The sequence below is a fragment of the Escherichia sp. 94.0001 genome, assembly GCF_013369155.2.
Lineage (GTDB): Bacteria > Pseudomonadota > Gammaproteobacteria > Enterobacterales > Enterobacteriaceae > Escherichia > Escherichia coli_F.
Genome location: NZ_JABWMS020000027.1, coordinates 1 through 57,022, shown reverse-complemented (window position 1 = coordinate 57,022; position 57,022 = coordinate 1). Strand labels below are relative to the sequence as shown.

Sequence of the window (57,022 nt, the reverse complement as noted above, 5' to 3'; positions counted from 1 at the left end):
GTATTAAGGAGTATTCCCCATGGGTAACATATTAATGGCTCTTAATGAAATCCGGCAAAATAAGCCATATAACATTAGTATGTTGTAACTAAATGATGCATAAAAAAAGCGCGACATCATGCCGCGCAAAGGATAATCAAATATTAAGATTTATTTTTTAGAATGCCGACCATATACCGCCCAGGTAATCACTACGCAGGCGATATAGAAAATCAAAAATACTTTCATTGCGCCGACTGGCGAACCCGTTAATGCCAGCGAGCTACCGAACGCTTTCGGGATAAAGAAGCCACCAATCGCGCCAATCGCAGAGATGAAACCCAGCGCCGCCGCCGTGTCGGTTGCCGCTTCACGCATCGCACGTTCGTCAGAACCCCCTTCTGCTTTCACGCGATCCATTGTCAGTTTACGGAAGATCACGGAAATCATCTGGAAAGTGGAACCACTACCCAGCCCAGCGGTCAGGAACAGCGCCAGGAAGACTGCGAAGAACGCCATGAAGCTTCCGCCCTGTCCGTCAGTCGGTAAGGTCAGGAACAGCAGGCCACTGAAAATCGCCATCAGGATAAAGTTCACCAGTGTGACACGAGTTCCGCCCAGACGGTCAGATAATGCACCACCTGCAGAACGCGCCAGCGCACCAATAAACGGCCCGAAGAAAGCGTATTGCAGAATCTGAACATCCGGGAACTGCGTTTTTGACAGCATCGCAAAGCCCGCGGAGAAGCCGATGAAGGAGCCGAAGGTTGCCAGATACAGCAGGCTCATAATCCACAGATGACCCCGTTTGAGTACCGGCAACTGCTCCTTGATGGAGGCTTTCGAGGTAGCAAGATCGTTCATGCCAAACCACGCCGCAATGGTGAAGATGGCAAGGAACGGCACCCATACCCAGGACGCATTCGCCAGATACAGCTCAGTCCCATCCGGCTGTTTGACACCCTGGCTACCAAATACTGCGAAAATCGACAGTGATACCACCAGCGGAGCAACCAACTGCATGACGCTGACGCCCATGTTGCCCAGACCACCATTCAGACCCAGCGCGCCACCCTGCTTCTGTTTCGGAAAGAAGAAGCTGATGTTTGCCATACTGGATGCGAAGTTCGCGCCAGCAAAGCCACACAGCAGAGAGATGATGATGAAGACGCTATAAGGCGTGGAGGTATCCTGCACGGCAAAACCCAGCCAGACGCAAGGAATAATCAGAATACCGGTGCTGAACGCCGTCCAGCGACGACCACCGAAGATAGGAACCATAAAGGAGTATGGAACACGTAACAACGCGCCAGAAACCGAAGGCAGCGCCGTCAACATAAATAGCTGATCGGTCGTAAAATTAAAACCGACTTTCGGTAAGTTCACCGCAACAGCACTGAATAACATCCATACGCAAAACGCCAGCAGCAGACAGGGAACGGAAATCCACAGGTTGCGGCTGGCAATACGTTGACCGCGTTGTTGCCAGAACGCAGGATCTTCCGGTCGCCAATCTGTAATGACAGCTCCAGTAGCCCTTTCGGGGGCGGATGAGTGACTCATAGACACCTCTGATACTCGTTTCGATGTCTGCCACCTTAGTGTCTGTAGCTAAAGGCAATTTGATGTAAATCAAACGATAAGATAACTTTATCTATCATTGATATTTATCATTACCCATAGTGAGTACAGTGATTTCATAAAAATTATGAGATTTTTCACGGTGCTGTAAAATCCCTACCCTTACCGATGTAAAGCGACTTACCACGCGGCAAATAAGGAGTAACTCTTTCCGGGTATGGGTATACTTCAGCCAATAGCCGAGAATACTGCCATTCCAGAATGTATCGTCACATTCATTAAGGTTATTGCTCATTTAAAGCCTGAAGGAAGAGGTTTGCATGCTTAAACGTTGTCTCTCTCCGCTCACCCTGGTTAATCAGGTTGCGCTTATTGTGTTGCTTTCTACTGCTATTGGACTGGCGGGGATGGCGGTTTCTGGCTGGCTGGTACAAGGCGTTCAGGGCAGCGCCCATGCGATCAACAAAGCGGGATCGCTGCGCATGCAAAGTTACCGTCTGTTGGCGGCAGTGCCATTAAGCGAGAAAGACAAGCCCTTAATTAAAGAGATGGAACAAACGGCATTTAGCGCCGAGTTAACCCGAGCAGCAGAACGAGACGGACAACTGGCGCAACTACAGGGTTTACAAGATTACTGGCGTAATGAACTGATCCCTGCGCTGCTGCGTGCACAAAACCGCAAAACGGTGTCAGCGGATGTCAGCCAGTTTGTTGCCGGGCTTGATCAACTGGTATCTGGTTTTGACCGCACCACGGAAATGCGCATTGAGACAGTGGTGCTGGTCCATCGGGTAATGGCGGTATTTATGGCACTTTTACTGGTGTTCACTATTATCTGGTTGCGGGCGCGACTGCTACAACCGTGGCGGCAGTTGTTGGCAATGGCGAGTGCCGTCAGCCATCGCGATTTTACCCAACGCGCGAACATCAGCGGGCGCAACGAAATGGCTATGCTTGGAACTGCGTTGAACAATATGTCTGCAGAACTGGCGGAAAGTTACGCCGTACTTGAGCAGCGGGTTCAGGAGAAAACCGCCGGGCTGGAACATAAAAATCAGATCCTCTCTTTTTTATGGCAGGCCAACCGCCGTTTGCATTCCCGCGCCCCGCTGTGTGAACGCCTGTCACCTGTACTCAACGGCTTACAGAATTTAACCCTGCTACGTGATATCGAACTGCGGGTGTATGACACTGATGATGAAGAGAATCATCAGGAGTTTACCTGCCAGCCAGATATGACCTGCGATGATAAAGGCTGTCAGCTCTGCCCGCGCGGTGTACTCCCCGTTGGCGATCGCGGCACAACCCTGAAGTGGCGGCTGGCTGACTCTCATACGCAGTACGGTATTTTACTGGCAACCCTGCCGCAGGGGCGTCATCTTAGTCATGATCAACAGCAACTGGTGGATACCCTGGTTGAACAACTCACCGCCACGCTTGCGCTGGATCGCCATCAGGAACGTCAGCAACAGTTGATCGTGATGGAAGAGCGTGCCACCATTGCGCGCGAACTGCATGATTCTATTGCCCAATCTCTCTCTTGCATGAAGATGCAGGTGAGTTGTTTACAGATGCAGGGCGATGCGCTGCCAGAAAGCAGCCGCGAACTGTTAAGTCAGATCCGTAACGAACTGAATGCATCCTGGGCGCAGTTGCGTGAATTGCTCACCACATTCCGCTTGCAGCTCACCGAGCCTGGATTACGTCCGGCACTGGAAGCGAGTTGCGAAGAGTACAGCGCCAAATTTGGCTTCCCGGTGAAGCTGGATTATCAATTGCCGCCTCGTCTGGTACCTTCGCATCAGGCAATCCATCTGTTGCAAATTGCCCGTGAGGCATTAAGTAACGCCCTCAAACATTCGCAAGCGAGTGAGGTCGTGGTGACAGTGGCGCAAAACGATAATCAGGTCAAACTGACCGTCCAGGATAACGGCTGCGGCGTGCCTGAAAATGCCATCCGCAGCAATCACTACGGCATGATAATAATGCGCGACCGTGCGCAAAGTTTACGAGGCGATTGCCGCGTCCGCCGTCGTGAATCAGGTGGCACCGAAGTGGTGGTCACCTTTATTCCCGAAAAAACTTTCACAGACGTCCAAGGAGATACCCATGAGTAATCAGGAACCGGCTACTATCCTGCTGATCGACGATCACCCGATGCTGCGAACTGGCGTAAAACAGCTTATCAGTATGGCACCAGATATCACCGTGGTTGGCGAAGCGAGTAATGGCGAACAGGGTATTGAACTGGCGGAGTCTCTTGATCCCGATTTGATCTTGTTAGATCTCAATATGCCCGGCATGAACGGTCTGGAAACGCTGGATAAACTGCGCGAAAAGTCCCTCTCCGGGCGCATTGTGGTATTCAGCGTCTCTAACCATGAAGAAGATGTGGTCACCGCACTGAAACGCGGCGCGGATGGCTATCTGTTAAAAGATATGGAACCGGAAGATCTGCTGAAAGCATTGCATCAGGCTGCTGCTGGCGAAATGGTATTAAGCGAAGCATTAACGCCTGTTCTGGCCGCCAGCTTGCGCGCTAACCGTGCCACTACTGAACGCGATGTTAACCAGTTAACCCCACGCGAGCGCGATATTCTCAAGCTGATTGCCCAGGGTTTGCCGAACAAGATGATTGCCCGCCGCCTGGACATCACCGAAAGCACAGTAAAAGTGCACGTCAAGCACATGCTGAAGAAAATGAAGCTCAAGTCTCGCGTGGAAGCAGCAGTATGGGTGCATCAGGAGCGCATTTTCTGATTACGGTTCCCAGCGCAGTTCGTCGTTTGACAAAGCGTCGAACGGTTCGACAAGCGTTAGCGTGATCTCATTGGAGGAGACACGCTGCCCCTGGTTATCTTCCACCACTACAGACAATCGCCAGTGATTGCTTGCCCCTTCCCCGTTTTGCCAGTCAGGCATGATCAGCGTCCAGCCCTCCGCGCTATTGGCTTGTGCGCCCGGCGTCAAACTTAATATCTGCGTATCGCCCTGCCAAATCAGTTGCCGAATACCATAACGACTGCGAATTTGTAATTTCAGCGGCACTGTTTCGCCGGGTTTTAGATCCCATGGCGGTGTCGCCAGAAACACCGTTAACGTTTTTCGCTGTCGGTACTCAAGAATCGGCAGATTATTTCGTTGCGGATTGTCATAGCGACTACCACGTAGCGACTGACTTTCGGCAACCTCACCGGCAGAAAGTTGTTTTTTGAGTGGTACACCAAAACGGTAGTTAAGATTCAGCCCGAGGTTATTTTGATTCTCGCCGCTTTCACCCTGTTTATGCTGGGCCGTCACCGTGACTAATGGCACTGGGGTATAATTTAATCCCAGACTCAACGCGACGGGATTGTGATAACCCGTACCAGAGTTAAATAAATCAACGCGATCACCAAAATACTGTTCTACGCTGACGCTGGTATTGAGGTGTTGATAGAACGGCATGCGCATCCGGGCCGTCAGATCGTACCCGCGCGCCATCCTTTGTTCTTGTATGGCTGTCTGTTCATGCCATGCAGCAAACGGCTGATAATAGTTTGCTGATAGCCGCAAATATTCGCCCCACGCTTCGGCGCCAAGGCCTGCTCGCTGAAGATTTTCGTCCAGCAAGTTGTCATAAAAGGTGTTATACCCCACCAGCCAGTTGCCGCGCGCCCAGCGTTGCCCAACTCCAAGATTGCTCACCAGCCCATCATCCTGCTGAGTAAGACCCAGCTGGCTCCAGGTGAGATAACGATCATTATCCTGTAAAGGCACAAACCAACTTCCGCGACTGCCGGTGAAATGACCTTCGTTATCTACTTTGACGTCAACACTGGCATTTCCCCACGGTGATAGCCAGGATTCCAGGTGCTGATTAACCTGCTGACTAAGCGCGTCGCGGACTTTTCCCAATGCGAAAGCTTTTGCCTGCTCGCCAGTATCCAGCCCGTTATCATTCATACTGGTTTCGCCGAAATCTTTCACAATTTCAGCAAAGTGTTTTTCCCCATCATGATTTTCGGGAGCCATGCCTAAATCCGGCAGACCATCATTGTTATTATCAAAGGGATTTGCCGCTTTTTGCTCGAAGGTAGATTGTGCGTTAGCTGTACCGCCTGCCGCCAGCAAGAGTAAATAAAACGGAATAATGCGAGGAACGAAACGGCTCAAAACGTCGGTAACTTCCGGTAAAAAATGAAAAACCATAGCCTTAAAGAATAACGATTACTGGCAACTTTTGTCGTATTTTCTCGCGCTTTCAGGAAAATCCTTAAAAATGTGACCGATTGGTCAGACGCTGCAGAAGCAGTAAGATAGAAGATCAGTGTCTAATTCCCTGAATACAGGAGTAAATAATGCAAAAAATCGTGATCGTTGCCAATGGCGCACCTTACGGGAGCGAATCCTTGTTTAACAGCTTACGGCTGGCCATTGCGCTACGAGAGCAGGAGAGCAACCTGGATCTGCGCTTGTTCCTGATGTCTGATGCGGTCACAGCCGGGTTGCGCGGGCAAAAACCAGGGGAAGGCTACAACATTCAGCAAATGCTGGAGATCCTTACCGCTCAGAATGTACCGGTGAAATTGTGCAAAACCTGTACCGACGGGCGCGGGATTAGTACACTTCCTCTGATTGATGGGGTGGAAATCGGTACTCTTGTGGAACTGGCGCAATGGACGCTGTCAGCCGATAAAGTGCTCACATTTTAATGTTTGAGGGGGCGTCTGACGCCCCACTATGAGGGAAGTTTACTCAGGCGAATCCCGGCCGTAACACACCATCCGGATAATTCTCCGCCAGCAGTGTTTTTACCGATACCAGCAAATCATTCAGCCCATCGTCCTGCATTCCCAGTTTGATAAGCTCCTGTTCCAGTGAAAACAGGTATTGTGCGTTGGTTCCCAGTGGACCGCTCGCCGCCGCAATCAACGGCGCGATGACCTGAGCGCGAGTGTCAGATTCATATTCTGGATGTCGCGGGTCCATAATAAACACAATGGCGTTTACTGTGCGTCCATCATCAAGATCAAGCTGACACCAGGTTGGCAGATAACAGCCGGTAATCATCTCGCGCTTCCACAACAGGGTTAGTTCCTGCTCCAGCGTCTCTTCTGGCAGTCGATAGGCGACGCCTGTGGTGCGTCCGCCCTCTTTCAGTGCAAGCATCCGTCCCGGCTGGTGCGCAGTCCCGCGCCCGGCGGTCAGGCGCAGGCAAAACGCGCGATGCCATCCAACCAGTGTACCGGTGCACGACTCGGTAAACTCCAGTGCCGGATTCCACATCAACGATCCATAACCGAAGATCCACACCGGTCCCTCATCAGGTCGACAAGCCAGCGTCGCCGCCAGCGAAGCCGCCCGTTGCTCTGCTGACCATAAGAGTGATTCTTCAATGGCACCAAATGCCGTTTTACAATCGGCATTCATCAAGAAATCACGCGTTATCACCTTACACCTCCGCCACTGCATACTTCCCTGCGACAACTTTTTGGTGTCTTCCGGACATTTTACTGCTCATTTTGAAACCATTAACGGGACAATATGCAATCCACGGACCACTTGCAAGACAACACCGCACGAATAGCTTTAACTAAGCTACCGGTTTTACGATTTTTTATGCCATTTATCATCATCCCCTTTGGCATATTCATGCTTCACAGCAGCCCAGGCCACTTTATGCGCGGTTTCTTCGCGACTGGCGTCATCACGCCGATCTTCTTTATCTTTATATTGATCCCATGCGCTGTTGAACGCTTCTTTATAGATATCCTGAGCATGAGACGGTAGCACGTGCTTTACGCTTTCCGGCAGATCGCTTTTCGTTTTATACGGCATCGTTGACTCCTTTTACAAAGTTGAACATTAAGTGTGGTCAACAATATCCACTCTTGCCAAAACATAAGAATTTTCATGTCAGACTCTTCTTAAGAAACGCTAAAACAAACATTGTCTAAACGCATTGCTTATTTTTATGGCCCAATGAGTAAAAAATCGACAGCGGGGTAAAAATTCGTAAAATGTTACCGATATCCAGACACTTTCTGTTATTTTTCCTACCTATTTTTTACATTTTCGATAAATTCATCTGCAAAGGGATAACCATAATGTCAAATGCTCAAGAGGCGGTAAAAACCCGCCACAAGGAGACTTCGCTTATTTTCCCGGTTCTGGCGCTGGTAGTGCTGTTCCTGTGGGGAAGCAGCCAGACACTACCAGTGGTCATTGCCATCAACCTTCTTGCTCTTATTGGTATTTTAAGTAGCGCCTTTAGTGTTGTCCGTCATGCGGACGTATTAGCCCATCGCCTGGGAGAACCTTACGGTTCGCTTATTCTTAGCCTTTCAGTGGTTATTCTTGAAGTCAGTTTGATTTCAGCTTTAATGGCAACCGGCGACGCCGCGCCAACGCTAATGCGTGATACGCTCTATTCAATCATTATGATTGTTACCGGTGGGCTGGTTGGCTTTTCATTATTGTTGGGCGGACGCAAGTTTGCCACCCAATATATGAATCTGTTTGGTATCAAGCAGTATTTAATTGCGCTGTTCCCCCTGGCGATAATCGTACTGGTATTTCCAATGGCTCTGCCTGTGGCGAATTTTTCAACCGGTCAGGCGTTACTGGTAGCATTAATTTCTGCGGCAATGTATGGCGTATTTTTGCTGATCCAGACCAAAACGCATCAAAGTTTATTTGTCTACGAGCACGAAGATGACAGTGATGATGACGACCCGCACCACGGTAAACCGTCTGCCCATAGCAGCCTGTGGCATGCTATCTGGTTGATTGTCCATCTGATTGCCGTTATTGCAGTCACCAAAATGAACGCCAGCCCGCTGGAGACATTGCTCGACAGCATGAATGCCCCTGTCGCCTTTACTGGCTTCCTGGTGGCTCTGTTGATTCTGTCGCCGGAAGGTTTAGGTGCGTTAAAAGCAGTGTTGAACAACCAGGTCCAGCGCGCGATGAATCTGTTCTTTGGTTCAGTGTTAGCAACCATTTCGCTTACCGTACCTGTCGTCACGCTAATTGCCTTTATGACGGGTAACGAATTGCAGTTTGCACTTGGTGCGCCAGAAATGGTGGTGATGGTGGCCTCTTTAGTGCTGTGCCATATCTCCTTCTCCACCGGACGTACTAACGTGCTCAATGGCGCAGCGCATCTGGCACTGTTTGCCGCCTATTTGATGACGATATTTGCCTGACAGTTATATCTCCTCCGATGACAGAAATCGGGGGAGATAATATAAATTCCTGCTTATTGTATTTCTTCATACTACCTGAACAGGTCGTTAATCAGAATTGCGAGCCTGTACCACAACCTGCACGAAACCACTGCAACAGCTGTTGAAAAGCCGGAATGTACTCTTTATTGCAAACATTTCAGGGATGAAGTGAAGATGAATTGAGACGTAATATCCACACCAAGCCGGCGTTATCCGGTGAGGCGCAATGTTGCGGGGGCTTTATCCCTGGTGGCATTGGTTGCTGGAAAGAGAAAACCCCCGCACGTTGAGAGGTAAAACCTGACAACAGAACGGGGGCTAATCTTGAACCATCAACAATTCAAGAATAGCCGCAAAATGTTGTCATTACAACAAGGCGGCTATATGACGCTCGCGCAGTTTGCCATGATTTTCTGGCACGACCTGGCGGCACCGATCCTGGCGGGGATTATTACCGCAGTGATTGTCAGCTGGTGGCGTAACCGGAAGTAAGGTGAAAACGGGCGTCAGGCTGCCGTGATGGCAATATGCGCCCGAAACCGGCCGCAGGGGTAACAGCCTGCGGCCCTTTTTGTCTTTATCTCTTCTGCAAGTAAATATTGGCAACCCGAGCTGGAAGCATCATCCAGAGCACTCATGAAACGACTGTAACAGCTGTTGAAAAACCGGAATGCACTCTTCATTGCAAACATTTCAGGGATGAAGTGAAGATGAATTGAGACGTAGTATCCACACCAAGCCGGAGCTATCCGGTGAGGCACAATGTTGCGGGGGCTCTATCCCTGGTGGCATTGGTTGCTGGAAAGAGAAAACCCCCGCACGTTGAGAGGTACAACCTGACAACAGAACGGGGGCTAATCTTGAAACCAGACACTTCAAGAATAGCCGCAAAATGTTGTCATTACAACAAGGCGGCTATATGAAGCTCGCGCAGTTTGCCATGACTTTCTGGCACGACCTGGCAGCACCGATCCTGGCGGGAATTATTACCGCAGCGATTGTCAGCTGGTGGCGTAACCGGAAGTAAGGTGAAAACGGGCGTCAGGCTGCCGTGATGGCAATATGCGCCCGAAACCGGCCGCAGGGGTAACAGCCTGCGGCCTTTTTTGTATCCGGCCCCATGAAAAAAGCCTTAACGCAGAACGCTAAGGCTTTAGTTTTCAGGCAAAAAAGATTACTTGCTGGTATCCAGTTCTTCGAAACCTTTCACCAGGTCATCAATCGCTTTCATCTGCTTGAGGAACGGTTCCAGTTTAGCCAGCGGCAGCGCGGATGGACCATCACATTTCGCATGTTCCGGATCCGGATGCGCTTCAATAAACAGCCCCGCCAGACCTACCGCCATACCGGCACGTGCCAGCTCAGCCACCTGAGCACGACGACCGCCGGAAGCTGCGCCAAACGGATCGCGGCATTGCAGTGCGTGGGTCACGTCGAAAATCACCGGTGAATTACCAGACACTTTCTTCATGATGCTGAAGCCCAGCATATCAACAACCAGGTTGTCATAGCCGAAGTTAGCACCGCGATCGCAAAGAATCACTTTTTCGTTGCCGCCTTCTTTGAATTTATCAACGATATTACCCATCTGTCCCGGGCTGACAAACTGCGGTTTCTTGACGTTAATTACCGCACCGGTTTTCGCCATGGCTTCAACCAGGTCAGTCTGGCGAGCAAGAAACGCCGGCAACTGAATCACATCCACAACATCAGCAACGGGCTGAGCCTGGCTTGGTTCGTGAACGTCGGTGATAATTTTCACGCCAAAAGTCTGCTTCAACTCCTGGAAGATTTTCATCCCTTCTTCCAGGCCCGGTCCACGATAAGAGTGGATGGAGGAGCGGTTGGCTTTGTCAAAAGAGGCTTTGAACACGTAAGGTATACCCAGTTTCTGGGTCACGGTTACGTAGTGCTCGCAAATGCGCATCGCCAGATCGCGAGATTCCAGCACGTTCATACCGCCAAACAGTACGAACGGCAGGTCATTTGCTACGTTGATGTCGCCAATGCTAACCACTTTTTGTTTCATAGGATCGCCTTAATCTTGAGTAAAATGTCGATTAATTAATGCAGCACAATATGTTTATGCGCGATGTTATTTATTTGCGCACGGATCATTTCGCTGATCGGGTCTTCCGGACACTGTTCAACGAAATAACTTAAATCGTTCAACGCAACGTGTTCGCAATCCAGTTGCGCATAAATCAACCCGCGATCGCGAATTTCATAGGGATCTTCCGGGTTGAATTGTAATAATGCTTCGCTGGTACGTAGCGCCAGCTCCATCTGATTTTCTTCCATCAACGAAGCTTTGAGTGTATCCAGCAATTTGCGGATTACCTCAATGTTATCAGCTTCATCAAGGTCTTCATAAAACAGTTCCGCCGACGGGCTGATATTTCCCTTTAACCATACGTCCAGCATATGTTCGCTTAACGATTCACCGTTAAAAGGATTAATCAGCCAAATTTCGCCATCCGGACATTCAATGCGCAGTATCAGCTGCGTAGGGAAAATCACCGGCAGCAGCGGCAAATCGAGACGATTCGCGACCCATAATAAAACGGCACCTAATGATACGGCACTGCCCTGTCGATTCTTTAACACCTGGTCCAGCCATAATGCATCGGAAAGACGATAAACGCCGCGTGAGGCTTTAAATCCCCAGTCGCCGTAAAACAGCGCGATCAGTTTTTCCAGCTGCTCTTCTAAAGGCAGAAGCTGGCTGATTTCTTCCTTCGCCAGAGTAACGAGACGCTCCAGTTCGTCGTAAACATCTTGCGAGGGAAAATCGCGGCGGATTGCTTCGCAAGCCAGGATCATGCCTTCGCACAATGGCGCTTTATTAAATTCGAAATCAGCTAACGATCTCATGACTTACCCCAGTAACGGTACTTTTGTGGTGGCGAGTTTAATGATGATGTACAGCACCACCAACGCCAGCGGGAAGGCAATAATGCGCGCCTGCTGACTGTGCATACGACGATAATCGAGTGCAATAAAACCCAAAACGATATAAATGATAACTCCAAACAGCTTTTCAGTCAGCCACTGTGCCTGCCCGGAAAATGGCAGGATGTGCGCTTTAGCCATCAACGCAATGCCGCTTAACAATAACACCGTATCGACAACCGGCGGCACAATGCGCGTCCAACGAGCAAATGCCTGTGGATGCTTCTGATAACGTAGCCAGAAACGTAAGGTTAATAGCCCTACAGAAAGCGCAATGCTAATGAGATGAACGCTAAGCATTGTAGAAAAACTTGTCATTGATAATAGCGGCCGAGCGTTACGCGCTCGTTATCACCATAGTCCCGACAGGTTTCGACGTCATGATATCCCGCGTGGATAAATGCCTGTCGCACCGCTTCGCCCTGCTGCCAGCCATGTTCCAGAAGCAGAAAGCCGCCGGATACCAGCACGTTACGCGACTGTTCGATGATATGCACGATGTCTGCCATTCCACTGTCTGCCGCAACCAGCGCAGTGAGCGGCTCAAAGCGGACATCGCCTTGTTGAAGATGTGGATCCTGCTCGTCAATATACGGCGGATTGCTGACAATCATCGCAAACTGCTGCCCGGCTAGCGCGCTAAACCAGTCGCTTTGCAGAATATGGATATTTTTGATCGCCAGATGCTGGGCATTACGTTGTGCCAGAGAGACAGCATCTGGCATACGATCTACAGCGGTAATTTCACAGTCCGGGCGCTCGCTAGCCAGCGCCAGCGCAATCGCCCCGGTACCCGTCCCGAGATCGAGAATACGGCAAGGCTGTTCAGGCAACCGCGCCAGTGCCTGCTCCACCAGACACTCCGTATCCGGGCGCGGAATTAAGGTCGCTGGCGAAACAAATAACGGCAGCGACCAGAATTCTCGCACCCCGGTTAAATGAGCAATAGGTTCACCATCGCGACGACGCGCCAGTAGCGCGTCAAGTTGCTGAAGTTGTTCATCAGTCAGTTGCGTTTCGCCAAAGGCGAGAATAAAAGTACGCCCTTTGCCGGTAACATGCTCCAGCAGGATTTCAGCATCACGCCGCGGGCTTTCGCTCGCCTGAAGTTGGCTTATTGCTTCACGTAACCAGTGTTGATATTCCATTATTCCTGCTCGGACAACGCCGCCAGTTGGTCGGCCTGATGTTCCTGGATAATCGGTTCAATCAGCATATCCAGCTTACCTTCCATCACTTCATCCAGACGGTAGAGCGTCAGGTTTATGCGGTGATCGGTAACGCGCCCCTGCGGGAAATTGTAAGTACGGTTACGATCGCTGCGATCGCCACTCCCCAGCAGGTTACGACGGGTAGACGCTTCGGCCTGTTGGCGTTTTGCCATTTCTGCTGCGTGGATGCGAGCACCAAGTACAGAAAGTGCTTTAGCTTTGTTTTTATGTTGTGAACGTTCGTCCTGACATTCAACAACAATCCCGGTCGGCAAGTGGGTAATACGGATTGCCGAATCGGTGGTGTTAACGTGCTGACCACCCGCCCCTGACGAGCGGAAAGTATCAATGCGCAAATCTGCTGGGTTGATGTCCGGCAGTTCTGCGTCAGGCAGTTCTGGCATTACCGCAACGGTACAAGCAGAAGTATGAATTCGACCCTGCGATTCCGTAGCAGGCACACGCTGCACGCGATGACCGCCAGATTCGAATTTCAAACGACCATATACACCATCACCGCTAATTTTGGCGATGATCTCTTTATAGCCACCATGTTCACCCTCGCTGGCGCTCATGATTTCTACACGCCAGCGGCGGGCTTCGGCGTAACGGCTGTACATACGGAACAGATCGCCAGCGAAGAGCGCCGCTTCGTCGCCGCCGGTTCCGGCACGGACTTCGAGGAAGGCGTTACGTTCGTCATCAGGATCTTTTGGTAGTAACAGAACCTGTAATTGCTGTTCCAGTTGCTCGCTTTTTTCTTTAGCTTCGCGCAGTTCATCCTGCGCCATCTCACGCATTTCAGGATCGTCGAGCATCATCTGTGCGGTTTCGATATCTTCCTGAACCTGTTGCCAGTCGGTAAAACAGCGCGAAACATCACTTAACTGCGCATATTCGCGTGATAATGCGCGAAAACGTTCCTGGTCGGCGATAGTTTGCGCGTCACCCAGCAATGCCTGAACTTCTTCATGGCGTTCATGCAGGGCTTCCAGTTTGGCAACGATAGAAGGCTTCATAGGCGTAAATGCACCCTGTAAAAAAAGAAAATGATGTACTGCTACTCCAGCCCGAGGCTGTCGCGCAGAATATTCAGGCGTTCGTTATCCCCGTCACGGGCAGCCTGTTGAAGTGATTTCGTTGGCGCATGGATCAGGCGGTTAGTCAGTTTCCATGCCAGATCCTGCATAATGGCTTGCGCGTCGCCGCCCTGCTCAAGGGCCGCTAACGCTTTGGCAGTTAACTCATCGCGAACTTGCTCTGCCTGGCTGCGATACTCGCGAATGGTTTCGCTGGCGCTTTGTGCACGCAGCCACGCCATAAATTCGCTGGTTTCCTGGGCGACAATAGTTTCCGCCTCAATTGCTGCGGCTTTACGCTGCGCCAGGTTATGCGAAATAATGCTTTGCAGATCGTCAACGCTATAAAGATAAGCATTCGCCAGTTTACCTACTTCCGGCTCAACATCGCGTGGAACGGCAATATCCACCAGCAGCATCGGTTGGTTGCGACGACTTTTTAATGCGCGCTCCACCATGCCTTTTCCGATAATCGGTAACGGGCTGGCGGTGGAACTGATGATGATATCGGCTTCGCGCAGACGTTCGTCAATATCGCTCAAGGCAATCACTTCTGCGCCGACTTCATCTGCCAGAATTTGGGCGCGTTCGCGAGTACGGTTGGCGATAATCATCTTCTGTACTTTGTGTTCACGTAGATGACGCGCCACCAGCTCGATGGTTTCGCCCGCGCCAACCAGCAGTACCGTCACCGTAGAGAGCGATTCAAAGATCTGCCGCGCCAGCGTACAAGCCGCAAAAGCGACAGACACAGCACTGGCACCGATATCGGTTTCAGTACGAACGCGTTTTGCGACAGAGAAAGATTTCTGGAACATGCGTTCCAGTTCGCTGGCCTTCATATGGCCTTTTTGCGAATCGGCAAACGCCTTTTTAACCTGACCGAGGATCTGCGGTTCCCCCAGAACCAGTGAATCCAGGCCGCTGGCAACACGCATTAAATGGCTAACTGCATCGTTATCCTGATGCCAGTAGAGGCTTTTACGCAGATCGTCTTCATTGAGATTATGGTAATCGCAAAGCCAACGAATTAACGCCTCTTGCAGGTTATCCTGCTCTTCAACGCTAAGATAAAGTTCTGTGCGGTTACACGTCGACAGTACCACGCCGCCCTGCACCATCGGCTGCGCAAGCAGGCTGTCAAGCGCCTGATCGAGCTTATCCGGCGAAAACGATACACGTTCTCGCAGCGATACAGGAGCCGTTTTATGGTTGATACCGAGTGCTAAAAGGGTCATGTCTGCGGGAAATAATACCAACGTTGATAGGGTTAGTCTGCTCGCATCATACAGGATGCGCGAGATCAATAAAAGAGAGTGCCCCCTTTTGGAGTAATTGCCGAAAGCCGTTAGATTCTGGCAATTAAGACAACTTGAACATAGACGATAGCGGACGGTAACGCTAGCATTAAGGGTTATAACTGCAACGTATCTCAAGGACTTGTCATCATTATGCCCCTGCCCGATTTTCGTCTTATCCGTCTGCTACCACTGGCTGCTCTCGTGCTTACTGCCTGTTCCGTTACCACGCCGAAAGGTCCTGGCAAAAGCCCGGATTCGCCACAATGGCGTCAGCATCAGCAAGACGTGCGTAATCTTAATCAGTATCAGACTCGCGGTGCATTCGCTTATATTTCTGATCAACAAAAAGTCTACGCCCGCTTTTTCTGGCAACAAACCGGCCAGGATCGCTATCGTCTGCTACTGACTAACCCATTGGGCAGCACCGAACTGGAGCTGAATGCTCAGCCGGGTAACGTGCAGTTAGTCGACAATAAAGGGCAGCGTTACACCGCCGATGACGCCGAAGAGATGATTGGCAAATTGACCGGAATGCCGATTCCGCTCAACAGTTTGCGTCAGTGGATTTTAGGTTTACCGGGTGATGCAACCGACTACAAACTGGACGATCAATATCGCCTCAGCGAAATCACCTACAGCCAAAACGGCAAAAACTGGAAAGTTGTTTACGGTGGTTATGACACCAAAACGCAACCTGCGATGCCAGCCAATATGGAACTCACCGATGGTGGTCAGCGCATCAAGTTAAAAATGGATAACTGGATAGTGAAATAATGCTGACACAGTGGCCCTCTCCGGCAAAACTTAATCTGTTTTTATACATTACCGGTCAGCGTGCGGACGGTTACCACACGCTGCAAACGCTGTTTCAGTTCCTGGATTACGGCGACACCATCAGCATTGAGCTTCGTGACGATGGGGATATTCGTCTGTTAACACCCGTTGAAGGCGTGGAACATGAAGATAACCTGATCGTTCGCGCAGCACGGTTGTTGATGAAAACTGCGGCAGACAGCGGGCGTCTTCCGACGGGAAGCGGTGCGAATATCAGCATTGATAAGCGTTTGCCGATGGGCGGCGGTCTCGGCGGTGGTTCATCCAATGCCGCGACGGTTCTGGTGGCGTTAAATTATCTCTGGCAATGCGGACTAAGCATGGATGAGCTGGCAGAAATGGGGCTGACGCTGGGCGCAGATGTTCCTGTCTTTGTTCGGGGGCATGCCGCGTTTGCCGAAGGCGTTGGTGAAATACTAACGCCGGTGGATCCGCCAGAGAAGTGGTTCTTGGTGGCGCACCCTGGTGTAAGTATTCCGACACCGGTGATTTTTAAAGATCCTGAACTCCCGCGCAATACGCCAAAAAGGTCAATAGAAACGTTGCTAAAATGTGAATTCAGCAATGATTGCGAGGTTATCGCAAGAAAACGTTTTCGCGAGGTTGATGCGGTGCTTTCCTGGCTGTTAGAATACGCCCCGTCGCGCCTGACTGGGACAGGGGCCTGTGTCTTTGCTGAATTTGATACAGAGTCTGAAGCCCGCCAGGTGCTAGAGCAAGCCCCGGAATGGCTCAATGGCTTTGTGGCGAAAGGCGTTAATCTTTCCCCATTGCACAGAGCCATGCTTTAAGCCGGGCAAGCTGAGTTTCGGTGACAACGTCACCTTGTTCCAGACGTTGCATCGCGCTCTTTAATACACCGCCTGGAAAGAATCATGCCTGGCCCGCACAGTTTTCGGCAGATTCTTTCCACCAATGGACGCATGCCTGAGGTTCTTCTCGTGCCTGATATGAAGCTTTTTGCTGGTAACGCCACCCCGGAACTAGCACAACGTATTGCCAACCGCCTGTACACTTCACTCGGCGACGCCGCTGTAGGTCGCTTTAGCGACGGCGAAGTCAGCGTACAAATTAACGAAAATGTACGCGGTGGTGATATTTTCATCATCCAGTCCACTTGTGCCCCTACTAACGACAACCTGATGGAATTAGTCGTTATGGTTGATGCCCTGCGTCGTGCTTCCGCAGGTCGTATCACCGCTGTTATCCCCTACTTTGGCTATGCGCGCCAGGACCGTCGCGTCCGTTCCGCTCGTGTACCAATCACTGCGAAAGTGGTTGCAGACTTCCTCTCCAGCGTCGGTGTTGACCGTGTGCTGACAGTGGATCTGCACGCTGAACAGATTCAGGGTTTCTTCGACGTTCCGGTTGATAACGTATTTGGTAGCCCGATCCTGCTGGAAGACATGCTGCAGCTGAATCTGGATAACCCAATTGTGGTTTCTCCGGACATCGGCGGCGTTGTGCGTGCCCGCGCTATCGCTAAGCTGCTGAACGATACCGATATGGCAATCATCGACAAACGTCGTCCGCGTGCGAACGTTTCCCAGGTGATGCATATCATCGGTGACGTTGCAGGTCGTGACTGCGTACTGGTCGATGATATGATCGACACTGGCGGTACGCTGTGTAAAGCTGCTGAAGCTCTGAAAGAACGTGGTGCTAAACGTGTATTTGCGTACGCGACTCACCCGATCTTCTCTGGCAACGCGGCGAACAACCTGCGTAACTCTGTAATTGATGAAGTCGTTGTCTGCGATACCATTCCGCTGAGCGATGAAATCAAATCACTGCCGAACGTGCGTACTCTGACCCTGTCAGGTATGCTGGCCGAAGCGATTCGTCGTATCAGCAACGAAGAATCGATCTCTGCCATGTTCGAACACTAATCGAACCCGGCTCAAAGACCCGCTGCGGCGGGTTTTTTTGTCTGTAATATCCATTTGTATGACCTATGCCTCCTTCACCTGCCATTTAGTTGACAGATGATGCGCTCACGGATGAAACATTATTGTGAACAAAATATTTTCCTCACATGTGATGCCTTTCCGCGCTCTGATCGACGCTTGCTGGAAAGAAAAATATACTGCCGCACGGTTTACCCGTGACCTGATTGCCGGGATAACCGTCGGGATTATTGCTATCCCGCTGGCAATGGCGTTAGCTATTGGTAGTGGTGTGGCACCCCAGTACGGTTTATATACCGCAGCTGTTGCGGGGATTGTCATTGCTCTGACGGGTGGGTCACGCTTTAGCGTTTCCGGTCCGACTGCGGCATTTGTGGTAATTCTCTATCCCGTTTCGCAACAGTTTGGACTGGCAGGACTGCTGGTCGCGACACTCATGTCAGGTGTCTTTTTGATCCTGATGGGGCTGGCACGTTTTGGACGCTTGATTGAATATATTCCGGTTTCCGTGACCTTAGGTTTCACCTCGGGTATCGGGATCACCATCGGTACCATGCAGATTAAAGATTTTCTCGGTCTGCAAATGGCCCATGTCCCGGAGCATTATCTACAAAAAGTCGGCGCATTATTTATGGCGTTGCCGACCATTAATGTGGGTGATGCTGCCATTGGCATTGTGACGCTTGGCATTCTGGTTTTCTGGCCACGTCTGGGCATTCGTTTACCCGGTCACCTTCCGGCCTTGCTGGCTGGTTGCGCGGTGATGGGGATTGTTAACCTGCTCGGCGGACATGTTGCTACCATCGGTTCGCAATTCCACTACGTCCTGGCCGATGGTACTCAGGGTAACGGTATTCCGCAACTGCTGCCACAGCTGGTACTGCCGTGGGACCTGCCTAATTCAGAATTCACGCTAACCTGGGATTCTATTCGCACACTGCTGCCTGCGGCATTCTCAATGGCAATGCTCGGCGCAATCGAATCTCTGCTCTGTGCCGTGGTACTGGATGGTATGACCGGAACGAAACACAAAGCGAACAGTGAACTGGTTGGACAGGGGCTGGGGAATATTATCGCTCCGTTCTTTGGTGGTATTACCGCTACAGCTGCCATCGCGCGTTCTGCCGCTAACGTCCGTGCCGGGGCTACTTCCCCTATCTCGGCGGTGATCCACTCTATTCTGGTTATTCTTGCCCTGCTGGTACTGGCACCGCTGCTCTCCTGGCTGCCGCTTTCCGCCATGGCGGCCCTGCTGTTGATGGTAGCGTGGAACATGAGTGAAGCGCACAAAGTGGTCGACTTGCTGCGTCATGCGCCGAAAGATGACATCATCGTCATGCTACTGTGTATGTCATTGACTGTGCTGTTTGATATGGTTATTGCCATCAGCGTGGGGATCGTGCTGGCATCGCTACTGTTTATGCGTCGTATCGCACGTATGACTCGCCTGGCACCGGTAGTCGTAGACGTTCCAGACGATGTTCTGGTTCTGCGCGTTATTGGCCCGCTGTTCTTTGCTGCCGCTGAAGGCTTGTTCACGGACCTGGAGTCACGTCTTGAAGGCAAGCGGATTGTCATTCTGAAGTGGGATGCCGTTCCGGTGCTTGATGCTGGTGGCCTTGATGCGTTCCAGCGTTTTGTGAAGCGTCTGCCCGAAGGATGTGAACTCCGCGTGTGTAACGTGGAATTCCAGCCACTGCGCACTATGGCTCGCGCAGGCATTCAACCGATCCCGGGCCGCCTTGCTTTCTTCCCGAATCGTCGCGCGGCGATGGCGGATTTATAAGTACGAAATTGACCAGTCAGCGCAAACTGACTGGTCAGCAAACTGCATTATTTGTTAGCTATGACGGCGATTATCGCTACGGCGGCAACGTTTGTCATAGTGGCGAACCCACCAGTAACGGTCGCACACCTGTTCATGCCCGCCAACACGGGCACCCGCCAGCCAGAGAATGGCACCGACGAAAATACTTAGCACTGCACCATGTGCGAAATACTGGGGCATATTAAACTGTGGTAACTGGTTGAGGATTGAATACCCCACACCAACTACCATCACCACCAGACCCAACCCCATGAGCACGTTACCGAGTAACGAAGCGTTTTTGCGTTTCATATGTCACCTCCGGAACCTTCTGGGTTGTAACAGGGAATACCCCTCTTCCTTATGTGTAAAGTATAGACAACACCCTGTGGGTTATGTGCGGGTGTGATCACAATTACAACCCTTATTTCAACAAAACTTTACAAATAAACGCCTGAACACCTTGACTTTCTAATAGTCCACTTAGGCAATTATTGCGTTATCTGCATTTGATACGCAGTTTTTTGTCAAGCGGGGCCGCAACCAGTAAACTACGCGCCAGTTATGTACACACTCAGGACAAAAAAACGTGACGATTAAATTGATTGTCGGCCTGGCGAACCCCGGCGCTGAATACGCCGCAACGCGACATAATGCTGGTGCCTGGTTCGTTGACTTACTGGCAGAGCGTTTGCGCGCTCCGCTGCGCGAAGAGGCTAAATTCTTTGGTTATACTTCGCGAGTCACCCTTGGAGGCGAAGATGTCCGCCTGTTAGTCCCGACTACATTTATGAATCTCAGCGGCAAAGCCGTTGCGGCGATGGCCAGTTTTTTCCGCATTAATCCGGACGAGATTCTGGTGGCCCACGACGAACTGGATCTGCCTCCTGGCGTCGCCAAATTTAAGTTGGGCGGTGGCCATGGTGGTCACAATGGACTGAAAGACATCATCAGTAAATTGGGTAATAACCCTAACTTTCACCGTTTACGCATCGGAATTGGTCATCCGGGCGATAAAAATAAAGTTGTCGGTTTTGTGTTAGGCAAACCGCCTGTTAGTGAACAGAAGTTAATTGATGAAGCCATCGACGAAGCGGCACGTTGTACTGAAATGTGGTTTACAGAGGGCTTGACCAAAGCAACGAACCGATTGCACGCCTTTAAAGCGCAATAAGTCGTTGTCTGCGGCATTTTTGCCGAGTGCCGTGTATAATAGGCAAAGTTATTTCCATTTCTGCAATCTGTTAGCAATAACAGGTTGATTATTAAGATATTAAGGTGATTTAAATCATGGGATTCAAATGCGGTATCGTCGGTTTGCCCAACGTCGGGAAATCTACCCTGTTCAACGCGCTGACCAAAGCCGGTATTGAAGCGGCCAACTTTCCATTCTGCACCATCGAGCCGAACACAGGCGTCGTACCAATGCCTGACCCTCGCCTGGATCAACTGGCTGAAATCGTAAAACCGCAGCGTACGCTTCCCACGACCATGGAATTTGTCGATATCGCCGGTCTGGTAAAAGGCGCATCGAAAGGCGAAGGTCTGGGTAACCAGTTCCTGACCAACATCCGTGAAACCGAAGCGATCGGTCACGTTGTTCGCTGCTTTGAAAACGACAACATCATTCACGTTTCCGGCAAAGTTAACCCGGCGGATGATATTGAAGTTATCAACACCGAACTGGCGCTGGCAGACCTCGACACATGCGAACGTGCGATTCATCGCGTACAGAAGAAAGCCAAAGGTGGCGATAAAGACGCGAAAGCCGAGCTGGCGGTACTGGAAAAATGCCTGCCGCAGCTGGAAAACGCAGGTATGCTGCGCGCGCTGGATTTAAGCGCTGAAGAGAAAGCGGCTATTCGTTACCTGAGCTTCCTGACGCTGAAACCAACAATGTACATCGCCAACGTCAACGAAGACGGTTTTGAAAACAACCCGTATCTTGACCAGGTGCGTGAAATCGCGGCGAAAGAAGGTTCTGTTGTGGTTCCGGTTTGTGCTGCTGTTGAAGCAGACATTGCCGAACTGGACGACGAAGAACGTGACGAGTTTATGCAGGAGCTTGGGCTGGAAGAGCCGGGCCTGAACCGCGTGATCCGTGCCGGTTATAAGCTGCTGAACCTGCAAACTTACTTCACCGCTGGGGTGAAAGAAGTGCGTGCATGGACCATTCCGGTTGGTGCAACCGCGCCGCAGGCCGCTGGCAAAATCCATACTGATTTTGAAAAAGGCTTTATCCGCGCACAAACTATTTCGTTCGAAGATTTCATCACTTACAAAGGTGAACAAGGCGCGAAAGAAGCAGGCAAAATGCGTGCAGAAGGTAAAGATTACATCGTTAAAGATGGCGATGTAATGAACTTCCTGTTCAATGTCTAATTAATTTGTTGTCTCATGAGGTTTCGCTAAATCTCATGAAGAGCGCAAAAGTATATAAAATCCACGCAATTGCGTGGATTTTTCATTTCACCGAGTCCTAACCATTCTTATAACATCCTACACTTTTGTGCTTATTGCCTATAGTGAACCACGAGAATAATTAAAGACATAAGTGTTCAGATGAGGGATATCTCATTAGCAATGAGATCACGTAAGTTTGTGTTCCACTGCACATCAGACACCTTTTACAGCTGATCAATATTGATCACGCTCCAATATGCTGGCGAGAAAAGGACTTGCCTGAAGGGCAATATCCAGCAGATAAAGCCCCCGAATAACGTGATTACGTGCGATCCTGGTAAGATGAAAATGATAACCAGTATCACGATAATAACGATATGCCAGAAAATCCATTGATCAAAAATGAATATCGATGTTTTTTGCTTTTTCTTATTAGTAATGCAAAAATGGCTCATATTGTTTTTGTTATGCAGTTACATCAAGCGAAAATCCCATAACTAATTAGGATTATTACCAAAAATATTCACCAAATTATTTAACCGCTGTTTGTTGTAATGTTTTTGTCATATTCATAGTAACGAATTGGAATAAGTAACGACAACTTAGGGAATAACTCGATCTAAACTCACCTTTGTAAGGGGGATGTTAAATATATATTAATTCCTGTGTTCCTGATTTTGCCCGGTAATAGAGAATTATTCTCAGAGCAGCTCATCATGATTGCACCATACAAATATCATGATGATAAGAGGATATTATTCATTGACTTAAACAAAATGACAAAATCCATAGACCCATAGCTTGGGTACTATATAGGAGTGGTATGGGCATCAAACAACACAATGGGAATACCAAAGCCGATCGTCTCGCTGAATTAAAAATCCGTTCGCCCTCCATTCAACTGATAAAATATGGCGCTATTGGTTTGAATGCAATTATCTTTTCCCCCCTGCTGATAGCTGCTGATTTAGGAAGTCAAAATGGCACCAATATTACTATTAATGATGGTGACAGAATTACAGGAGATACCGCCGATCCATCAGGAAACCTCTATGGTGTAATGACCCCAGCAGGAAACACGCCTGGCAATATCAACCTGGGTGATGATGTCACCGTCAATGTCAACGACGCCTCTGGATATGCAAAGGGAATCATTATTCAGGGCAAGAACAGCTCTCTGACAGCTAACCGACTTACAGTAGATGTTGTTGGTCAAACCTCTGCCATCGGCATTAATTTAATTGGTGACTATACACATGCTGACTTAGGCACAGGCAGCACCATTAAGAGTAACGATGACGGCATCATTATTGGGCATAGCTCAACACTAACAGCCTCTCAAATCACCATTGAAAACTCGAACGGTATAGGCCTAACCATCAATGACTATGGCACCAGTGTCGATCTTGGAAGCGGTAGTAAAATCAAGACCGATGGAAGTACAGGTGTTTATATCGGTGGTCTCAACGGCAATAACGCCAACGGTGCTGCGCGTTTTACGGCGACAGACCTGACAATCGATGTTCAGGGCTACAGCGCCATGGGAATAAACGTACAGAAAAACTCTGTTGTCGATCTCGGAACAAACAGTACCATTAAAACCAATGGCGATAATGCACACGGCCTCTGGAGCTTTGGCCAGGTGAGCGCGAATGCACTCACTGTTGATGTAACTGGAGCCGCTGCCAATGGCGTCGAAGTTCGTGGTGGTACAACCACTATCGGTGCTGATAGCCATATTTCTTCCGCGCAGGGCGGTGGCCTCGTAACCAGTGGTTCAGACGCGACAATCAATTTTTCTGGCACGGCAGCGCAACGAAACAGCATCTTTTCCAGCGGTTCTTATGGTGCCTCAGCCCAGACGGCAACGGCTGTTATCAACATGCAAAATACCGATATTACGGTTGATCGTAATGGCAGTCTGGCGCTGGGTTTGTGGGCGCTCAGCGGCGGTAGAATAACCGGAGACAGTTTGGCTATCACCGGCGCGGCAGGAGCCAGGGGGATTTATGCCATGACCAACAGCCAGATCGATCTCACGAGCGATCTGGTCATTGATATGAGTACACCCGACCAGATGGCCATCGCAACGCAACATGACGATGGTTATGCCGCCAGCCGCATCAACGCCTCGGGTCGTATGCTTATCAACGGTAGCGTTCTTTCTAAAGGTGGGCTAATCAATCTGGATATGCACCCTGGGTCGGTTTGGACAGGTTCTTCCCTCAGCGATAATGTCAATGGCGGGAAACTGGACGTTGCAATGAATAACAGCGTCTGGAACGTAACAAGTAATTCTAATCTCGACACGCTGGCGCTGAGCCATTCAACTGTCGATTTTGCCAGCCACGCGTCAACTGCCGGCACATTTACCACATTAAACGTAGAGAACCTTAGCGGTAACAGTACCTTTATTATGCGTGCTGATGTTGTTGGCGAGGGTAATGGCGTTAATAATAAAGGAGATTTATTGAATATCTGCGGGAGTAGTGCTGGTAATCACGTATTGGCTATCCGTAACCAGGGCAGCGAGGCCACAACGGGAAATGAAGTTCTGACAGTGGTAAAAACCACTGACGGCGCGGCCTCGTTCAGCGCGTCTTCTCAGGTTGAGTTGGGGGGATATCTGTATGATGTGCGTAAAAATGGCACTAACTGGGAGCTTTATGCTTCCGGGACAATTCCGGAGCCGACTCCTAATCCAGAGCCCACACCAGCTCCCGCTCAGCCCCCCATAGTCAACCCCGATCCTACGCCTGCCCCCGCTCCCACGCCTAAACCCACCACGACCGCAGATGCTGGCGGCAATTATCTCAATGTCGGTTACTTATTGAACTATGTTGAAAACCGTACGCTGATGCAACGGATGGGTGACCTGCGAAATCAGGGTAAAGACGGTAATATCTGGTTGCGCAGTTATGGGGGAAGCCTGGACTCCTTTGCCAGTGGCAAACTGAGCGGCTTTGACATGGGTTACAGCGGTATCCAGTTTGGTGGGGATAAACGTCTCTCTGATGAAATGCCGTTGTATGTCGGTCTGTATATTGGCTCAACACATGCATCGCCGGACTATAGCGGAGGCGACGGTACCGCACGTTCAGACTACATGGGAATGTACGCCAGTTACATGGCACACAACGGTTTTTACAGCGATCTCGTTGTAAAAGCATCGCACCAGAAAAATAGTTTCCACGTACTGGACAGTCAGAACAACGGCGTTAACGCCAACGGCACTGCGAATGGATTGAGCATCTCCCTGGAAGCCGGGCAGAGGTTCAACCTGACCCCTACTGGTTATGGGTTCTATATAGAGCCGCAAACCCAGCTCACATACAGCCACCAGAATGGGATGGCTATGAAGGCGAGTAATGGTCTCAATATACATCTGAATCACTACGAATCGCTGCTGGGGCGTGCCAGCATGATACTGGGATATGACATCACCGCAGGCAACAGCCAGCTGAATGTCTATGTGAAGACTGGCGCTATCCGCGAGTTTTCAGGGGATACCGAATATCTGTTGAACAACTCCCGGGAGAAGTACAGTTTCAAAGGTAATGGCTGGAATAACGGCGTGGGAGTCAGTGCACAGTATAACAAACAGCACACATTCTATCTCGAAGCGGATTACACGCAGGGTAATCTCTTTGATCAGAAGCAAGTCAACGGAGGATATCGCTTCAGCTTTTAAGTGCGGGATAGACAAGCCCTTAAACGATGCTGAAAATTTTTAGCGTGCGCCGGAATGAAATACAGATCACTCAGATGTATCAGAAATCGTCTCTGTCTTTCATACCCGGCGCTTAAACTGCCCTGCATCAATGCCATGTTGCTTCATTTTCCGCCACAGCGTAGTGCGGCCGATACCAAGTAAAGCCGACATTTCCTGAATGCGACCGCCTGTGACCTGGGCTGCGTTAATAATTGCCTCTTTTTCAACTTCCGCAAATGACAGACTGGTGGAAAGGCGAGTGGCGCTGACATCATCTGTCGCCTGCTCGGTAAACAGATGTTCAGGCAAATCACTGACGCGAATGCGCCCGTTATCACTACTCAGAGCAAGATTCTCGATGACGCTGTAAAGTTCAAAATCGTTGCCTGGCCATGCACAAGAAACCAGGCGAGCGAGGGCATCGTCATCAATTTTCAGACGCGTAGAGAAGCGTTTTTCAAGACTGCGTAATTTGTTATTCACCAGCGCCGGAATGCTGCCACGCCGCATACGCAGAGGCGGGATGGTAATTTCAAATGCATGCAGCGCGTAATACAGCTGGCGACTAAAGCGATTTTGTTCCACCAGCATTGCCAGGTCCGCGGTCGTTGTGGCAATCACTTTGACATCAATTGGTATTAAACGCCGCGCATCCAGTCGCGTGATAACACCCTGCTTGATAACCTGAAGCAAAGCAGACTGTAACTCCACCGCCAGATATTCAATCTTTTCAAGAAACAGCGTGCCGCCGTGCGCCAGTTCCAGTCGACTCAGACGACCATTTTCATTGTCCGTGCGATCGCCGCCAATAAATTCTTCCGCCAGCGCCGCATCACCATATAACTCACAATTGACGGCGATGTAAGGCCCCGCTGCACGCTCACTTTCATTATGAATTGCCTGACTTAGCAGTGCCTTGCCTACGCCCTCTTCGCCACAAAGCAAAACAGGAAAGCTACTACGCGCCGCCTGGCGGCCAAAATGAATCAAGCGGCGAGTTTGCGGATCGTCCTGTGGCATATGAGCGAAGGTATGGCTGACTTTTCCCAATTGACTGGTCATCAACTGCCGCATCTGTTCCACGGGATGGAGCAACAAAATAAAGCTGGTTCCCTGCGTTTCTATTATCGGTTTAAGGGTTATCACCGCATCAATAAACTGGTGCTGACTTTCAAAGGTTGCTTCTACGTGTTTGAGCGGATGTGCCTGTTTTATTGCTTGTTGCAATACAGCGGGTAACGTTAAGAGTTCAGTGATCGCCCTTCCCTGACTTGCCGTCGCGTCAAGGCGCAAGACCCGCGCCGCCTGGGCATTGATAAATTGCAAATTACCCTGCTCGTCCCAGCTAATCACGCCATCGTCCATACTTTCCAGCAAGGCGTTAAGTTGATTTAAATGTCGGTTTGTTTCAGCCAGTAAATTGTCGGTCAGCAGTAAATTTCCGACCTCGCGTGCGATTGCCAACGTCAACGGCAAATCAGCTGCGGTAGTTTGCTCAACCGGACACGCCAGCGCTATTGTTCCCGTCAATCGGCCCTTGCTGTCAAACAACGGTGTTGCACAAAAGGCCCAGTTCCAGAGTGCCTGTTTGAAATGTTGATCGGCCATCGTTTTCACGGCCTGACCAGAGATAGCCGCTAACGATAGCGCACAGGTACCAATAATTCCCTCTGCGCAATACGTGCCGTCATTGAATCCCAGGACACTAAGCTGGTGCAGCGTTTGTGGATCACCAAAACGACTAAGGATGCAGGCGGTTTCATCAAGGATGAACAGTCCGCACGCCCGCGATTCCATATATTCCCAGGCATCTTCCAGCGCAGCCTGCCCGAGCGTCAGCATCGCTTTCTTACGCCGATAGATAGAAGCAAATGTCACGCCCTGGGCCTGGTGCGGTACGCTCCATGTCTCCCGTTTCATCAGTTTATTGCATCGCTCCCAGGAGGCTGCAATTAAGGGAGATATGCCCCGTTCATCGTTGTTAAAAGCGCCACTCATATCCCGCATCCTTTGTGACAAAAGGTGTTCCGGCTCGCAATTTTTAGTATTAAAACGCGTAAAAGTTTCAATATGGAACATTCATTAAAACATATGTTTCACCATGAAACATAATTTGGGCTAATTTTCTTTTCCCTTACCTGATGCACAATGGATTTATCGGCAGTCAGTGGTCGCCGTGTCGTTGAACATCATCCATGCCCTACCGTAATTGCTGGAGCAAGATAATGAAAAAATTGATCAATGATGTGCAAGACGTTCTGGACGAACAACTGGCGGGTCTGGCGAAAGCGCATTCATCGCTGACACTGCATCAGGATCCGGTGTATGTCACCCGAGCTGATGCCCCCGTTGCAGGAAAAGTCGCCCTGCTGTCGGGCGGCGGCAGCGGACACGAACCGATGCACTGCGGTTATATCGGTCAAGGGATGCTTTCGGGAGCCTGTCCGGGCGAAATATTCACCTCACCGACGCCCGATAAAATTTTTGAATGCGCCATGCAAATTGATGGCGGCGAAGGTGTACTGCTGATTATCAAAAATTACACCGGCGATATTCTTAACTTTGAAACAGCGACCGAGTTACTGCACGATAGCGGCGTAAAAGTGACCACTGTGGTGATTGATGACGACGTTGCAGTAAAAGACAGTCTTTATACCGCCGGGCGGCGCGGCGTTGCCAACACCGTATTAATTGAAAAACTCGTAGGCGCTGCGGCGGAGCGTGGCGACTCACTGGACGCCTGTGCGAAACTGGGGCGTAAGTTGAATAATCAAGGCCACTCAATAGGTATCGCTCTCGGTGCCTGTACCGTTCCTGCCGCGGGCAAACCTTCTTTTACCCTTGCGGACAATGAGATGGAGTTTGGCGTCGGCATTCATGGTGAGCCAGGTATTGACCGCCGTCCCTTCTCTTCCCTTGATCAAACCGTCGATGAAATGTTTGACACCCTGCTGGAAAATGGCTCATACCATCGCACTTTGCGTTTCTGGGATTATCAACAAGGCAGCTGGCAGGAAGAATCACAAACCAAACAACCGCTCCAGTCTGGCGATCGGGTGATTGCGCTGGTTAACAATCTTGGCGCAACTCCGCTTTCTGAACTGTATGGCGTCTATAACCGCCTGACCACACGTTGCCAGCAAGCGGGATTGACTATCGAGCGTAATTTAATTGGCGCGTACTGCACCTCACTGGATATGACCGGTTTCTCAATCACCTTACTGAAAGTTGATGACGAAACGCTGGCACTCTGGGACGCCCCGGTCCACACCCCGGCCCTTAACTGGGGTAAATAAGGAGATAGCAATGTCACTGAGCAGAACTCAAATTGTTAACTGGCTCACTCGTTGCGGCGATATTTTCAGCACCGAGAGCGAGTATCTTACCGGACTGGATCGCGAAATTGGCGACGCTGACCACGGGCTAAATATGAACCGTGGCTTTAGCAAGGTGGTAGAAAAACTCCCTGCTATCGCAGATAAAGATATCGGTTTCATTCTCAAGAATACCGGCATGACGCTGCTTTCCAGCGTCGGTGGTGCCAGTGGTCCGCTGTTCGGTACTTTCTTTATCCGCGCCGCACAGGCGACACAGGCACGGCAAAGCCTGACGCTGGAAGAACTGTATCAGATGTTCCGCGATGGTGTAGACGGTGTAATCAATCGCGGGAAAGCCGAACCTGGCGATAAAACTATGTGTGATGTCTGGGTACCGGTGGTGGAATCGTTACGTCAGTCCAGCGAGCAAAATCTCTCTGTTCCGGTGGCGCTCGAAGCCGCCAGTAGCGTCGCTGAATCCGCTGCACAAAGTACGATTACGATGCAAGCCCGCAAAGGCCGCGCCAGTTATCTCGGTGAACGCAGTATTGGTCACCAGGATCCCGGCGCGACCTCCGTGATGTTTATGATGCAAATGCTGGCGTTAGCCGCAAAAGAGTAAGGAAATGGTGATGGTAAACCTGGTCATAGTTTCACATAGCGCCCGACTGGGAGAAGGTGTCGGTGAATTAGCCCGTCAGATGTTAATGAGTGATAGCTGTAAAATCGCCATTGCCGCGGGAATTGACGATCCCCAAAATCCCATTGGTACCGATGCCGTCAAAGTGATGGAGGCCATCGAGTCCGTTGCCGATGCCGACCATGTGCTGGTGATGATGGATATGGGTAGCGCATTATTGAGTGCTGAAACTGCACTGGAGTTGCTGGCCCCCGAGATCGCCGCAAAAGTACGTTTGTGTGCGGCACCGTTAGTCGAAGGTACACTGGCAGCAACAGTCAGCGCGGCCTCGGGAGCAGATATCGACAAAGTTATCTATGACGCCATGCATGCGCTGGAAGCCAAACGTGAACAACTGGGTTTACCGTCCTCCGACACCGAAATCGCTGACACATGTCCTCCGTACGATGAAGAAGCCCATTCTCTGGCCGTGGTCATTAAAAACCGTAACGGCCTTCATGTACGTCCGGCCTCCCGGCTGGTTTATACCTTATCGACATTTAATGCCGATATGTTGCTGGAGAAAAACGGTAAATGCGTCACGCCGGAGAGTATTAACCAGATCGCGCTACTACAAGTCCGCTATAACGATACGCTGCGCCTGATTGCGAAAGGGCCAGAAGCTGAAGAGGCGCTGGTTGCTTTCCGTCAGCTGGCTGAAGATAACTTTGGTGAAACGGAAGAAGTTGCTCCGCCCACTCAGCGGCCCATTCCGCCTGTTTCGGGTAAAGCCTTTTATTATCAACCAGTTTTATGTACGGTACAGGCAAAATCAACTCTGACCGTGGAAGAAGAACAAGAACGATTACGTCAGGCAATTGACTTCACGTTATTAGATCTGATGACGTTAACAGCGAAAGCAGAAGCGAGCGGGCTTGACGATATTGCCGCAATCTTTTCTGGTCACCATACACTGTTAGATGATCCAGAACTGCTGGCGGCGGCAAACGAATTTCTTCAGCATGAGCATTGCACAGCAGAATATGCCTGGCAGCACGTTCTTAAAGAACTAAGCCAGCAATACCAACAACTGGATGATGAATATTTACAGGCTCGCTATATCGATGTGGACGATCTTCTACATCGCACCCTAATCCACCTGACGCAAACGAAAGAAGAACTCCCGCAATTTAACTCGCCAACCATTTTACTGGCGGAGAACATTTATCCGTCCACGGTTCTGCAACTGGATCCGGCGGTTGTAAAAGGGATCTGCCTTAGCGCCGGAAGTCCGGTATCCCACAGCGCCCTAATCGCCCACGAACTGGGGATTGGCTGGATTTGCCAGCAGGGTGAGAAACTGTATGCGATACAACCTGAAGAAACGTTAACGCTGGACGTTAAAACGCAACGTTTCAGCCATCAGGGATAAACCACCGTTCGGATGGCATCGTTCTGATGCCATCCGGCAATTTACTCTGCTCTGATATTTTTTAACTACCTGTTATATTTTTTACCAAATCATGATGATTTTTTCTGCGCTAATCGCAAACCAAACGTCGCTGGCTGGCTAATAAACAGACTTTATTTAATTACTCTATTTCGCCCTTATTTATCCCTTTAATCTCCTTTTCCAAAATGCCTGACAGTTCGCAGAATGAGATTTCGATCATGCAGTTAGTGCGATCCTGAACTAAGGTTTTCTGATACTTGAATACCGTTTTGTTCGGTTTCGCCCAAGGAGAATGATTGATGAAAGCCACCGCCCCTCCTCGCCCGCAAAAAATAGCGTTAATTCCCGCCTGCGTTTTGTTGTGTTTCGCTGCGCTAGCGGCGCAGGCAGAAGAAACGCCAGTAATGCCACAGCCGCCTGATATTTTGTTAGGGCCGCTGTTTAACGATGTGCAAAACGCCAAACTTTTTCCGGACCAAAAGACCTTTGCTGATGCCGTGCCGAACAGCGATCCGCTAATGATCCTTGCAGATTATCGAATGCAGCAAAACCAGAGCGGCTTTGATCTGCGCCATTTCGTTAACGTCAATTTCACTCTGCCGAAAGAGGGAGAGAAATATGTTCCGCCAGAAGGGCAGTCGCTGCGCGAACATATTGACGGACTTTGGCCTGTATTAACGCGTTCTACCGAAAACACCGAAAAATGGGATTCTCTATTACCGCTGCCGGAACCTTATGTCGTGCCGGGCGGACGTTTTCGCGAGGTATATTACTGGGACAGTTACTTCACCATGTTAGGGCTTGCCGAAAGCGGCCACTGGGATAAAGTTGCGGATATGGTGGCCAATTTTGCTCATGAAATAGACACTTACGGTCATATTCCCAACGGCAACCGCAGTTACTATTTAAGCCGCTCGCAACCGCCCTTCTTTGCCCTGATGGTAGAGTTACTGGCGCAGCATGAAGGCGACGCCGCGTTGAAACAATACCTGCCGCAAATGCAAAAAGAATATGCTTACTGGATGGACGGTGTTGAAAACCTGCAAGCCGGACAACAGGAAAAACGCGTTGTAAAACTTCAGGATGGTACCCTTCTCAACCGCTACTGGGACGATCGCGATACGCCACGACCAGAGTCATGGGTGGAAGATATTGCCACTGCCAAAAGCAATCCGAATCGACCTGCCACTGAAATTTACCGCGACCTGCGCTCTGCCGCTGCGTCTGGCTGGGATTTCAGCTCGCGCTGGATGGACAATCCGCAGCAGCTAAATACCTTACGCACCACCAGCATCGTACCGGTCGATCTGAACAGCCTGATGTTTAAAATGGAAAAAATCCTCGCCCGCGCCAGCAAAGCTGCCGGAGATAACGCGATGGCAAACCAGTACGAAACGCTGGCGAATGCCCGTCAAAAAGGGATCGAAAAATACCTGTGGAACGATCAACAAGGCTGGTATGCCGATTACGACCTGAAAAGTCATAAAGTGCGCAATCAGTTAACCGCGGCCGCCCTGTTCCCGCTGTACGTCAATGCGGCAGCGAAAGATCGCGCCAGCAAAATGGCGACGGCGACGAAAACACATCTGCTGCAACCAGGCGGCCTGAACACCACGTCGGTGAAAAGTGGGCAACAATGGGATGCGCCAAACGGCTGGGCACCGTTGCAGTGGGTCGCGACAGAAGGATTACAAAACTACGGGCAAAAAGAGGTGGCGATGGACATTAGCTGGCACTTCCTGACTAATGTTCAGCACACCTATGATCGGGAGAAAAAGCTGGTGGAAAAATATGATGTCAGCACTACCGGAACGGGTGGCGGCGGTGGCGAATATCCATTACAGGATGGCTTTGGCTGGACCAATGGTGTGACGCTAAAAATGCTGGATTTGATCTGCCCGAAAGAGCAACCGTGTGACAATGTTCCGGCGACGCGTCCGACCGTTAAGTCAACAACGGCGCAACCCTCAACCAAAGAGGCACAACCCACACCTTAACCAGCGCTTACTCCGACAACGTCATTCGACTTCTCCGGATGGCGTTGTCGGCAGATAACACCATATCTATGGATTTTGCTACACAGACGGTTTTTCAAGTCCTGGCGGGAAGTATTGCGCAAATGTTTGCCATACGTGGTTGCCGAAGATAGCGTCATTTCTACGGGTAAGCATTTCACTATCATCACCCGGCGATTTACGCCGACGTTGGCTATATAAAGCATCAATTGCTACCTGAATATTGTTACGGTGTTCGCTCATCAACGTTTTTTTGCTTTCTGGAGTTAAATTAATGATCACATAATCCAGGCACTCCAGAGAATTTAGCAACCAAAAAAAGAATTCAGACCATTCCTCCTCGCTTAACTGAAGCATTGCCAAACGGGTATTTGGGCTTAATCTGCCTGAAGGATTGATCAATTCTAAATGTTCAATAAGTGCAGCCAGAGCCGCCTCACTATCCGCCCCCCTTTTTAACGCCTGACTGGCTACTGTCTAAAATATTTATTTTCTGAATCACACCAAAAACAACGAAACAATAATAAAAAAAATATTCTGTTGTTGTTACCGGGAACCGACTTTATCGGACATCTAAGTGCTATATTGATTTTTTTCACCCGTAAAGCAGGTGTCGAATATACGTTCTGATGTGAAAGCGAATAGCAACATCTGTATCGCTATCCGCCTTATGAAAATCTTATTCTCTTCGCAGGAGGCGGAAAACACCCAGCACCAGGATAGCGCCCACTACCGCCACCAGGAAGCTGTGCAAATTAAAACCGCTGATGGAGCCGCCAATGCCAAACATGGTCGCCAGCCAGCCGCCGACCACCGCACCGACTATCCCAAGAATACAGGTCAGGAAAAATCCACCACCATCACGCCCCGGCATGATTAGCTTGGCGATAATACCGGCTATCAGGCCAAAAATAATCCAGGCAATAATTCCCATGTTCAGGCCCTCGTTTCGATGAATCGGACGCAAGAAATGCTTACGTCAACGCTCTAAGTATAGGCAAGGGCGGGATCGATGCTGGGCGTTTGTCGGCTGATTTAAGAACAACATGTAAAAAATATTCACGCATTTGTATTAAGTTTTGTTAACTGTGACCGATAAACCAAAGACAGTTTGTCAGTCAGGAGTTTTTCCGCGTGAGTCATTACCATGAGCAGTTCCTGAAACAAAATCCGTTAGCCGTCCTGGGCGTGTTACGCGATTTGCACAAAGCCGCAATTCCTTTGCGTATCAGTTGGAATGGCGGGCAGCTGATCAGCAAAATACTGGCAATAACCCCGGATAAACTGGTGCTGGATTTCGGCAGTCAAGCCGAAGATAACAACGCTGTGTTAAAGGCGCAGCACATTACCATTACCGCCGAAACCCAGGGCGCGAAAGTCGAATTTACTGTTGAACAACTACAGCAGAGTGAATACTTGCAGCTTCCGGCATTTATTACCGTACCGCCTCCCACCTTGTGGTTTGTACAACGACGCCGATATTTCCGCATCTCCGCCCCACTCCATCCGCCTTATTTTTGCCAGACCAAACTGGCGGATAACAGTACGTTACGTTTCCGCCTGTATGATTTGTCGTTAGGCGGCATGGGCGCATTACTGGAAACGGCAAAGCCTGCCGGATTGCACGAAGGCATGCGCTTCGCTCAGATTGAAGTCAACATGGGGCAATGGGGTGTTTTTCACTTTGACGCCCAGTTAATCTCAATCAGCGAGCGCAAAGTGATTGATGGCAAGAATGAAACCATCACCACTCCCCGTCTGAGCTTCCGTTTTCTTAACGTCAGCCCGACGGTGGAGCGGCAATTACAGCGGATTATTTTCTCTCTCGAGCGGGAAGCCCGGGAGAAAGCGGCCAAAGTGCGCGACTGATTTACATCGCGTCCAGTGCCTGCTCAAGTTTGTAGATATAGCGCGGTGCCTGCGGCGCAGGATGATTTCGTGCTACATGGTCGAGGAACTCGTCAGCATCCAGATCGTTGATTTTGCTGATCGCCTTTTTCCGATCTGACGAGAAAGTCCGTAACAACGCACCTGCCCCGTTAGCGTATGACACCACCAGCGCATATTGCAGTACCTTCGGATCTTCAATGCCTGCCAGCGGGCCGGTTTCCAGGATATTCAGGTAAGCCGCCCCCATTGAAATATTACGTTCTGGATTCTTCAGCTCGCTGGTCGTCGGCTCACCACTCCAGCCCATACGGCGATAGACATCACGTCCGGAGGTTGAAGCTTTTAACTGCATCAAACCAATGGCATTCGATTTACTCACCGCGTTCGGATTACCACCCGATTCGATAGCGATAATCGCCGTGATCAATTGTGGATCGACGCCCCAGGCTGCACCGGCTTTCTGGCTTATTGGCATCCACTGCATCGCACGTTGCACCGGAACTTTCGCGTTCCACGGCGGGTTCGTGTAGTCATGCTTTGATGAACAACCCGCTAATAACACAATCAAAAAGGCAAACCATCTTAATTTCACTTCTTCTATCCTTATAGCCTGGAATCGCCGTTGAGGTGACAACGGCACACCTAAGCGGCATGATATACATTTCGTTTCTGTTGTCAGCAAGGAATTGCCATGTCTCTGTTTCACTTAATAGCCCCATCGGGTTACTGCATAAAACAACACGATGCGCTGCGTGGTATCCAGCGCCTTACCGACGCGGGGCATCAGGTCAATAACGTCGAGGTTATTGCCCGTCGTTGTGAGCGTTTTGCGGGTACGGAAACGGAGCGTCTGGAAGATCTCAATTCCCTTGCCAGACTGACTACCCCCAACACTATCGTGCTGGCTGTACGCGGTGGTTACGGTGCCAGTCGTTTACTGGCGGATATTGACTGGCAGGCACTGGTGGCTCGCCAACAACATGACCCGTTGCTCATTTGCGGACATAGCGATTTTACCGCCATTCAGTGCGGTCTTCTGGCGCAAGGCAATGTCATCACTTTTAGCGGCCCCATGCTGGTAGCAAACTTTGGCGCGGATGAACTAAACGCCTTTACCGAGCATCATTTCTGGCTGGCGTTACGCAATGAAACCTTCACCATTAAATGGCAAGGGGAAGGCCCGACATGTCAGACTGAAGGCATGTTGTGGGGAGGCAATCTTGCGATGCTCATTTCACTGATCGGCACACCATGGATGCCACAAATTGAGAATGGTATTCTGGTGCTGGAAGATATTAACGAGCACCCTTTCCGCGTCGAACGTATGCTATTGCAGCTCTATCATGCGGGAATTTTGCCCCGTCAGAAGGCGATTATTCTCGGTAGCTTTAGCGGCAGCACGCCCAATGATTATGACGCAGGTTACAACCTGGAGTCTGTGTACGCGTTTTTGCGTTCCCGCCTGTCGATTCCACTTATCACCGGCCTCGATTTTGGTCATGAACAACGCACGGTTACGCTGCCATTGGGCGCACATGCCATACTTAATAACACCCAGGAAGGCACTCAGTTGACGATTAGCGGTCATCCTGTTCTTAAAATGTAAAAAAATCACGCTTCAGGGCTAAGTAAAACGCTGTCTCTGCCGCTAATATGGTAGGGTTTATATAAGAGACAGCGTAATCAGGAGTAACCGACCGTTGGATGCCACAACAATAATTAGCCTTTTCATCTTAGGATCCATCCTTGTCACCAGCAGTATATTACTTAGTTCATTTTCTTCCCGTCTTGGCATTCCTATTCTGGTTATTTTTCTGGCGATCGGCATGCTGGCAGGAGTCGATGGCGTCGGCGGTATCCCGTTTGATAATTACCCCTTTGCCTACATGGTAAGTAACCTGGCGCTGGCGATTATTTTGCTCGACGGCGGGATGCGCACTCAGGCCAGCTCCTTTCGCGTAGCGCTAGGACCGGCGCTGTCACTGGCGACGCTGGGCGTACTTATCACCTCTGGTTTAACCGGCATGATGGCGGCGTGGCTGTTTAATCTTGATTTGATTGAAGGCTTATTAATCGGCGCTATCGTCGGCTCCACCGATGCTGCGGCGGTATTTTCTCTGCTGGGTGGTAAGGGGCTTAACGAACGCGTTGGCTCGACGCTGGAGATAGAGTCCGGCAGTAATGATCCAATGGCGGTCTTTCTGACGATTACCCTGATTGCGATGATCCAGCAGCATGAAAGCAGTGTCAGCTGGATGTTCGTGGTCGATATTCTGCAGCAATTTGGCCTCGGGATTGTCATCGGTCTTGGCGGTGGTTATTTACTGCTGCAAATGATTAATCGCATCGCCCTGCCCGCCGGTTTATATCCATTGCTGGCATTAAGCGGCGGTATTTTAATTTTTGCTTTAACCACGGCGCTGGAAGGCAGCGGTATTCTGGCTGTTTATCTGTGCGGTTTTCTGCTGGGTAATCGGCCAATTCGCAACCGCTACGGCATTCTGCAAAATTTCGACGGCCTTGCCTGGCTGGCACAAATCGCCATGTTCCTGGTGCTGGGGCTGTTGGTTAACCCAAGCGATCTGCTGCCTATTGCCATTCCGGCGCTCATTTTGTCCGCATGGATGATATTCTTCGCTCGTCCTCTTTCGGTATTTGCCGGATTGCTACCGTTCCGCGGTTTTAATCTACGTGAGCGCGTGTTTATCAGTTGGGTGGGATTACGCGGCGCGGTGCCAATCATCCTGGCCGTATTCCCGATGATGGCAGGGCTGGAGAATGCGCGACTGTTCTTTAATGTCGCCTTCTTTGTGGTTCTGGTTTCACTGCTATTGCAGGGAACATCACTCTCGTGGGCGGCGAAAAAGGCCAAAGTGGTGGTTCCGCCCGTCGGACGTCCGGTGTCACGCGTTGGCCTGGATATTCATCCGGAAAATCCATGGGAGCAGTTTGTTTATCAATTGAGTGCCGATAAATGGTGCGTGGGCGCGGCACTGCGCGATCTGCATATGCCAAAAGAGACGCGTATTGCGGCACTGTTTCGTGATAACCAGTTGCTTCATCCCACCGGCAGCACCCGACTGCGCGAAGGTGATGTGTTGTGTGTAATTGGTCGGGAACGCGATCTCCCGGCACTCGGTAAACTGTTTAGCCAGTCGCCGCCAGTCGCGTTGGATCAACGCTTCTTTGGTGACTTCATTCTCGAAGCCAGTGCCAAATATGCTGATGTGGCGCTGATATATGGCCTGGAAGATGGGCGAGAATATCGCGATAAGCAGCAAACGCTGGGTGAAATTGTCCAGCAGTTGTTAGGCGCGGCACCGGTTGTCGGTGACCAGGTAGAGTTTGCCGGGATGATCTGGACGGTGGCCGAGAAAGAAGATAATGAAGTGTTGAAGATTGGTGTACGGGTAGCAGAAGAGGACACTGAATCTTAAATAAAATGCTGCATCTATCACCGGATACAATGCTTTGCTGAACGCAGCCTGAGCCTGTACATAACCTTGTCATTTCCTGACTTTAATATGCTCATTCCAACATCGGAAGAAAGTTAAATTATGGATGACAAACCATTGCAGGCTCTGGCTAATAAATTCAAAACACCGGCTCAAGAAAGTCAGCGTAAGGGCTTCTTCTGACTGCAACAGGTGAAGAATAACCAGCCCCGCATTACCGGTATACCCGTCAACCATCAGGGGCCCCTGCCTGACATCGCCCGAACATATTCCCCCACGCAACCTGCCGCGCTGACGTAGCCCACAGAATACGCGTTTCAGGCTGCCCTGTATCTGCAGTGGCGTTTCATCCGCCTGTAGCACCGGATGCATGAGCGATTTCTTATAGTTATTACTTTGCTTAATAACGATTATTTCCGGGTCGTTCGCTTTCGTATTTTCACTAATACGTCAGAGCTGCCTGGGCCGTAATAAAACTTGTTCAGATCTGTTACGCATGTACCAGACCCGTCACGGCATTTCTGACCCGGGAAAAGTCAACGATGAGTCGTTATATCAGCGCAAATGACGTTTTGTGGCACCTTTGCGGTGACCACATTCACGTCTCCGGCGCTGCCAGAGGATATTTATTTCAAGGATACGTAGCATTATGGCCAGCATTAAAGACATACGCCTATTCGCCCCATCTTCCTATAACACAGGCGTACACCCGTCAGGGCGGCGCTTACTGACGGTGGAATTCAAGAATCATCTTTTGCGGAACATGCAGTATCTCGGCCCGCAAAAATTTCGCTGGGGTGATGCCCCCCAGAGGATCATTGACCTCAGTAACGCGGACAAAGTGAAAATACAGATGGAAAACAATATTACCATCACGTTGGAGGCCCCTCCGGACCCGCAATATAACGAGTTCAGGTTGGTCGCCGAATGGTGCTCATGGGCTATACAGCAAGATGGTCTGCAAGAAAACCTGAACGAAACTCTGAAAGAAACCCAGCAAGAAATCCTGCAAAAAAAAGTGCCAGAAATATCACAAGAAGACGTGAAAGAAATCCTGAAAAATATCCTGGAAGAAAACCTGCCAGCAATCCGAACTGAAAACCGGGCAGAGGCATTGCGCAGAATGAAGGAATGTCTCATAAATAGACAAATTATGCTCAATCTTAGCGATCTTGGATTGACCTCACTCCCTGAAAATTTGCCTCCACTTCTGATGAAATTTTACTGCAATAATAACGTGTTGTCCGCGTTACCGAAGATGTTGCCGAAGGAACTGAGGGTGCTTGAGTGTATGGATAACGTTTTGATCTTGTTACCAAAGGTGCAGCCCCCGAAACTGATGATACTGAAGTGCTGTGAAAACTATATTATCTGGCTACCTGAGCTGTCGACTAACCTGAGAGTGATTAACTGTTCTGAAAACTTCTTGCAATTTTTACCGCCGTCGATGCCCCAGTACCTGTATAAACTATCCTGTGCCGGCAACAATATTAACTCAATACCTGATGAGATGCTGGAGAACTTGACTCGCCTGAAAGTATTTGACTGTTCTAGTAACGATTTGATCTCTGCACCACGGCTGCCGCCCAAGCTAATAATATACTACTGTGGTCACAACCAGTTTAAAACGATATCGGTGCCGCAGCCCCATAGCCTGAAGTTGTTTGACTGTAACAGTAACCCTTGGGACAAAGACAATTTACCGACGCTGCTCAAAGCCGTCGAGGGCCTGAAAAACCAGGAGGGCCTGGTGGACCTTTTAGACTTTTTGCGCAAGGAAGGCCAGTTTGACCTGGAGGGACTCGAGGAGCTGGAGGACCTGGAGGACCTGATGGCTCTGGAGCACCTGGAGGATCCGGTACTCCTGGAGCGCGTGAAGGTACAGGAGGACCTGGAGCTCATGAATCATCAGTTGAGCCTGTTGAGGCTTGAAAGACAGCAAGACTCGCAGCCTGTTAATCACGAAGCTGAACATGAACCCGAATCTGCATCAAGGGTGAAGCGTGATTTATCTGAACCAGAGTCCAAGTCAACGATGAAGCGTAAACGTTTTATGTAGAACGCCTGTACCGTGAGTTCATATTCCGGGAAAAGAGTGTCCATCATTGTAATGGACACTCTCATGGGAAATGGCTCTGTTGTATTCACAGCAACAGTTGCTGACCAGCGGGATGGATAATTTTTGCAACCAGAAGATTTTTACATCCGATCGGATAACAACAAGTTACACCGTCACAACCGGGACCCGTAACGCCAGCGCGCACATCAACTCATAACCCACGGTTCCGGCAGCGGCGGCAACAGCATCAATTTTGATCTCCTTGCCCCACAGCTCAACCGGTGTACCAATACCCGCCTGCGGGCAAGGCGTTAAATCGACCGCCAGCATATCCATCGAGACTGTCCCCACCGTCATGGTACGCACGCCGTCGACTAAAACAGGTGTACCGGTAGGCGCGTGGCGCGGATAACCGTCGGCGTATCCTGCGGCAACAATGCCGATTCGTTGCTCATCGCGCGCAGTATAGCGACCGCCATAGCCCACACGCTCACCCGCTTTTAGCGTCTGGACACCAATAATCTCACTGCTTAGCGTCATTACCGGACGTAATCCGGTATTGGCGATATCGCGCCACTGACCCGACGGCGAAGCACCATACAAAATAATGCCAGGCCGAACCCAGTCAAAATGCGCTTCCGGATGCCACAGAGTCGCCGCCGAATTGGACAATGAACGCCGACATTCCAGCCCTTCCGCCGCCTGCTCAATACGCGCCATTGCGCCGGCAATCCCATCAGGATGCTCCGCCTCGGCAAAATGCGACATCAGAGTCATTTCGCCAACATTCGCCATCGCCCGCAGCTGCTGCCAGACGGTAAGCACACGATCAGGCTGGAAGCCCAACCGATTCATCCCACTGTTCACTTTAAGATAAATATCCAACGGCGCTTTTAGCCGCGCATTTTGCAGTGCTTTGAGCTGCCAGTTGCTGTGGACGCAGGTGGTCAGGCGGTACTGGTCATAAATTTCCAGATCCTGTGCATGGAAAAAACCCTCCAGCATCAGGATCGGTCCTTTCCAGCCGCGCTCACGTAACGTTATTGCCTCTTCCAGATTAAGTAATGCAAAGCCATCGGTGGCCCCTAGCGCGCTCCAGATACGCTCAATACCGTGCCCGTAAGCATTCGCTTTTACCACCGACCAGACACGCGCGTGCGGCGCGGCCTGCCGGACAATGGAAAGATTCTGTTTTAATGCCTGCAGATCGAGGCTGGCCTGTATCGGACGGGTCATCTCGTTTCCTTAGCTGTGCGCGCCATGTAAATGGCCCGGGCGTGATGGCGTAAATCCACGGCTGTAGCGTGCTACGCTTAAATCCTCATACGGGATCGCTGGCGTACGACCAGAGAGCAGATCGCTTAACAACTGACCGGAACCGCAAGCCATCGTCCAGCCGAGCGTACCGTGACCGGTATTCAGCCACAGATTTTTAAAGCGTGTACGCCCCACAACCGGCGTGCCGTCTGGCGTCATCGGGCGCAGACCCGTCCAGAATGTGGCCTGCTCGACATGACCGCCGCGTGGATAGAGATCGCGAACCACCATTTCCAGCGTTTCACGACGTGGCTGCAACAGCTCGGTGTTAAAGCCAACAATTTCCGCCATTCCACCAACGCGAATGCGGTTATCGAAACGAGTAATGGCGATTTTATAGGTTTCATCAAGAATGGTGGACACCGGCGCGCCATCTTCTTGCGCAATCGGAATGGTCAGCGAGTAGCCTTTCAGCGGATAGACCGGAATATCAACAATGCCTTTAAGCATCGCCGTCGAGTAAGAACCAAACGCCATCACATACGCATCGGCCTTAATCACTTCATCACCACACTTCACGCCAGAGATCTGCTCGCCGTCGCAAAGCAGTTGGTCAACAGGCGTATTAAAGCGGAATTTAACCCCCGCCTGCTCTGCCATCCGCGCCAGATTCTGGGTAAACAGCTGGCAGTCTCCGGTTTCGTCATTGGGTAACTGCAGGCCGCCCGTCAGTTTGTGCGCCACTTCCGCCAACGCGGGCTCTACTTCCGCCAGGCGGCTGGATTCCAGCAGTTGATACGGTACGCCTGCATCCTCCAGCACGGCGATATCGCGAGTGGCGTTTTCATATTGTTGTTCTGTACGGAACAGTTGCAGCGTCCCGCCCTGCCGCCCTTCATACTGAATATGAGTTTCGGCGCGCAATGCTTTCAGGCAATCACGGCTGTATTCCGCCAGACGCACCATCCGCCCTTTGTTTTCCATGTAGTGGCTGGTGTCACAGTTACGTAACATTTGCCACATCCATTTCAACTGGAACTGCGTACCGTCGAGACGAACCGCCAGCGGTGCATGGCGCTGGAACATCCATTTAATCGCTTTTAAAGGTACACCTGGCGCTGCCCACGGCGCAGCATAGCCGGGGGAAATTTGCCCGGCATTCGCAGCACTGGTTTCCAGGGCGGCTCCTGACTCCCGATCAATGACGGTGACCTCATGTCCTGCCTGATTTAAGTACCAGGCGCTGGCAACGCCTACCACACCACTTCCCAGTATGACAACTCGCATAGCCACTCCGATAACGGTAGATACAGTAAAAGAATAATAATCTAATTACATCTTGATAACTCAGTTGAAAATATTATTCAACATACGGCTTTTTTATGGTGAGCTGGCTCACATCTCCCTGACTCTGCAGCAATATGGCATCTTTAGTATCTCCTGCTGAACACCCTTTTTAACCAGCATAAAATTCCGCTCAGAAGCGAATTACTGGCACTCTGATAATAAGAAATCGCAAAGAAAAAAATTCTTCGGCGACGCGGTTTTTAACAGGTGTTCTATGCTTGAAATGAGGTGTTCCACACAGAGAGCACCGACAACAATGAGGTGCGCGTATGGCGACGATCGATTCTATGAATAAGGACACCACACGTTTGAGCGATGGACCCGACTGGACGTTTGACCTGCTGGATGTTTATCTGGCAGAGATAGACCGGGTAGCGAAACTCTATCGGCTGGATACCTACCCGCACCAGATTGAAGTGATCACCTCAGAACAGATGATCGATGCCTACTCCAGCGTCGGCATGCCAATTAACTATCCACACTGGTCATTCGGTAAAAAGTTTATCGAGACTGAACGGCTGTATAAGCACGGTCAGCAAGGACTGGCCTATGAAATCGTCATTAACTCTAACCCGTGTATCGCTTACCTGATGGAAGAGAACACTATCACCATGCAGGCACTTGTGATGGCCCACGCCTGCTATGGGCATAACTCTTTCTTCAAAAACAATTACTTATTCCGTAGCTGGACCGACGCCAGTTCGATTGTCGATTATCTGATTTTTGCCCGTAAATATATTACCGAGTGCGAAGAACGTTATGGCGTAGATGAAGTAGAGCGGCTTCTGGACTCGTGCCACGCGCTGATGAACTACGGCGTGGACCGGTACAAACGCCCGCAAAAAATCTCGCTGCAAGAAGAGAAAGCCCGGCAGAAAAGTCGCGAAGAGTATCTGCAAAGTCAGGTCAATATGCTCTGGCGTACCCTGCCGAAGCGCGAGGAAGAGAAAACGGTTGCTGAAGCGCGCCGCTATCCGTCCGAGCCACAAGAAAACCTGCTCTATTTTATGGAGAAAAATGCGCCCCTGCTGGAATCATGGCAGCGTGAAATTCTGCGTATTGTGCGTAAGGTGAGCCAGTATTTTTATCCGCAAAAACAGACTCAGGTGATGAACGAAGGCTGGGCGACCTTCTGGCACTACACCATCCTTAACCATCTGTATGATGAAGGGAAAGTAACGGAACGTTTTATGCTGGAGTTTTTGCACAGCCACACCAATGTGGTCTTCCAGCCGCCCTATAACAGCCCGTGGTACAGCGGCATCAACCCGTATGCCCTCGGGTTCGCCATGTTCCAGGATATTAAACGGATTTGTCAGTCGCCAACGGAAGAAGACAAATACTGGTTCCCGGATATCGCCGGTTCCGACTGGCTGGAAACGCTGCATTTCGCGATGCGTGATTTCAAAGATGAGAGTTTTATCAGCCAGTTCCTGTCACCGAAAGTGATGCGTGATTTCCGCTTCTTCACCGTGCTGGATGACGATCGGCATAATTATCTGGAGATTTCCGCTATTCATAATGAAGAAGGTTATCGGGAGATCCGTAACCGGTTATCGTCGCAATATAATTTAAGTAATCTGGAGCCGAATATTCAGATCTGGAACGTGGATTTGCGCGGCGACCGTTCGCTGACGCTGCGTTACATTCCACATAATCGCGCACCGCTGGATCGGGGGCGCAAAGAAGTGCTGAAGCATGTGCATCGCCTGTGGGGATTTGATGTGATGCTGGAACAGCAAAACGAAGACGGCAGCGTCGAGTTGCTGGAACGTTGCCCGCCGAGAATGGGAAATCTGTAAAAACAACAAAAAACCCCTCGTTTGAGGGGTTTGCTTTTTAAACGGAAGGGATTATCGCCCCTGAATGGCTAAATCACCCGGCAGATTTTTCTGCATCCGGTGCCAAATCTCGCCGCTCTCATGCCCATAGCGACGCACTGTTTCGTATACCTGATCGTGTGCGCCTTCACTGCACAACGCCGACAGTTTGTGGTAGAAGCCCAGCGCCAGACTGCGCGCTTCCGGATTGGCGAAATAGTGACGACCAATGCGCGTATACAGCCCTTTCATCCCGTTAAGGATCAGACCGTAAATCGGGTTGCCGGAAGCAAACGCCAGACCGCGGAATATGTTGTAATCCAGCTCGGCAAAGGCATCGGCGTGATCGGCCACTTCATTAGCGGTAGCCAGCACTTCCTGCGCTTTATCGGGATGTTGACGAAACGCGGTGCGAATAAAAATCGTTGAAATATTGGTACGCACCGACAGCAAATTATCAATAAGCTGCGGCACACTTTCGTGATCCAGTCGCGCCAGTGTTTCAAGGATATTTAAACCGGAGGTTTCCCAGAAATTATTCACCTTCGTCGGCTTGCCATGTTGAATGGTCAACCAGCCATCTCGTGCCAGGCGCTGTAACACTTCACGTAACGTAGTACGCGTCACGCCAATTAATTCTGAAAGTTCACGTTCTGCGGGCAAAATAGTCCCGGGAGGGAAGCGGTTATTCCAGATACTTTCAATAATGTACTCTTCCGCGAAACCCGCCGGGCTTTGCGCCTTAATGACCATAGTGAGATTTCCATAACACAGCAAAACAAAGTTGGACTCATCATACCAGAGGGCTAACTACGCTGATAGCAGACAAAAAGAAGAAAAAAGGGATCAAGGCTTCATTTTCCGCATCTCTTTACCCTTGACTATCAAGACTTGCCTCACTCCTGCCTGACCGTTAAGCTTTGCGTTTAAACATAAAAACATCATTGATTATTTGTAAGGTAAGGGAAACCATCATGGAGATCTCCTGGGGCCGCGCGCTATGGCGCAATTTTTTGGGCCAGTCCCCCGACTGGTACAAACTCGCCCTCATCATTTTCTTAATCGTAAATCCGTTAATTTTCCTCATCAGCCCTTTCGTCGCTGGCTGGTTGCTGGTAGCGGAATTTATTTTCACTCTGGCGATGGCCCTGAAATGCTACCCGCTACTCCCCGGTGGCCTGTTGGCTATCGAAGCGGTATTCATCGGCATGACCAGCGCGGAACACGTCCGTGAAGAGGTGGCGGCAAATCTTGAAGTCTTGCTGTTACTGATGTTTATGGTGGCGGGTATCTATTTTATGAAACAGCTGTTGCTGTTCATATTTACCCGTTTGCTGTTAAGCATTCGCTCCAAAATGCTGCTGTCGCTCTCTTTTTGCGTGGCAGCGGCGTTCCTCTCCGCGTTCCTCGATGCCTTAACCGTCGTGGCGGTGGTGATCAGCGTTGCCGTCGGTTTTTATGGTATTTATCACCGCGTAGCCTCTTCCCGTACTGAAGATACCGACCTGCAAGACGATAGTCATATCGACAAGCATTACAAAGTGGTTCTGGAACAGTTCCGTGGCTTTCTGCGTAGCCTGATGATGCATGCCGGTGTTGGCACCGCATTAGGCGGCGTGATGACCATGGTGGGCGAACCACAGAACCTGATCATCGCTAAAGCGGCTGGCTGGCATTTTGGCGATTTCTTCCTGCGCATGTCGCCGGTGACCGTTCCAGTTCTGATTTGTGGCCTGTTGACCTGCCTGCTGGTGGAGAAGCTACGTTGGTTTGGCTACGGCGAAACGCTGCCGGAGAAAGTCCGCGAAGTGCTGCAACAGTTTGACGATCAAAGTCGCCACCAGCGTACCCGTCAGGATAAAATTCGTCTGATTGTCCAGGCGATTATCGGCGTCTGGCTGGTCACCGCGCTGGCGTTGCATCTGGCGGAGGTTGGCTTGATTGGTTTGTCAGTCATTATTCTGGCGACATCATTGACCGGTGTCACCGATGAACATGCTATCGGTAAAGCCTTCACCGAATCTCTGCCATTCACCGCACTGTTGACGGTGTTTTTCTCGGTAGTCGCGGTGATTATCGACCAACAACTGTTTTCGCCGATTATTCAGTTTGTGTTGCAGGCATCGGAACATGCTCAGCTGTCGCTGTTCTATATTTTCAACGGTCTGCTGTCATCCATTTCGGATAACGTCTTCGTGGGGACGATTTATATCAACGAAGCGAAAGCGGCAATGGAAAGTGGCGCTATCACGTTGAAGCAATACGAGCTGCTGGCGGTCGCCATTAATACCGGTACCAATCTGCCCTCCGTCGCTACGCCGAACGGTCAGGCTGCGTTCCTGTTCCTGCTGACCTCTGCACTCGCGCCATTGATTCGCCTCTCTTATGGGCGCATGGTGTGGATGGCCCTGCCTTACACCCTCGTCCTGACACTCGTCGGCTTGCTCTGCGTCGAGTTTACGCTTGCCCCTGTAACCGAATGGTTTATGCAAATGGGCTGGATAGCAACGCTTTGATAACAACTTACCGGGCATATAAATGCCCGGTTTGCCTTTTCGCCCGATAATTGTCCAATTGCGTCCTATTTTTGCTGCCTCCTGGTGGCGCAGCGAATGAATTGGTTTAAACTGCGCACTCTATGCATATTGCAGGGAAATGATTATGTTGCGATTTTTGAATCAATGTTCACAAGGTCGGGGCGCGTGGCTGTTGATGGCGTTTACCGCTCTGGCACTGGAACTGACGGCGCTGTGGTTCCAGCATGTGATGTTACTGAAACCTTGCGTGCTCTGTATTTATGAACGCTGCGCATTATTCGGCATTCTGGGTGCTGCGCTGATTGGCGCGATCGCCCCGAAAACTCCGCTGCGTTATGTAGCGATGATTATCTGGTTGTATAGTGCGTTCCGCGGTGTGCAGTTAACTTACGAGCACACCATGCTTCAGCTCTATCCTTCGCCGTTTGCGACCTGTGATTTTATGGTTCGTTTCCCTGACTGGCTGCCGCTGGATAAATGGGTACCGCAAGTGTTTGTCGCCTCTGGCGATTGTGCCGAGCGTCAGTGGGAATTTTTAGGTCTGGAAATGCCGCAGTGGCTGCTCGGTATTTTTATCGCTTACCTCATTGTCGCGGTGCTGGTGGTGATTTCCCAGCCGTTTAAAGCGAAAAAACGTGACCTGTTCGGTCGCTAATCCATTTGGCGCTCCTGCGGGAGCGCTTTTTGCTGCCGCTATGTTCATTTGACCCGCAGTAAATCCGTACTTCGTGTTGTATAACGTGGTGAAAGCATGGCACGCTTCATCTGCCATTGTTGCTGGATCCCCTGCCCGGCAAAATAGAGTGTTCCTCTGCCCTCTTTGGCATTCAGCGTATCCATCACCGTCATCAATTGCTCACTCCCGGGACGCGGTGCATTGTCATCGAATAAATTGAGCTGCGCGACTCTCTGACTGAAAAAATCGCCCAGCATCACGCCTGCTTTTTGGTAGCGATGGCCCGCTTGCCAGATGGCATCCAGAGATCGCGTAGCGGCGTTAATAATATCCCTGCTGTCCTGAGTGGGCGTCAGTAGTTTTACCGACGCACTATTGCCGTAATAAGGTTCATTGAGCGCGAATGGCGACGTTTTTATAAATGTGGAGATAAACCGACAATATTGATGCTCGCTGCGAAGTTTTTCCGCCGCCCGGGCAGCGTAACTACAAATGGCCTGCCGCATCGACGTATAATCCGTGATGCGTTCACCAAACGAGCGGGAACAGATAATTTCCTGCTTCGTCGGTGCAAACTCTTCCAGCTGCAAACAGGGTTCGCCGCGCAGTTCACGCACCGTTCTTTCGAGCACGACATTAAAATGTTTACGGATAAACCGGATATCTGTATCCGCCAAATCGAGAACGGTTTTGATCCCCATCGCGTCCAGTTTTTTGCTGATCCGCCGTCCAATCCCCCAGACTTCATCCACGGGGAGAGCAGACATTAATTTACGCTGGCGTTCCAGATTTGATAAATCCACCACCCCACCCGTCTGCCGCTGCCATTTTTTTGCCGCATGATTGGCAAGCTTAGCCAGCGTTTTGGTCTGGGCGATCCCCACACCAACAGTAAGATGGGTACGTTGTAGCACCGTTGCGCGAATTTCTCTGCCAAAATCAGTCAGATCGCGACAATTACGCACACCGGTCAGATCGCAGAATGCCTCATCAATACTGTAAATCTCGATGCGGGGCGATAGCTCTTCCAGCGTCGACATCACCCGATTGCTCATATCGGCGTAAAGCTCATAGTTACTGCTAAAGCAAACCACGCCACAGCGGCGAAACAGATCTTTTTGTTTGAACCAGGGATCGCCCATTTTAACGCCCAGCGCTTTTGCCTCGGCGTTGCGGGCAATAACACAACCGTCGTTATTAGATAAAACAACCACCGGTTTACCCCATAAATCAGGGCGAAACACCGTCTCACAACTGGCATAAAACGCGTTTACATCACAGAGGGCAAACATCAGCGCATCGCCTTAACGACGTGGATCACCACACCAAAGACATCCAGCGTATCTTCATTACTGATGGTAATGGGCGAGTACGCACTATTCATGGGAATAAGCTGCACTGTCGGGCGTAGTTGCAATTTTTTCACCGTAAACTCGCCGTCAACAGCAGCGATGACAATATCACCATGGCTGGCGGTAATCGCACTATCGACAATCAGTAAATCGCCGTCGCTAATCCCGCCGTCAATCATAGAATCACCACTTGCTTTGACGAAGTAAGTCGCGCTGGGGTGCTGGATCAACAGTTGATTCAGATCGATGCGCTGTTCAACGTAATCTGCGGCCGGTGAAGGAAAGCCACACTGAACAAGATCGCTAAATAGCGGAAAAGTCACAATTTCGCGGAGGTCCGCAGGCTTGATAAACAACATAATAATCTGCCTGAAGTTATACTGTTTTTATATACAGTAGTCTGTTCTTGCCAGCAGATCAATACTGATTCAGGCTATCAATATTTGTCGCTGCATAGACTGCTGATTTTTCGTTCTCTTATCCTGTGCTCACGCGGCCTTCTGGCGACGACGCTCATCCAGCAGAAATGAAAAATATCACCCGGCTAAAAATAGAATAGAAGCATTCGCCATAATGACATTAAACATTGTTTGATATTTATCATATTAATAGAAATAAAGACATTGACGCATCTCGCCCGGCTAACTATGAATTAGATGAAGTAAAATTCATTAATAGTTGTAAAACAGGAGTTTCATTACAATTTATATATTTAAAGAGGCGAATGATTATGACTGAAATCGTTGCAGATAAAACGGTAGAGGTAGTTAAAAACGCAATCGAAACCGCAGATGGAGCATTAGACCTTTATAATAAATATCTCGATCAGGTCATCCCCTGGCAGACCTTCGATGAAACCATAAAAGAGCTAAGTCGCTTTAAACAGGAGTATTCACAGGCAGCCTCCGTTTTAGTTGGCGATATTAAAACCTTACTTATGGATAGCCAGGATAAGTATTTTGAAGCAACCCAAACGGTGTATGAATGGTGTGGTGTTGCGACGCAATTGCTCGCAGCATATATTTTGCTATTTGATGAGTACAATGAGAAGAAAGCATCCGCCCAGAAAGACATTCTCATTAAGGTACTGGATGACGGCATCACGAAGCTGAATGAAGCGCAAAAATCTCTGCTGGTAAGCTCACAAAGTTTCAACAACGCTTCCGGAAAACTGCTGGCGTTAGATAGCCAGTTAACCAATGATTTTTCAGAAAAAAGCAGCTATTTCCAGTCACAGGTAGATAAAATCAGGAAGGAAGCGTATGCCGGTGTCGTCGCCGGTCCATTTGGATTAATCATTTCCTATTCTATTGCTGCGGGCGTAGTTGAAGGGAAACTGATTCCAGAATTGAAGAACAAGTTAAAATCTGTGCAGAGTTTCTTTACCACCCTGTCTAACACGGTTAAACAAGCGAATAAAGATATCGATGCTGCCAAATTGAAATTAACCACCGAAATAGCCGCCATCGGGGAGATAAAAACGGAAACTGAAACAACCAGATTCTACGTTGATTATGATGATTTAATGCTTTCTTTGCTAAAAGAAGCGGCAAAAAAAATGATTAACACCTGTAATGAGTATCAGAAAAGACACGGTAAGAAGACACTCTTTGAGGTACCTGAAGTCTGATAAGCGATTATTCTCTCCATGTACTCAAGGTATAAAGTTTATCACATTTAAAAATACAGACGTTTTTTAAAGATTGAGAGTTACCTGTTAATAATAAGGTATCGGGTAACTCTCATTATGACAGAGCGCTTTCAAAAACAGGGCTACGAAATGGCGAGCATCCAGACGTATATTAAGAAAGCCCCCATCAACATCTATTAAATTTATCACTGCGCCCAGTCAGGTTTATTTAAGATATGATCCTGCCAGTCAATCACTTCTGATTCTTTCACTGCGATATGACGCACAGAGATACGTTCGCCATGCATTGCCGCTTTCGAACCAGTAAGCAGCGGATGCCACGCAGGTAAATCTTTACCTTCCGCCAGCAAGCGATAAGCGCAGGTTATTGGCAACCATTCGAATGTTGGCAGATTTTCACGGGTTAGTTTAATGCAGTCGGGTTCAAACTCGAAACGACGCTCGTAGTTCCGACATTGACAGGTTTTAATATTGAGCTGGCGACAGGCGACGTTAGTGAAGTAGATTTCGTCGGTGTCTTCGTCCATTAGTTTATGCAGACAACACTGACCGCAACCATCACACAACGACTCCCATTCCGCATCGCTCATTTCGTCCAGGGTTTTACTTTGCCAGAAAGGTACATCGCTCATCAGGTGTTCCGCCATTACGTTAAAACGCACCTTATAACCAGTCTGGCACAGCGATGCAAGTTTTGCCGCCGCTTTCAGGCGGCAAAAAGTATTACAAAACGCGAGTTGTCAAAGAATGTCCATCGAAAGTAACCGTCAGCTCATCACCGCTTTGCAAGGGGCCGACGCCATCAGGCGTGCCTGTCAGCACAACGTCACCGGCCTTGAGGGTAAAAAACTTGCTCATATAAGCGATCAGCGGAACGATTTTATGGATCATGTCCGCAGTCGTACCTTGCTGGCGTTGTTCGCCGTTGACGCTCAGGCCCAGCACTGTATTTTGCGGATCGCCGGTGAATTCCGCCGCTGGAATAAACCCGGATAGCGGACAAGAGTTATCAAACGCTTTGGCCTTTTCCCACGGCTGCCCGGCTTTCTTCATTTTTCCCTGAACATCACGCAATGTCAGATCGAGCGCCACGCCGTAACCGGCAATTGCTTTGCGGACATGCTCTTCCGTAGCCTGACGTAGCGTCGCGCCAATCAACACCGCCAGTTCGACTTCATGATGAACTGAACCGAAATCGGATGGGATCGCCAATGGCTGCCGCAGATCGCACAGTGCCGTCTCTGGTTTAATAAACAGCACTGGCTCTTCGGGCACTGCACTGCCCATCTCTTTAATATGTTTGGCATAGTTACTGCCAACACAGACTACTTTACTCACCGGATAATCCAGCAGCGCACCTTGCCAGTTGTGATGTTGATACATAATGTTCCCCTCACTTATCGTGGATATGAAAACCCGCGCCGACAAAGATAATGCCACCGCCGGATATCGGTTATTTGTTAGTGTCGTCTGTTTTCTGCCCCATTACGGAAAGATGTTGCTTCAGCAAATCTTCGGGGGGTGGCGGTAACTGCAGATAGTAACCTTGCTCGGTTAATGCCAGTTTAACCTTCTCAATATCGGCATTGACCAATTTCTTCCGCCCATCCAGCGGCAGAATCATCGCTAACTGAGGCTGACCAAAACCTTTCATCAGTTCCTCAGGAACACGCGAAAAATCGTCTTTTTTTTCGACATATAAATAGGTCTGGTCACGCTTGCTGCTTCGATAAATCACACAAAACATACATTTACTCTTTAAAATGCCAGGTTTTGGCATAAGCTAACATCAATGAAACCCGCGCCACAAGCCAGCCAGCTGTAGATTTCTGCGGTTTGTTCAATCCATGCGCCCTTTATAAGTAATCCCCGGCAAGAATACCGCACCAGGATTTTACCGAATACAGGAAAGCCACTGGAATTCCCCCGTAAGGAATTGTTATATTATAACAGTTCATCGTACTCATTCTGAACAGGAGACTACCTATGAAAATCAAGGGCATCAGTAAGGGTGTATTGCTGCTTGCACTGCTAACCTCTACGAGCTTTGCTGCAGGTAAGAATGTCAATGTTGAGTTCAGAAAAGGTCATAGCAGCGCTCAGTACTCCGGCGAAATAAAGGGATATGATTACGATACATATACCTTCTATGCCAAAAAAGGCCAGAAAGTGCATGTGAGTATCTCTAATGAAGGCGCTGATACTTACCTCTTCGGACCAGGGATCGATGATTCTGTTGATTTATCCAGATATTCCCCAGAACTCGATAGTCACGGACAATACGCACTCCCTGCTTCTGGCAAATATGAGCTGCGAGTGCTGCAAACCCGAAACGACGCCCGTAAAAACAAAACTAAAAAATATAACGTCGATATTCAAATTAAGTAAATGTCAACCGACGGGGACTCTCCCCGTCATAAACGTTAACGCCCCACTCCTCTCTGTCGCTCAAGAGGTTAATGACGAATAGCAGACAATGCCGAATAGAACATAATGTAAACAAGGCATCACTCACGACACATAAATAACATCTTTGTGGTGGTTTGATTGATTTTTCCACTCCGCTTACCATCCACACCAAAATAACGATCATCACGACATAATTTTTCTTTAACATCGCAAAATACACCGTTAGCGAATGTAAATTCGCTGGGCTCGTAGCCTTGTAATGATTGTAAGTTTTCAGCGGCTTTTTCGCCGAGATGTTTCCTTGTTAACTCTGGGGAAATGCCATCTGAGTTCACACAAATATACGGGTCGCAAACAACGCCGCACGCCGGAGATTGAAGTCCGCCAGCGTCATTTCCAGACGCCATTGATGAGAACATCATCCCCACACCTGACAATCCGATATAAAAAATACGCATCATATTCATAGCACATCCTGATAATCCAACCGTACAACACTTATGCTCATTTCATCATCAATCCGTAATCAAAACCGCTGACCTGGACGAGTTACGATGACCTGACAGAAGTATCAGACGTCTTCTGCGGATTCTATGATAGAGCAATTGTTCAGCTGATATTAAGATAAAGGTGGCCGTCTTTTAATGGCGTTGAAAGAAATGTAAAGTTAAGAAAGCTTAGCGATGGTGAAAAAATATGCTTGCCTCAACACTGGATATTTAAACAGTTCTCATGAGATTGTCACGATTAGAGTGCAGAAAAAGGAAGGGTAATTAAGAACAATCAAAAGTACGACGGCAATAGGTTGATTGACAAGGGTATTTTTTAAGCTATGAATCAGCGCCATTTATCACAGAATAGACTTTTACTCTGAATAAATGGGAGGGTGACTTGCCTCAATATAATCCAGACTATAACATGCCTTATAGTCTTCGGAACATCATCGCGCGCTGGCGATGATTAATAGCTAATTGAGTAAGGCCAGGATGTCAAACACGCCAATCGAGCTTAAAGGCAGTAGCTTCACTTTATCTGTGGTTCATCTGCATGAGGCAGAACCTAAGGTTATTCATCAGGCGCTGGAAGACAAAATCGCTCAGGCCCCCGCATTTTTAAAACATGCCCCTGTTGTACTCAACGTCAGTGCACTTGAAGACCCGGTAAACTGGTCAGCGATGCATAAGGCTGTTTCGGCAACCGGTTTGCGGGTTATTGGCGTAAGTGGCTGCAAAGATGCGCAACTTAAAGCCGAAATTGAAAAGATGGGGCTGCCTATCCTGACGGAAGGAAAGGAAAAAGCGCCGCGTCCAGCTCCCGCACCGCAGGCTCCAGCGCAAAATACAACGCCGGTCACAAAAACGCGTTTAATAGATACCCCGGTGCGTTCCGGTCAGCGTATTTATGCTCCACAATGTGATCTGATTGTTACAAGCCACGTTAGCGCTGGGGCCGAATTGATTGCCGATGGTAACATTCATGTTTATGGCATGATGCGCGGTCGTGCGCTGGCAGGGGCAAGTGGTGACCGGGAAACGCAAATATTTTGTACGAACCTGATGGCGGAACTGGTGTCCATCGCAGGTGAATACTGGCTGAGTGATCAAATCCCAGCAGAATTTTATGGCAAAGCAGCGCGACTACAGTTAGTCGAAAACGCTTTGACCGTTCAACCGTTAAATTGATCCCTTTTTAACAAGGAATTTCTATGGCACGCATTATTGTTGTTACTTCGGGCAAAGGGGGTGTTGGTAAGACAACCTCCAGCGCGGCCATCGCCACTGGTTTGGCCCAGAAGGGAAAGAAAACTGTCGTGATAGATTTTGATATCGGCCTGCGTAATCTCGACCTGATTATGGGTTGTGAACGCCGGGTCGTTTACGATTTCGTCAACGTCATTCAGGGCGATGCAACGCTAAATCAGGCGTTAATTAAAGATAAGCGTACTGAAAATCTCTATATTCTTCCGGCATCACAAACACGCGATAAAGATGCCCTTACCCGTGAAGGGGTCGCCAAAGTTCTTGATGATCTGAAAGCGATGGACTTTGAATTTATCGTTTGTGACTCCCCGGCAGGGATTGAAACCGGTGCGTTAATGGCACTCTATTTTGCAGACGAAGCCATTATTACCACCAACCCGGAAGTCTCCTCAGTACGCGACTCTGACCGTATTTTAGGCATTCTGGCGTCGAAATCACGCCGCGCAGAAAATGGCGAAGAGCCTATTAAAGAGCATCTGCTGTTAACGCGCTATAACCCAGGCCGCGTGAGCAGAGGTGACATGTTGAGCATGGAAGATGTGCTGGAGATCCTGCGCATCAAACTCGTCGGCGTGATTCCTGAGGATCAATCAGTATTGCGCGCCTCTAACCAGGGTGAACCGGTCATTCTCGACATTAACGCCGATGCGGGTAAAGCCTACGCAGATACCGTAGAACGTCTGTTGGGAGAAGAACGTCCTTTCCGCTTCATTGAAGAAGAGAAGAAAGGCTTCCTCAAACGCTTGTTCGGAGGATAAGTTATGGCATTACTCGATTTCTTTCTCTCGCGGAAGAAAAACACGGCCAACATTGCAAAAGAACGGCTGCAGATTATTGTTGCTGAACGCCGTCGCAGCGATGCAGAACCGCATTATCTGCCGCAGTTGCGTAAAGATATTCTTGAGGTCATTTGTAAATACGTACAAATTGATCCTGAGATGGTAACCGTACAGCTTGAGCAAAAAGATGGCGATATTTCTATTCTTGAGCTGAACGTGACTTTACCGGAAGCTGAAGAGCTGAAATAAGCCCGCTGTAAAAGCGTATTTATCTTTAAGGCAGAGCCATCTCTGCCTTGAATTTTTCATTCCTCTCATCCACGTTTAGTAAGCGCGGCGAGTATTCTTGCTGATGCTACTCATTGCTTCCCCCCCCATTACACCTTAATGCCGTTCCCCCCACACAGAACAAATTGTTTATACCTGGCTGAGTAAATAACCTTATTGTTAGTATTGGTATGCTGGGAGATGATAACCCCGCAATTTCATTATTCATTGTTCTCCCATAGGATGAGGTTTCCCGCCGTAACTGGCGGGCTTTTTTTGCCGCAGAATTTTCCCTTTTAACATCCTGTAAACGGAAACTGCGCCGAAGTGAACCGCCCCGGTTTTCCTGGAGAGTGTTTTATCTGTGAACTCAGGCTGCCAG

The 57,022-nt window shown here is 49.8% G+C and carries 52 protein-coding genes and 2 pseudogenes; 29 read left to right on the top strand and 25 right to left on the bottom strand.

What is annotated here, in order from left to right; translation table 11 throughout:
- Positions 1 to 150: 150 nt before the first annotated feature.
- On the bottom strand, positions 151 to 1,542 hold the full coding sequence (narK, locus tag HEN33_RS14135) for a nitrate transporter NarK (RefSeq protein ID WP_000019836.1): 1,392 nt from the start codon (positions 1,540 to 1,542) through the stop codon (positions 151 to 153).
- A 338-nt stretch (positions 1,543 to 1,880) separates the two neighbouring features.
- On the opposite strand from narK, the gene narX reads away from it, so the two are divergent.
- Both narX and narL read left to right on the top strand, forming a co-directional pair.
- Positions 1,881 to 3,677 (top strand): nitrate/nitrite two-component system sensor histidine kinase NarX, encoded by a 1,797-nt coding sequence (gene narX / locus HEN33_RS14130; protein WP_000918047.1) that lies wholly within the window; start codon positions 1,881 to 1,883, stop codon positions 3,675 to 3,677.
- The gene (gene narL, locus HEN33_RS14125) at positions 3,670 to 4,320 is read left to right on the top strand and encodes a two-component system response regulator NarL (protein ID WP_000070491.1); all 651 of its coding nucleotides are present in this window, start codon (positions 3,670 to 3,672) and stop codon (positions 4,318 to 4,320) included. The genes narX and narL overlap by 8 nt, the downstream gene beginning before the upstream one ends.
- On the opposite strand, the gene ychO is transcribed toward narL, so the two are convergent.
- Positions 4,321 to 5,715 carry an inverse autotransporter invasin YchO gene (ychO, locus tag HEN33_RS14120; protein WP_176263676.1) on the bottom strand — a complete coding sequence of 465 codons (1,395 nt, stop codon included), beginning with the start codon at positions 5,713 to 5,715 and terminating at the stop codon, positions 4,321 to 4,323. It abuts the gene before it with no gap.
- A gap of 185 nt (positions 5,716 to 5,900) precedes the next feature.
- Here ychO and ychN point away from each other — a divergent pair, with 185 nt between their 5' ends.
- Positions 5,901 to 6,254, top strand: a complete 354-nt coding sequence (gene ychN / locus HEN33_RS14115; RefSeq protein WP_001169669.1) for a DsrE/F sulfur relay family protein YchN — start codon at positions 5,901 to 5,903, stop codon at positions 6,252 to 6,254.
- A gap of 43 nt (positions 6,255 to 6,297) precedes the next feature.
- On the opposite strand, the gene chaC is transcribed toward ychN, so the two are convergent.
- Together chaC and chaB are read right to left on the bottom strand one after the other, a co-directional pair.
- Complete coding sequence (chaC, locus tag HEN33_RS14110) at positions 6,298 to 6,993, bottom strand: glutathione-specific gamma-glutamylcyclotransferase (protein ID WP_032184002.1); 696 nt, start codon at positions 6,991 to 6,993, stop codon at positions 6,298 to 6,300.
- Positions 6,994 to 7,149: 156 nt separating this feature from the next.
- Positions 7,150 to 7,380: a putative cation transport regulator ChaB gene (gene chaB, locus HEN33_RS14105; protein WP_001146444.1), complete on the bottom strand. Its 231-nt coding sequence runs from the start codon at positions 7,378 to 7,380 to the stop codon at positions 7,150 to 7,152.
- A 269-nt stretch (positions 7,381 to 7,649) separates the two neighbouring features.
- Here chaB and chaA point away from each other — a divergent pair, with 269 nt between their 5' ends.
- The 3 genes from chaA (at position 7,650) to HEN33_RS14090 (ending at position 9,798) form a co-directional block, all read left to right on the top strand.
- Positions 7,650 to 8,750: a sodium-potassium/proton antiporter ChaA gene (gene chaA, locus HEN33_RS14100; protein WP_001306585.1), complete on the top strand. Its 1,101-nt coding sequence runs from the start codon at positions 7,650 to 7,652 to the stop codon at positions 8,748 to 8,750.
- Positions 8,751 to 9,155: 405 nt separating this feature from the next.
- Complete coding sequence (locus tag HEN33_RS14095; protein WP_000170956.1) at positions 9,156 to 9,263, top strand: type I toxin-antitoxin system toxin Ldr family protein; 108 nt, start codon at positions 9,156 to 9,158, stop codon at positions 9,261 to 9,263.
- Positions 9,264 to 9,690: 427 nt separating this feature from the next.
- Positions 9,691 to 9,798 carry a type I toxin-antitoxin system toxin Ldr family protein gene (locus HEN33_RS14090; RefSeq protein WP_100733948.1) on the top strand — a complete coding sequence of 36 codons (108 nt, stop codon included), beginning with the start codon at positions 9,691 to 9,693 and terminating at the stop codon, positions 9,796 to 9,798.
- Between the two features lie 147 nt (positions 9,799 to 9,945).
- On the opposite strand, the gene kdsA is transcribed toward HEN33_RS14090, so the two are convergent.
- The 6 genes from kdsA to hemA are packed head-to-tail and all read right to left on the bottom strand — an operon-like array spanning position 9,946 to position 15,251.
- A complete protein-coding gene (gene kdsA / locus HEN33_RS14085; RefSeq protein WP_000811065.1) occupies positions 9,946 to 10,800 on the bottom strand; it encodes a 3-deoxy-8-phosphooctulonate synthase in 855 nt (284 codons plus the stop codon).
- Between the two features lie 35 nt (positions 10,801 to 10,835).
- Positions 10,836 to 11,645 carry an invasion regulator SirB1 gene (gene sirB1, locus HEN33_RS14080; protein WP_001257058.1) on the bottom strand — a complete coding sequence of 270 codons (810 nt, stop codon included), beginning with the start codon at positions 11,643 to 11,645 and terminating at the stop codon, positions 10,836 to 10,838.
- 3 nt (positions 11,646 to 11,648) lie between these two features.
- Positions 11,649 to 12,041 (bottom strand): invasion regulator SirB2, encoded by a 393-nt coding sequence (gene sirB2, locus HEN33_RS14075; RefSeq protein ID WP_176263660.1) that lies wholly within the window; start codon positions 12,039 to 12,041, stop codon positions 11,649 to 11,651.
- Complete coding sequence (prmC, locus tag HEN33_RS14070) at positions 12,038 to 12,871, bottom strand: peptide chain release factor N(5)-glutamine methyltransferase (protein ID WP_176263661.1); 834 nt, start codon at positions 12,869 to 12,871, stop codon at positions 12,038 to 12,040. Before prmC ends, sirB2 begins: the two co-directional genes overlap by 4 nt.
- Positions 12,871 to 13,953 (bottom strand): peptide chain release factor 1, encoded by a 1,083-nt coding sequence (gene prfA, locus HEN33_RS14065; protein ID WP_000804726.1) that lies wholly within the window; start codon positions 13,951 to 13,953, stop codon positions 12,871 to 12,873. Before prfA ends, prmC begins: the two co-directional genes overlap by 1 nt.
- Before the next feature lie 41 nt (positions 13,954 to 13,994).
- A complete protein-coding gene (gene hemA / locus HEN33_RS14060; protein ID WP_024211932.1) occupies positions 13,995 to 15,251 on the bottom strand; it encodes a glutamyl-tRNA reductase in 1,257 nt (418 codons plus the stop codon).
- 213 nt (positions 15,252 to 15,464) lie between these two features.
- Here hemA and lolB point away from each other — a divergent pair, with 213 nt between their 5' ends.
- From lolB to dauA, 4 genes are all read left to right on the top strand, one after another.
- Positions 15,465 to 16,088: a lipoprotein insertase outer membrane protein LolB gene (gene lolB, locus HEN33_RS14055; RefSeq protein ID WP_001130692.1), complete on the top strand. Its 624-nt coding sequence runs from the start codon at positions 15,465 to 15,467 to the stop codon at positions 16,086 to 16,088.
- Positions 16,088 to 16,939, top strand: coding sequence for a 4-(cytidine 5'-diphospho)-2-C-methyl-D-erythritol kinase (gene ispE / locus HEN33_RS14050; RefSeq protein WP_176263662.1), 852 nt, complete (start codon positions 16,088 to 16,090; stop codon positions 16,937 to 16,939). The genes lolB and ispE overlap by 1 nt, the downstream gene beginning before the upstream one ends.
- 150 nt (positions 16,940 to 17,089) lie before the next feature.
- Positions 17,090 to 18,037 (top strand): ribose-phosphate diphosphokinase, encoded by a 948-nt coding sequence (gene prs / locus HEN33_RS14045; RefSeq protein WP_001298109.1) that lies wholly within the window; start codon positions 17,090 to 17,092, stop codon positions 18,035 to 18,037.
- A 124-nt stretch (positions 18,038 to 18,161) separates the two neighbouring features.
- A complete protein-coding gene (dauA, locus tag HEN33_RS14040) occupies positions 18,162 to 19,841 on the top strand; it encodes a C4-dicarboxylic acid transporter DauA (protein ID WP_072039634.1) in 1,680 nt (559 codons plus the stop codon).
- 54 nt (positions 19,842 to 19,895) lie between these two features.
- Here the strand turns inward: dauA and ychH are convergent, their stop codons facing one another.
- Positions 19,896 to 20,174: a stress-induced protein YchH gene (gene ychH, locus HEN33_RS14035; protein ID WP_000823885.1), complete on the bottom strand. Its 279-nt coding sequence runs from the start codon at positions 20,172 to 20,174 to the stop codon at positions 19,896 to 19,898.
- A 277-nt stretch (positions 20,175 to 20,451) separates the two neighbouring features.
- Between ychH and pth the strand changes: the two genes are divergently transcribed.
- From pth to HEN33_RS14020, 3 genes are all read left to right on the top strand, one after another.
- Positions 20,452 to 21,036 (top strand): aminoacyl-tRNA hydrolase, encoded by a 585-nt coding sequence (gene pth, locus HEN33_RS14030; protein WP_000152937.1) that lies wholly within the window; start codon positions 20,452 to 20,454, stop codon positions 21,034 to 21,036.
- A 116-nt stretch (positions 21,037 to 21,152) separates the two neighbouring features.
- On the top strand, positions 21,153 to 22,244 hold the full coding sequence (gene ychF / locus HEN33_RS14025; protein WP_000505866.1) for a redox-regulated ATPase YchF: 1,092 nt from the start codon (positions 21,153 to 21,155) through the stop codon (positions 22,242 to 22,244).
- Positions 22,245 to 23,088: 844 nt separating this feature from the next.
- Positions 23,089 to 25,956: an autotransporter outer membrane beta-barrel domain-containing protein gene (locus tag HEN33_RS14020; RefSeq protein WP_176263663.1), complete on the top strand. Its 2,868-nt coding sequence runs from the start codon at positions 23,089 to 23,091 to the stop codon at positions 25,954 to 25,956.
- Positions 25,957 to 26,055: 99 nt separating this feature from the next.
- Here HEN33_RS14020 and dhaR read toward each other — a convergent pair whose 3' ends face one another.
- Positions 26,056 to 27,975 carry a dihydroxyacetone kinase operon transcriptional regulator DhaR gene (gene dhaR / locus HEN33_RS14015; RefSeq protein WP_176263664.1) on the bottom strand — a complete coding sequence of 640 codons (1,920 nt, stop codon included), beginning with the start codon at positions 27,973 to 27,975 and terminating at the stop codon, positions 26,056 to 26,058.
- A gap of 227 nt (positions 27,976 to 28,202) precedes the next feature.
- On the opposite strand from dhaR, the gene dhaK reads away from it, so the two are divergent.
- From dhaK to treA, 4 genes are all read left to right on the top strand, one after another.
- On the top strand, positions 28,203 to 29,273 hold the full coding sequence (dhaK, locus tag HEN33_RS14010; RefSeq protein WP_176263665.1) for a dihydroxyacetone kinase subunit DhaK: 1,071 nt from the start codon (positions 28,203 to 28,205) through the stop codon (positions 29,271 to 29,273).
- Positions 29,274 to 29,283: 10 nt separating this feature from the next.
- Positions 29,284 to 29,916 carry a dihydroxyacetone kinase subunit DhaL gene (gene dhaL, locus HEN33_RS14005; protein WP_176263666.1) on the top strand — a complete coding sequence of 211 codons (633 nt, stop codon included), beginning with the start codon at positions 29,284 to 29,286 and terminating at the stop codon, positions 29,914 to 29,916.
- Positions 29,917 to 29,926: 10 nt separating this feature from the next.
- A complete protein-coding gene (dhaM, locus tag HEN33_RS14000; protein ID WP_001355240.1) occupies positions 29,927 to 31,345 on the top strand; it encodes a dihydroxyacetone kinase phosphoryl donor subunit DhaM in 1,419 nt (472 codons plus the stop codon).
- Between the two features lie 320 nt (positions 31,346 to 31,665).
- A complete protein-coding gene (treA, locus tag HEN33_RS13995) occupies positions 31,666 to 33,363 on the top strand; it encodes an alpha,alpha-trehalase (protein ID WP_176263667.1) in 1,698 nt (565 codons plus the stop codon).
- Positions 33,364 to 33,441: 78 nt separating this feature from the next.
- Here the strand turns inward: treA and ycgY are convergent.
- A pseudogene (gene ycgY, locus HEN33_RS13990) lies at positions 33,442 to 33,883 on the bottom strand (protein YcgY).
- 177 nt (positions 33,884 to 34,060) lie between these two features.
- Positions 34,061 to 34,315, bottom strand: a complete 255-nt coding sequence (locus HEN33_RS13985) for a GlsB/YeaQ/YmgE family stress response membrane protein (protein WP_000511315.1) — start codon at positions 34,313 to 34,315, stop codon at positions 34,061 to 34,063.
- A gap of 200 nt (positions 34,316 to 34,515) precedes the next feature.
- Between HEN33_RS13985 and ycgR the strand changes: the two genes are divergently transcribed.
- Positions 34,516 to 35,250 (top strand): flagellar brake protein YcgR, encoded by a 735-nt coding sequence (ycgR, locus tag HEN33_RS13980; protein ID WP_032183986.1) that lies wholly within the window; start codon positions 34,516 to 34,518, stop codon positions 35,248 to 35,250.
- A 1-nt stretch (position 35,251) separates the two neighbouring features.
- Here ycgR and emtA read toward each other — a convergent pair whose 3' ends face one another.
- Positions 35,252 to 35,863 carry a membrane-bound lytic murein transglycosylase EmtA gene (gene emtA / locus HEN33_RS13975; RefSeq protein ID WP_001295616.1) on the bottom strand — a complete coding sequence of 204 codons (612 nt, stop codon included), beginning with the start codon at positions 35,861 to 35,863 and terminating at the stop codon, positions 35,252 to 35,254.
- Positions 35,864 to 35,962: 99 nt separating this feature from the next.
- Here emtA and ldcA point away from each other — a divergent pair, with 99 nt between their 5' ends.
- Positions 35,963 to 36,877: a muramoyltetrapeptide carboxypeptidase gene (gene ldcA, locus HEN33_RS13970; protein ID WP_176263668.1), complete on the top strand. Its 915-nt coding sequence runs from the start codon at positions 35,963 to 35,965 to the stop codon at positions 36,875 to 36,877.
- 94 nt (positions 36,878 to 36,971) lie between these two features.
- Positions 36,972 to 38,642: pseudogene (locus HEN33_RS13965) on the top strand (potassium/proton antiporter); the annotation flags it as partial.
- Here HEN33_RS13965 and HEN33_RS27105 read toward each other — a convergent pair.
- A complete protein-coding gene (locus HEN33_RS27105; protein WP_423509186.1) occupies positions 38,580 to 38,738 on the bottom strand; it encodes a hypothetical protein in 159 nt (52 codons plus the stop codon). The pseudogene HEN33_RS13965 and the gene HEN33_RS27105 sit on opposite strands and share 63 nt — an antisense overlap.
- 637 nt (positions 38,739 to 39,375) lie before the next feature.
- Here HEN33_RS27105 and HEN33_RS13960 point away from each other — a divergent pair.
- On the top strand, positions 39,376 to 40,785 hold the full coding sequence (locus HEN33_RS13960) for a hypothetical protein (RefSeq protein ID WP_176263670.1): 1,410 nt from the start codon (positions 39,376 to 39,378) through the stop codon (positions 40,783 to 40,785).
- A gap of 165 nt (positions 40,786 to 40,950) precedes the next feature.
- On the opposite strand, the gene dadX is transcribed toward HEN33_RS13960, so the two are convergent.
- Both dadX and dadA read right to left on the bottom strand, forming a co-directional pair.
- Positions 40,951 to 42,021: a catabolic alanine racemase DadX gene (dadX, locus tag HEN33_RS13955; RefSeq protein ID WP_176263671.1), complete on the bottom strand. Its 1,071-nt coding sequence runs from the start codon at positions 42,019 to 42,021 to the stop codon at positions 40,951 to 40,953.
- A 9-nt stretch (positions 42,022 to 42,030) separates the two neighbouring features.
- The gene (dadA, locus tag HEN33_RS13950) at positions 42,031 to 43,329 is read right to left on the bottom strand and encodes a D-amino acid dehydrogenase (protein ID WP_176263672.1); all 1,299 of its coding nucleotides are present in this window, start codon (positions 43,327 to 43,329) and stop codon (positions 42,031 to 42,033) included.
- Between the two features lie 329 nt (positions 43,330 to 43,658).
- Between dadA and HEN33_RS13945 the strand changes: the two genes are divergently transcribed.
- A complete protein-coding gene (locus HEN33_RS13945) occupies positions 43,659 to 45,191 on the top strand; it encodes a SpoVR family protein (RefSeq protein WP_176263673.1) in 1,533 nt (510 codons plus the stop codon).
- 51 nt (positions 45,192 to 45,242) lie between these two features.
- Here the strand turns inward: HEN33_RS13945 and fadR are convergent, their stop codons facing one another.
- Positions 45,243 to 45,962 (bottom strand): fatty acid metabolism transcriptional regulator FadR, encoded by a 720-nt coding sequence (fadR, locus tag HEN33_RS13940; RefSeq protein WP_000234823.1) that lies wholly within the window; start codon positions 45,960 to 45,962, stop codon positions 45,243 to 45,245.
- Positions 45,963 to 46,183: 221 nt separating this feature from the next.
- On the opposite strand from fadR, the gene nhaB reads away from it, so the two are divergent.
- Entirely contained in the window at positions 46,184 to 47,725 is a 1,542-nt protein-coding gene (nhaB, locus tag HEN33_RS13935) for a Na(+)/H(+) antiporter NhaB (RefSeq protein WP_000406391.1), read from the top strand.
- A gap of 145 nt (positions 47,726 to 47,870) precedes the next feature.
- Positions 47,871 to 48,401, top strand: coding sequence for a disulfide bond formation protein DsbB (gene dsbB / locus HEN33_RS13930; protein ID WP_000943444.1), 531 nt, complete (start codon positions 47,871 to 47,873; stop codon positions 48,399 to 48,401).
- A gap of 44 nt (positions 48,402 to 48,445) precedes the next feature.
- Here the strand turns inward: dsbB and umuC are convergent, their stop codons facing one another.
- Positions 48,446 to 49,714: a DNA polymerase V catalytic protein gene (gene umuC, locus HEN33_RS13925; protein ID WP_176263674.1), complete on the bottom strand. Its 1,269-nt coding sequence runs from the start codon at positions 49,712 to 49,714 to the stop codon at positions 48,446 to 48,448.
- Complete coding sequence (locus HEN33_RS13920; protein WP_032302891.1) at positions 49,714 to 50,133, bottom strand: translesion error-prone DNA polymerase V autoproteolytic subunit; 420 nt, start codon at positions 50,131 to 50,133, stop codon at positions 49,714 to 49,716. Before HEN33_RS13920 ends, umuC begins: the two co-directional genes overlap by 1 nt.
- A gap of 371 nt (positions 50,134 to 50,504) precedes the next feature.
- Between HEN33_RS13920 and hlyE the strand changes: the two genes are divergently transcribed.
- Entirely contained in the window at positions 50,505 to 51,404 is a 900-nt protein-coding gene (gene hlyE, locus HEN33_RS13915; RefSeq protein WP_072665059.1) for a hemolysin HlyE, read from the top strand.
- A 206-nt stretch (positions 51,405 to 51,610) separates the two neighbouring features.
- Here hlyE and HEN33_RS13910 read toward each other — a convergent pair whose 3' ends face one another.
- The 3 genes from HEN33_RS13910 to HEN33_RS13900 all read right to left on the bottom strand — a co-directional run bounded on the left by HEN33_RS13910 (position 51,611) and on the right by HEN33_RS13900 (position 53,172).
- Positions 51,611 to 52,057, bottom strand: coding sequence for a YcgN family cysteine cluster protein (locus HEN33_RS13910; protein ID WP_024218650.1), 447 nt, complete (start codon positions 52,055 to 52,057; stop codon positions 51,611 to 51,613).
- Positions 52,058 to 52,148: 91 nt separating this feature from the next.
- Entirely contained in the window at positions 52,149 to 52,808 is a 660-nt protein-coding gene (locus tag HEN33_RS13905; protein ID WP_000284282.1) for a fumarylacetoacetate hydrolase family protein, read from the bottom strand.
- 70 nt (positions 52,809 to 52,878) lie between these two features.
- A complete protein-coding gene (locus HEN33_RS13900; protein WP_001297679.1) occupies positions 52,879 to 53,172 on the bottom strand; it encodes a YcgL domain-containing protein in 294 nt (97 codons plus the stop codon).
- Between the two features lie 239 nt (positions 53,173 to 53,411).
- Here HEN33_RS13900 and pliG point away from each other — a divergent pair, with 239 nt between their 5' ends.
- Positions 53,412 to 53,813 (top strand): g-type lysoyme inhibitor PliG, encoded by a 402-nt coding sequence (gene pliG / locus HEN33_RS13895; RefSeq protein ID WP_000693759.1) that lies wholly within the window; start codon positions 53,412 to 53,414, stop codon positions 53,811 to 53,813.
- 119 nt (positions 53,814 to 53,932) lie between these two features.
- Here the strand turns inward: pliG and HEN33_RS13890 are convergent, their stop codons facing one another.
- Complete coding sequence (locus HEN33_RS13890) at positions 53,933 to 54,301, bottom strand: YcgJ family protein (protein WP_176263675.1); 369 nt, start codon at positions 54,299 to 54,301, stop codon at positions 53,933 to 53,935.
- Positions 54,302 to 54,820: 519 nt separating this feature from the next.
- Here HEN33_RS13890 and minC point away from each other — a divergent pair.
- The 3 genes from minC to minE are packed head-to-tail and all read left to right on the top strand — an operon-like array spanning position 54,821 to position 56,622.
- Entirely contained in the window at positions 54,821 to 55,516 is a 696-nt protein-coding gene (gene minC / locus HEN33_RS13885; protein ID WP_000072536.1) for a septum site-determining protein MinC, read from the top strand.
- Between the two features lie 23 nt (positions 55,517 to 55,539).
- Positions 55,540 to 56,352: a septum site-determining protein MinD gene (gene minD / locus HEN33_RS13880; protein WP_000101055.1), complete on the top strand. Its 813-nt coding sequence runs from the start codon at positions 55,540 to 55,542 to the stop codon at positions 56,350 to 56,352.
- Between the two features lie 3 nt (positions 56,353 to 56,355).
- Positions 56,356 to 56,622, top strand: coding sequence for a cell division topological specificity factor MinE (minE, locus tag HEN33_RS13875; protein ID WP_001185665.1), 267 nt, complete (start codon positions 56,356 to 56,358; stop codon positions 56,620 to 56,622).
- Positions 56,623 to 57,022: the final 400 nt, after the last annotated feature.

Excerpts from the sequence above, each read along its gene's own strand:
- narK (WP_000019836.1), bottom strand. The coding sequence starts at position 1,542 with ATGAGTCACTCATCCGCCCCCGAAAGGGCTACTGGAGCTGTCATTACA.
- narX (WP_000918047.1), top strand. The coding sequence starts at position 1,881 with ATGCTTAAACGTTGTCTCTCTCCGCTCACCCTGGTTAATCAGGTTGCG.
- narL (WP_000070491.1), top strand. The coding sequence starts at position 3,670 with ATGAGTAATCAGGAACCGGCTACTATCCTGCTGATCGACGATCACCCG.
- ychN (WP_001169669.1), top strand. The coding sequence starts at position 5,901 with ATGCAAAAAATCGTGATCGTTGCCAATGGCGCACCTTACGGGAGCGAA.
- chaB (WP_001146444.1), bottom strand. The coding sequence starts at position 7,380 with ATGCCGTATAAAACGAAAAGCGATCTGCCGGAAAGCGTAAAGCACGTG.
- chaA (WP_001306585.1), top strand. The coding sequence starts at position 7,650 with ATGTCAAATGCTCAAGAGGCGGTAAAAACCCGCCACAAGGAGACTTCG.
- HEN33_RS14095 (WP_000170956.1), top strand. The coding sequence starts at position 9,156 with ATGACGCTCGCGCAGTTTGCCATGATTTTCTGGCACGACCTGGCGGCA.
- HEN33_RS14090 (WP_100733948.1), top strand. The coding sequence starts at position 9,691 with ATGAAGCTCGCGCAGTTTGCCATGACTTTCTGGCACGACCTGGCAGCA.
- kdsA (WP_000811065.1), bottom strand. The coding sequence starts at position 10,800 with ATGAAACAAAAAGTGGTTAGCATTGGCGACATCAACGTAGCAAATGAC.
- sirB1 (WP_001257058.1), bottom strand. The coding sequence starts at position 11,645 with ATGAGATCGTTAGCTGATTTCGAATTTAATAAAGCGCCATTGTGCGAA.
- sirB2 (WP_176263660.1), bottom strand. The coding sequence starts at position 12,041 with ATGACAAGTTTTTCTACAATGCTTAGCGTTCATCTCATTAGCATTGCG.
- prmC (WP_176263661.1), bottom strand. The coding sequence starts at position 12,871 with ATGGAATATCAACACTGGTTACGTGAAGCAATAAGCCAACTTCAGGCG.
- prfA (WP_000804726.1), bottom strand. The coding sequence starts at position 13,953 with ATGAAGCCTTCTATCGTTGCCAAACTGGAAGCCCTGCATGAACGCCAT.
- hemA (WP_024211932.1), bottom strand. The coding sequence starts at position 15,251 with ATGACCCTTTTAGCACTCGGTATCAACCATAAAACGGCTCCTGTATCG.
- lolB (WP_001130692.1), top strand. The coding sequence starts at position 15,465 with ATGCCCCTGCCCGATTTTCGTCTTATCCGTCTGCTACCACTGGCTGCT.
- ispE (WP_176263662.1), top strand. The coding sequence starts at position 16,088 with ATGCTGACACAGTGGCCCTCTCCGGCAAAACTTAATCTGTTTTTATAC.
- ychH (WP_000823885.1), bottom strand. The coding sequence starts at position 20,174 with ATGAAACGCAAAAACGCTTCGTTACTCGGTAACGTGCTCATGGGGTTG.
- ychF (WP_000505866.1), top strand. The coding sequence starts at position 21,153 with ATGGGATTCAAATGCGGTATCGTCGGTTTGCCCAACGTCGGGAAATCT.
- HEN33_RS14020 (WP_176263663.1), top strand. The coding sequence starts at position 23,089 with ATGGGCATCAAACAACACAATGGGAATACCAAAGCCGATCGTCTCGCT.
- dhaR (WP_176263664.1), bottom strand. The coding sequence starts at position 27,975 with ATGAGTGGCGCTTTTAACAACGATGAACGGGGCATATCTCCCTTAATT.
- dhaK (WP_176263665.1), top strand. The coding sequence starts at position 28,203 with ATGAAAAAATTGATCAATGATGTGCAAGACGTTCTGGACGAACAACTG.
- dhaL (WP_176263666.1), top strand. The coding sequence starts at position 29,284 with ATGTCACTGAGCAGAACTCAAATTGTTAACTGGCTCACTCGTTGCGGC.
- dhaM (WP_001355240.1), top strand. The coding sequence starts at position 29,927 with ATGGTAAACCTGGTCATAGTTTCACATAGCGCCCGACTGGGAGAAGGT.
- treA (WP_176263667.1), top strand. The coding sequence starts at position 31,666 with ATGAAAGCCACCGCCCCTCCTCGCCCGCAAAAAATAGCGTTAATTCCC.
- HEN33_RS13985 (WP_000511315.1), bottom strand. The coding sequence starts at position 34,315 with ATGGGAATTATTGCCTGGATTATTTTTGGCCTGATAGCCGGTATTATC.
- ldcA (WP_176263668.1), top strand. The coding sequence starts at position 35,963 with ATGTCTCTGTTTCACTTAATAGCCCCATCGGGTTACTGCATAAAACAA.
- HEN33_RS13960 (WP_176263670.1), top strand. The coding sequence starts at position 39,376 with ATGGCCAGCATTAAAGACATACGCCTATTCGCCCCATCTTCCTATAAC.
- dadX (WP_176263671.1), bottom strand. The coding sequence starts at position 42,021 with ATGACCCGTCCGATACAGGCCAGCCTCGATCTGCAGGCATTAAAACAG.
- dadA (WP_176263672.1), bottom strand. The coding sequence starts at position 43,329 with ATGCGAGTTGTCATACTGGGAAGTGGTGTGGTAGGCGTTGCCAGCGCC.
- HEN33_RS13945 (WP_176263673.1), top strand. The coding sequence starts at position 43,659 with ATGGCGACGATCGATTCTATGAATAAGGACACCACACGTTTGAGCGAT.
- fadR (WP_000234823.1), bottom strand. The coding sequence starts at position 45,962 with ATGGTCATTAAGGCGCAAAGCCCGGCGGGTTTCGCGGAAGAGTACATT.
- nhaB (WP_000406391.1), top strand. The coding sequence starts at position 46,184 with ATGGAGATCTCCTGGGGCCGCGCGCTATGGCGCAATTTTTTGGGCCAG.
- dsbB (WP_000943444.1), top strand. The coding sequence starts at position 47,871 with ATGTTGCGATTTTTGAATCAATGTTCACAAGGTCGGGGCGCGTGGCTG.
- umuC (WP_176263674.1), bottom strand. The coding sequence starts at position 49,714 with ATGTTTGCCCTCTGTGATGTAAACGCGTTTTATGCCAGTTGTGAGACG.
- HEN33_RS13920 (WP_032302891.1), bottom strand. The coding sequence starts at position 50,133 with ATGTTGTTTATCAAGCCTGCGGACCTCCGCGAAATTGTGACTTTTCCG.
- hlyE (WP_072665059.1), top strand. The coding sequence starts at position 50,505 with ATGACTGAAATCGTTGCAGATAAAACGGTAGAGGTAGTTAAAAACGCA.
- HEN33_RS13910 (WP_024218650.1), bottom strand. The coding sequence starts at position 52,057 with ATGAGCGATGTACCTTTCTGGCAAAGTAAAACCCTGGACGAAATGAGC.
- HEN33_RS13905 (WP_000284282.1), bottom strand. The coding sequence starts at position 52,808 with ATGTATCAACATCACAACTGGCAAGGTGCGCTGCTGGATTATCCGGTG.
- HEN33_RS13900 (WP_001297679.1), bottom strand. The coding sequence starts at position 53,172 with ATGTTTTGTGTGATTTATCGAAGCAGCAAGCGTGACCAGACCTATTTA.
- pliG (WP_000693759.1), top strand. The coding sequence starts at position 53,412 with ATGAAAATCAAGGGCATCAGTAAGGGTGTATTGCTGCTTGCACTGCTA.
- HEN33_RS13890 (WP_176263675.1), bottom strand. The coding sequence starts at position 54,301 with ATGAATATGATGCGTATTTTTTATATCGGATTGTCAGGTGTGGGGATG.
- minC (WP_000072536.1), top strand. The coding sequence starts at position 54,821 with ATGTCAAACACGCCAATCGAGCTTAAAGGCAGTAGCTTCACTTTATCT.
- minD (WP_000101055.1), top strand. The coding sequence starts at position 55,540 with ATGGCACGCATTATTGTTGTTACTTCGGGCAAAGGGGGTGTTGGTAAG.
- minE (WP_001185665.1), top strand. The coding sequence starts at position 56,356 with ATGGCATTACTCGATTTCTTTCTCTCGCGGAAGAAAAACACGGCCAAC.